At 64.9% G+C, this 57,671-nt stretch carries 47 protein-coding genes (1 of these 47 running past the window's edge); 27 read left to right on the forward strand and 20 right to left on the reverse strand.

Annotated features, from left to right (window positions below; translation table 11 throughout):
* Positions 1–219 precede the first annotated feature (219 nt).
* Genes hmgA through AC0L23_RS30775 form a run of 4 tightly spaced genes read right to left on the reverse strand, consistent with a single transcriptional unit; the run spans position 220 to position 4,431 of the window.
* Entirely contained in the window at positions 220–1,566 is a 1,347-nt protein-coding gene (hmgA, locus tag AC0L23_RS30760) for a homogentisate 1,2-dioxygenase (protein ID WP_018456587.1), read from the reverse strand.
* A complete protein-coding gene (locus AC0L23_RS30765) occupies positions 1,563–2,525 on the reverse strand; it encodes an MBL fold metallo-hydrolase (protein ID WP_085358535.1) in 963 nt (320 codons plus the stop codon). Before AC0L23_RS30765 ends, hmgA begins: the two co-directional genes overlap by 4 nt.
* 27 nt (positions 2,526–2,552) lie before the next feature.
* Entirely contained in the window at positions 2,553–2,777 is a 225-nt protein-coding gene (locus tag AC0L23_RS30770; RefSeq protein WP_085358509.1) for a DUF2783 domain-containing protein, read from the reverse strand.
* Between the two features lie 13 nt (positions 2,778–2,790).
* Positions 2,791–4,431, reverse strand: a complete 1,641-nt coding sequence (locus AC0L23_RS30775) for an FAD-dependent oxidoreductase (protein ID WP_085358507.1) — start codon at positions 4,429–4,431, stop codon at positions 2,791–2,793.
* Between the two features lie 109 nt (positions 4,432–4,540).
* On the opposite strand from AC0L23_RS30775, the gene AC0L23_RS30780 reads away from it, so the two are divergent.
* Positions 4,541–5,083 carry a MarR family winged helix-turn-helix transcriptional regulator gene (locus tag AC0L23_RS30780; protein ID WP_018456591.1) on the forward strand — a complete coding sequence of 181 codons (543 nt, stop codon included), beginning with the start codon at positions 4,541–4,543 and terminating at the stop codon, positions 5,081–5,083.
* On the opposite strand, the gene AC0L23_RS30785 is transcribed toward AC0L23_RS30780, so the two are convergent.
* Positions 5,084–5,890, reverse strand: coding sequence for an N-acyl homoserine lactonase family protein (locus tag AC0L23_RS30785; RefSeq protein WP_085358505.1), 807 nt, complete (start codon positions 5,888–5,890; stop codon positions 5,084–5,086).
* 383 nt (positions 5,891–6,273) lie between these two features.
* Between AC0L23_RS30785 and AC0L23_RS30790 the strand changes: the two genes are divergently transcribed.
* The 4 genes from AC0L23_RS30790 to AC0L23_RS30805 all read left to right on the forward strand — a co-directional run bounded on the left by AC0L23_RS30790 (position 6,274) and on the right by AC0L23_RS30805 (position 12,838).
* Positions 6,274–7,785, forward strand: coding sequence for a caspase family protein (locus AC0L23_RS30790; protein ID WP_473357719.1), 1,512 nt, complete (start codon positions 6,274–6,276; stop codon positions 7,783–7,785).
* A 144-nt stretch (positions 7,786–7,929) separates the two neighbouring features.
* On the forward strand, positions 7,930–8,601 hold the full coding sequence (locus AC0L23_RS30795) for an OmpA family protein (RefSeq protein ID WP_026233202.1): 672 nt from the start codon (positions 7,930–7,932) through the stop codon (positions 8,599–8,601).
* A 158-nt stretch (positions 8,602–8,759) separates the two neighbouring features.
* Positions 8,760–9,689, forward strand: coding sequence for an RND family efflux transporter (locus AC0L23_RS30800; protein ID WP_018456595.1), 930 nt, complete (start codon positions 8,760–8,762; stop codon positions 9,687–9,689).
* Positions 9,689–12,838, forward strand: coding sequence for an efflux RND transporter permease subunit (locus AC0L23_RS30805; RefSeq protein WP_085348880.1), 3,150 nt, complete (start codon positions 9,689–9,691; stop codon positions 12,836–12,838). Before AC0L23_RS30800 ends, AC0L23_RS30805 begins: the two co-directional genes overlap by 1 nt.
* 205 nt (positions 12,839–13,043) lie before the next feature.
* Here the strand turns inward: AC0L23_RS30805 and AC0L23_RS30810 are convergent, their stop codons facing one another.
* Entirely contained in the window at positions 13,044–13,718 is a 675-nt protein-coding gene (locus AC0L23_RS30810) for a Crp/Fnr family transcriptional regulator (protein ID WP_018456597.1), read from the reverse strand.
* A 235-nt stretch (positions 13,719–13,953) separates the two neighbouring features.
* Here AC0L23_RS30810 and AC0L23_RS30815 point away from each other — a divergent pair, with 235 nt between their 5' ends.
* Positions 13,954–16,023: an AsmA family protein gene (locus AC0L23_RS30815; RefSeq protein WP_085358531.1), complete on the forward strand. Its 2,070-nt coding sequence runs from the start codon at positions 13,954–13,956 to the stop codon at positions 16,021–16,023.
* A gap of 284 nt (positions 16,024–16,307) precedes the next feature.
* A complete protein-coding gene (locus AC0L23_RS30820; RefSeq protein ID WP_085358499.1) occupies positions 16,308–18,755 on the forward strand; it encodes an adenylate/guanylate cyclase domain-containing protein in 2,448 nt (815 codons plus the stop codon).
* A 102-nt stretch (positions 18,756–18,857) separates the two neighbouring features.
* On the opposite strand, the gene AC0L23_RS30825 is transcribed toward AC0L23_RS30820, so the two are convergent.
* Positions 18,858–20,153 (reverse strand): Spy/CpxP family protein refolding chaperone, encoded by a 1,296-nt coding sequence (locus AC0L23_RS30825; RefSeq protein ID WP_085384020.1) that lies wholly within the window; start codon positions 20,151–20,153, stop codon positions 18,858–18,860.
* A gap of 138 nt (positions 20,154–20,291) precedes the next feature.
* A complete protein-coding gene (locus AC0L23_RS30830; protein WP_085358495.1) occupies positions 20,292–21,308 on the reverse strand; it encodes a LysM peptidoglycan-binding domain-containing protein in 1,017 nt (338 codons plus the stop codon).
* Between the two features lie 186 nt (positions 21,309–21,494).
* Here AC0L23_RS30830 and AC0L23_RS30835 point away from each other — a divergent pair, with 186 nt between their 5' ends.
* The 10 genes from AC0L23_RS30835 to AC0L23_RS30880 all read left to right on the forward strand — a co-directional run bounded on the left by AC0L23_RS30835 (position 21,495) and on the right by AC0L23_RS30880 (position 32,354).
* Positions 21,495–22,181, forward strand: a complete 687-nt coding sequence (locus AC0L23_RS30835) for a TolB-like translocation protein (protein WP_026233205.1) — start codon at positions 21,495–21,497, stop codon at positions 22,179–22,181.
* Positions 22,182–22,318: 137 nt separating this feature from the next.
* Positions 22,319–24,982, forward strand: coding sequence for a bifunctional diguanylate cyclase/phosphodiesterase (locus AC0L23_RS30840; RefSeq protein ID WP_473357720.1), 2,664 nt, complete (start codon positions 22,319–22,321; stop codon positions 24,980–24,982).
* A 212-nt stretch (positions 24,983–25,194) separates the two neighbouring features.
* Positions 25,195–26,154, forward strand: coding sequence for a helix-turn-helix domain-containing protein (locus AC0L23_RS30845; protein WP_162496292.1), 960 nt, complete (start codon positions 25,195–25,197; stop codon positions 26,152–26,154).
* A gap of 98 nt (positions 26,155–26,252) precedes the next feature.
* Entirely contained in the window at positions 26,253–26,540 is a 288-nt protein-coding gene (locus AC0L23_RS30850) for a hypothetical protein (protein ID WP_085358489.1), read from the forward strand.
* Positions 26,541–26,643: 103 nt separating this feature from the next.
* Complete coding sequence (locus AC0L23_RS30855; protein WP_018456606.1) at positions 26,644–27,849, forward strand: NAD(P)/FAD-dependent oxidoreductase; 1,206 nt, start codon at positions 26,644–26,646, stop codon at positions 27,847–27,849.
* 77 nt (positions 27,850–27,926) lie between these two features.
* A complete protein-coding gene (locus AC0L23_RS30860; RefSeq protein ID WP_018456607.1) occupies positions 27,927–28,724 on the forward strand; it encodes an acetoacetate decarboxylase in 798 nt (265 codons plus the stop codon).
* Between the two features lie 32 nt (positions 28,725–28,756).
* A complete protein-coding gene (locus AC0L23_RS30865; protein ID WP_085358487.1) occupies positions 28,757–29,929 on the forward strand; it encodes a patatin-like phospholipase family protein in 1,173 nt (390 codons plus the stop codon).
* A gap of 34 nt (positions 29,930–29,963) precedes the next feature.
* Positions 29,964–30,746, forward strand: a complete 783-nt coding sequence (locus tag AC0L23_RS30870; protein ID WP_085358485.1) for a 3-hydroxybutyrate dehydrogenase — start codon at positions 29,964–29,966, stop codon at positions 30,744–30,746.
* A 128-nt stretch (positions 30,747–30,874) separates the two neighbouring features.
* Positions 30,875–31,792, forward strand: coding sequence for an MBL fold metallo-hydrolase (locus AC0L23_RS30875; RefSeq protein WP_018456610.1), 918 nt, complete (start codon positions 30,875–30,877; stop codon positions 31,790–31,792).
* Between the two features lie 202 nt (positions 31,793–31,994).
* A complete protein-coding gene (locus tag AC0L23_RS30880) occupies positions 31,995–32,354 on the forward strand; it encodes a hypothetical protein (RefSeq protein WP_018456611.1) in 360 nt (119 codons plus the stop codon).
* Positions 32,355–32,421: 67 nt separating this feature from the next.
* Here AC0L23_RS30880 and AC0L23_RS30885 read toward each other — a convergent pair whose 3' ends face one another.
* Positions 32,422–32,544: a hypothetical protein gene (locus AC0L23_RS30885; RefSeq protein WP_018456612.1), complete on the reverse strand. Its 123-nt coding sequence runs from the start codon at positions 32,542–32,544 to the stop codon at positions 32,422–32,424.
* Positions 32,545–32,639: 95 nt separating this feature from the next.
* Positions 32,640–32,816, reverse strand: coding sequence for a hypothetical protein (locus tag AC0L23_RS30890; RefSeq protein ID WP_157642977.1), 177 nt, complete (start codon positions 32,814–32,816; stop codon positions 32,640–32,642).
* A 117-nt stretch (positions 32,817–32,933) separates the two neighbouring features.
* Between AC0L23_RS30890 and AC0L23_RS30895 the strand changes: the two genes are divergently transcribed.
* The 3 genes from AC0L23_RS30895 to AC0L23_RS30905 all read left to right on the forward strand — a co-directional run bounded on the left by AC0L23_RS30895 (position 32,934) and on the right by AC0L23_RS30905 (position 35,501).
* Positions 32,934–33,086 carry a hypothetical protein gene (locus AC0L23_RS30895; protein ID WP_018456614.1) on the forward strand — a complete coding sequence of 51 codons (153 nt, stop codon included), beginning with the start codon at positions 32,934–32,936 and terminating at the stop codon, positions 33,084–33,086.
* A gap of 120 nt (positions 33,087–33,206) precedes the next feature.
* Positions 33,207–34,331 carry a lactonase family protein gene (locus AC0L23_RS30900; protein ID WP_026233209.1) on the forward strand — a complete coding sequence of 375 codons (1,125 nt, stop codon included), beginning with the start codon at positions 33,207–33,209 and terminating at the stop codon, positions 34,329–34,331.
* Positions 34,332–34,613: 282 nt separating this feature from the next.
* Entirely contained in the window at positions 34,614–35,501 is an 888-nt protein-coding gene (locus AC0L23_RS30905) for an efflux RND transporter periplasmic adaptor subunit (RefSeq protein WP_026233210.1), read from the forward strand.
* Between the two features lie 165 nt (positions 35,502–35,666).
* On the opposite strand, the gene AC0L23_RS30910 is transcribed toward AC0L23_RS30905, so the two are convergent.
* On the reverse strand, positions 35,667–36,515 hold the full coding sequence (locus AC0L23_RS30910) for a caspase family protein (protein WP_018456617.1): 849 nt from the start codon (positions 36,513–36,515) through the stop codon (positions 35,667–35,669).
* Positions 36,516–36,939: 424 nt separating this feature from the next.
* On the opposite strand from AC0L23_RS30910, the gene AC0L23_RS30915 reads away from it, so the two are divergent.
* The 3 genes from AC0L23_RS30915 to AC0L23_RS30925 all read left to right on the forward strand — a co-directional run bounded on the left by AC0L23_RS30915 (position 36,940) and on the right by AC0L23_RS30925 (position 40,916).
* A complete protein-coding gene (locus tag AC0L23_RS30915; protein WP_473357721.1) occupies positions 36,940–38,667 on the forward strand; it encodes a hypothetical protein in 1,728 nt (575 codons plus the stop codon).
* Positions 38,668–38,880: 213 nt separating this feature from the next.
* A complete protein-coding gene (locus AC0L23_RS30920) occupies positions 38,881–39,621 on the forward strand; it encodes a thermonuclease family protein (protein WP_026233211.1) in 741 nt (246 codons plus the stop codon).
* A 107-nt stretch (positions 39,622–39,728) separates the two neighbouring features.
* Positions 39,729–40,916 (forward strand): pyridoxal-phosphate-dependent aminotransferase family protein, encoded by a 1,188-nt coding sequence (locus AC0L23_RS30925; protein ID WP_085348867.1) that lies wholly within the window; start codon positions 39,729–39,731, stop codon positions 40,914–40,916.
* Positions 40,917–41,020: 104 nt separating this feature from the next.
* On the opposite strand, the gene AC0L23_RS30930 is transcribed toward AC0L23_RS30925, so the two are convergent.
* Both AC0L23_RS30930 and AC0L23_RS30935 read right to left on the reverse strand, forming a co-directional pair.
* Positions 41,021–42,133, reverse strand: coding sequence for a hypothetical protein (locus AC0L23_RS30930; protein WP_085348866.1), 1,113 nt, complete (start codon positions 42,131–42,133; stop codon positions 41,021–41,023).
* A complete protein-coding gene (locus AC0L23_RS30935) occupies positions 42,133–43,569 on the reverse strand; it encodes an MBOAT family O-acyltransferase (RefSeq protein WP_085348865.1) in 1,437 nt (478 codons plus the stop codon). Before AC0L23_RS30935 ends, AC0L23_RS30930 begins: the two co-directional genes overlap by 1 nt.
* Before the next feature lie 148 nt (positions 43,570–43,717).
* On the opposite strand from AC0L23_RS30935, the gene AC0L23_RS30940 reads away from it, so the two are divergent.
* Positions 43,718–45,817: a S9 family peptidase gene (locus AC0L23_RS30940; RefSeq protein WP_085348864.1), complete on the forward strand. Its 2,100-nt coding sequence runs from the start codon at positions 43,718–43,720 to the stop codon at positions 45,815–45,817.
* Positions 45,818–45,927: 110 nt separating this feature from the next.
* On the opposite strand, the gene AC0L23_RS30945 is transcribed toward AC0L23_RS30940, so the two are convergent.
* From AC0L23_RS30945 to AC0L23_RS30970, 6 genes are all read right to left on the reverse strand, one after another.
* The gene (locus AC0L23_RS30945) at positions 45,928–47,019 is read right to left on the reverse strand and encodes an SMP-30/gluconolactonase/LRE family protein (RefSeq protein WP_085358481.1); all 1,092 of its coding nucleotides are present in this window, start codon (positions 47,017–47,019) and stop codon (positions 45,928–45,930) included.
* An 82-nt stretch (positions 47,020–47,101) separates the two neighbouring features.
* The gene (locus AC0L23_RS30950) at positions 47,102–47,821 is read right to left on the reverse strand and encodes a ribonuclease activity regulator RraA (RefSeq protein WP_085348862.1); all 720 of its coding nucleotides are present in this window, start codon (positions 47,819–47,821) and stop codon (positions 47,102–47,104) included.
* 10 nt (positions 47,822–47,831) lie between these two features.
* On the reverse strand, positions 47,832–49,571 hold the full coding sequence (gene araD / locus AC0L23_RS30955; RefSeq protein ID WP_085358479.1) for an L-arabinonate dehydratase: 1,740 nt from the start codon (positions 49,569–49,571) through the stop codon (positions 47,832–47,834).
* On the reverse strand, positions 49,568–50,425 hold the full coding sequence (locus AC0L23_RS30960) for an ABC transporter permease (protein ID WP_085358477.1): 858 nt from the start codon (positions 50,423–50,425) through the stop codon (positions 49,568–49,570). Before AC0L23_RS30960 ends, araD begins: the two co-directional genes overlap by 4 nt.
* 11 nt (positions 50,426–50,436) lie before the next feature.
* The gene (locus AC0L23_RS30965) at positions 50,437–51,198 is read right to left on the reverse strand and encodes an ABC transporter ATP-binding protein (protein ID WP_018456628.1); all 762 of its coding nucleotides are present in this window, start codon (positions 51,196–51,198) and stop codon (positions 50,437–50,439) included.
* A complete protein-coding gene (locus AC0L23_RS30970; protein WP_018456629.1) occupies positions 51,198–52,217 on the reverse strand; it encodes an ABC transporter substrate-binding protein in 1,020 nt (339 codons plus the stop codon). The genes AC0L23_RS30965 and AC0L23_RS30970 overlap by 1 nt, the downstream gene beginning before the upstream one ends.
* Before the next feature lie 94 nt (positions 52,218–52,311).
* Between AC0L23_RS30970 and AC0L23_RS30975 the strand changes: the two genes are divergently transcribed.
* The 3 genes from AC0L23_RS30975 to AC0L23_RS30985 all read left to right on the forward strand — a co-directional run bounded on the left by AC0L23_RS30975 (position 52,312) and on the right by AC0L23_RS30985 (position 57,232).
* The gene (locus tag AC0L23_RS30975) at positions 52,312–53,028 is read left to right on the forward strand and encodes a GntR family transcriptional regulator (RefSeq protein ID WP_018456630.1); all 717 of its coding nucleotides are present in this window, start codon (positions 52,312–52,314) and stop codon (positions 53,026–53,028) included.
* 201 nt (positions 53,029–53,229) lie between these two features.
* Positions 53,230–53,658: a response regulator gene (locus AC0L23_RS30980; RefSeq protein ID WP_085358475.1), complete on the forward strand. Its 429-nt coding sequence runs from the start codon at positions 53,230–53,232 to the stop codon at positions 53,656–53,658.
* On the forward strand, positions 53,636–57,232 hold the full coding sequence (locus AC0L23_RS30985; RefSeq protein WP_085358473.1) for a PAS domain S-box protein: 3,597 nt from the start codon (positions 53,636–53,638) through the stop codon (positions 57,230–57,232). Before AC0L23_RS30980 ends, AC0L23_RS30985 begins: the two co-directional genes overlap by 23 nt.
* A gap of 117 nt (positions 57,233–57,349) precedes the next feature.
* Here AC0L23_RS30985 and AC0L23_RS30990 read toward each other — a convergent pair whose 3' ends face one another.
* Positions 57,350–57,671 carry the 3' portion of a response regulator transcription factor gene (locus tag AC0L23_RS30990; RefSeq protein ID WP_007604420.1) on the reverse strand. The gene runs 314 nt beyond the window's last position, so only the last 322 of its 636 coding nucleotides appear in the window; its start codon lies off the right edge, out of view — the gene reads right to left on this strand; the stop codon is at positions 57,350–57,352.

Genomic DNA, 57,671 nt, shown 5'->3' on the forward strand with positions numbered 1-57,671 from the left:
CTCCGGTTTTTGTGGCAGGGCCCGCGGTTCGGGTTCCTCCCCCACCACGCCTAAAGCTCTTACCCCTCCCCGTTGGGGGGGGGGGGGGCCCCCCCCCCCCGGCCCCCGACGGGTGAGGGGTTCTATCCGCGCGTGAACCTCTCCTTCGGACTCGCGGACAGATACCCCTCATCCGGCGCTTCGCGCCACCTTCTCCCACAAGGGGAGAGGGTAAGAAGCTTACGGCTTGCTCGGATCGAACCGCTTCGCGAGGCCCTTCCAGCAATCCGCGTAGTCATGCTGCAACGTCGCGGAATTCGCGGCGTGCGCGGTGACGCGCTGCGCGTAGCGGGTCTCGAACATGAAGGCCATGGTGCCGGTCAGCTTGACCGGCTTCAGCTCGCCGTTGCTGGCGTGCTCGAAGGCATCGCGATCGGGGCCGTGCGGCAGCATGCAATTGTGCAAACTCATGCCGCCCGGCACAAAACCTTGCGGCTTGGCGTCGTACACGCCGTAGATCAGGCCCATGAACTCGCTCATGATGTTCATGTGATACCACGGCGGGCGGAAGGTGTTGTCGGCGACCATCCAGCGCTCGGGGAAGATCACGAAGTCGATATTCGCCGTGCCCGCGGTCTCCGACGGCGAGGTCAGCACGGTGAAGATCGAGGGATCGGGATGATCGAAGCCGATCGCGCCGACCGGCGAGAAGGTGCGCAGATCATATTTATACGGCGCATAATTGCCGTGCCAGGCGACGACGTCGATCGGCGAGTGGGGCAACTGCGTCCTGAACAACGATCCGCCCCATTTCACGTAAAGCTCGGTCGGTGTGTCCTTGTCCTCGTAGTGCGCGACCGGCGTCAGGAAGTCGCGGGCATTGGCGAGGCAGTTGGCGCCGATCGGTCCGCGCTCCGGCAGCGTGAAGGCGCCGCCGTAGTTTTCGCAGAGATAGCCACGCGCCGGTCCGCTCGGAATCTCCACCCGGAACTTGACGCCGCGCGGGATCACCACGATCTCGCCGGGCTCGGCGTCGATGCGGCCGAACTCCGTGACGATGCGAAGATTGCCCTGCTGCAGCACGAACATCAGCTCGCCGTCGGCATTGTAGAAGTGCTGGTCCACCATCGATTTGGTGATGAGATAGACGTGGGCGGCCATGCCGGCCTGGGTGTTGACGTCACCGGCGGTGGTCATGGTCTGCACGCCCTGAAGGAAGGTCATGTCCTCCTTCGGGATCGGCGCCGGATCCCAGCGCAATTGCGCGATCGGCAGGTCGTTTTCGTGGCACGGTGCCGAACGCCACAGGCCGCCGTCGACCTTCTCGAAACGACCCGAGTGTTTCACCGACGGGCGAATGCGATAGAGCCATGAGCGCTCGTTGCTGCCGCGCGGCGCCGTGAAGGGCGAGCCGGAGAGCTGCTCGGCATAGAGGCCGTAGGCACAGCGCTGCGGCGAGTTGCGTCCGATCGGCAGCGCGCCCGGCAGCGCTTCGGTCTCGAAACTGTTGCCGAAGCCGGACATGTAGCCCGGCGTGACCTGGGCCGTGCTGCGAATGATCTGATCGGGCGAGGTGTTGATGTTCATGATGATCCTCCTCCTTGCAGGGCGGCCCACATCTCCTGGTCGCGCTTGTCGGTCCAGATCACGGGGTCGTCGATCCCCGACGCCTCGTCATAGGCGCGAGATACGTTGAACGGCAGACAGTGCTCGTAGATGGCGAAGCTCGAAAATTTCGGATCCATGACCTCGCGCGTCGCGGCCATCGATTCCTTCAGCGTGCGGCCCTTGGCGACCGAGATTTCGGCGGCGCCGTAGAGCGAGGTGACGAAGTCGCGCGTCATCGCGATGGCTTCGCGCACCGTGGCGACACCCTTCAACGCATCGCCGCGGCCCGGCGCGATCGCCTTGGGATTGAAGTTGCGGATCTCGTTCAGCGTCAGCGGCCATTCGCGCAGGTGTGCGTCGCCACAATAGCAGGCCGAGTGGTATTCGATCAGGTCACCGGAGAACATCACCTCGGCATCCGGCACCCAGGCGACGATGTCGCCCGAGGTATGGCCGGCGCCAAGCTGCATCAGGCGTACCTCGCGCTTGCCGAGATAGATCGACATCTCGCCTTCGAAGGTCAGCGTCGGCCAGGTCAAGCCGGGTATGCTCGATGCGTCCTGAAACAGGCGCGGGAAGCGGCCGTACTCGGAATCCCAATCCTGCTGGCCACGCTCCTCGATCAGGCGATAGGTCTCCTGCGAGGCGACGATGCCCTGCGCCTTGTAGGCGGAGGCGCCGAGCACGCGCACGGCGTGATAATGCGACAGCACGACATATTTGATCGGCTTGTCGGTGACGGTACGGACACGCTCGATCACCTTGTTGGCCATCGCCGGCGTCGATTGCGCGTCGAACACCAGGCAGCCGTCGTCGCCGACGATGATCGCGGTGTTCGGATCGCCCTCCGCGGTGAAGGCGTAGAGATCGGTGCCAATCTCGGAGAAGGTGATCTTCTTCTCGGAGAGGTCGCCGGTGGATGCGAAGTTCTTCGCCATCAATTTCATCCTTCAAGTCTTTGGGGGCTATTGTTGTTGCTGTTGCTGCTGCTGGCCGTCGATCATGCGCCGCTTGGCGAGGAGAAGCGCCTCCCGCAGCACGATGATATCGCCGATATGGTTGGCGAGGATCAGCACCAACGCCGCGTCGAAGTCCGCGCTCTGCTCGTCGGTGAAGCCACGATGCGCCTCCACAATGGCGCGAAAGGCGTCGTCGGGTCGCGCGAAGTTGGAGCTGGTGGAGAGCGGCATGCGAGTCCTCAATTCAAGCAAATTCTTGATTCAAGCCCTGCGCCCGTGACAGCGCTGCCGCGACGCCAGCGCGCGTGGGGTGGCGGAAGCGCGCCGCAACATAACCGTCCGGCCTTAATAGGTAGGCTGAGCCTGGTTCCGCATCATAGCGCTTTGCAGTGAGCCCTGCCGGATCTGCGAGCCCGTCCTCACCGCCGATGCAGATGTCCTTCACACCAACAGGCGCATCGATCGCCGCGCCGTTGCCGAACGACAGCAAGGTGAAGTCTGTTCCACCCTTGCGGAATGCATCCGTCAAATAGGCTTGCTCGCCCGCGCGCGTCGTAACGGGAGCATCGAGCATCGAACAACCCGGGAGCGGGCCACCGCGCCACGCATCCGCATCCGGCGATGACAGCGGCGAGTCATAGCTGCACGGCACCGAGAGCCGCCCGCCATTGACCATGCGCTTGCCGAATTCCGTTTCCTTGGCCAGCGACAGCACCGCCTTGCGCAGCCGCGCTTCCTGATGCGAGTTCGGCGCCATGAAATCGGTCGAGCGGGTGGATTCGCGGATGTTCTCGTCGGCCGCCAGACTGCGCTCGACGTGATAGCTCTCGAGCAGGCTCGCGGGTGAGGCGCCGCGCAGCACGCGGTCGAGCTTCCAGGAGAGATTCTCGGCGTCCTCGAGTCCCGAATTGGCGCCGCGCGCGCCGAAGGGCGAGACCTGGTGCGCGGAATCGCCTGCAAAGATCACGCGGCCATGGACGAAGCGATCCATCCGCCGGCACTGGAATTTGTAAAGCGAGATCCACTCGAACTCGAACTTGTCGTGGCCGAGCATGCGCGCAATCCGCGGCCGCACGTTCTCGGGCTTCTTCTCGACGATGGGGTCGGCATAGCGATTGAGCTGAAGGTCGATGCGCCAGACATCGTCGGGCTGTCGGTGCAGCAGCGCCGAACGTCCCGCATGAAACGGCGGATCGAACCAGAACCAGCGCTCGGTCGGGAATTCCGCGGTCATCTTGACGTCGGCGATCAGGAACTGGTCCTCGAACACCTGTCCGGCGAAGTCCGCGCCCACCATCTGCCGCAGCGACGAGCGCGCGCCGTCGCAGGCGACGACATATTGCGCGTGCAGGCGATAGGCGCCCTCCGGCGTCTCGATCGTCAGCGCGACGGAATCGTTGCGGCTCTCCAGCGCCGTCACCTTGTTGCGCCAGCGCAAATTGATCTCGGGCAGCTCGCTGATGCGGTCGACCAGATAGGCTTCGGCGTAATATTGCTGGAGATTGATGAAGGCCGGCCGCTTGTGACCGTCCTCCGGCAGTAGATTGAACTGGTAGAGCTGCTGCTCGCCGTGGAAGATGCGGCCGACGCTCCAGACCACGCCCTTGTCGACCATGCGGTCGCCGACGCCGAGCCGGTCCCAATATTCCAGCGAGCGTTTCGAGAAGCAGATCGCGCGGGAGCCCTCTCCGATGCGGTCGGCGTCATCCAGAAGAACGACGCGCTGGCCGCGTTGGGCAAGGTCGATCGCAAGCGACAGCCCGACCGGGCCAGCGCCCACGATCACCACGGGATGCTCGGCCGCGCTCTGGCCGGGACGATCCTGATCGGGGTGGCGGCGATAGCCGAACTGGGTTTTGGCCTGATGCGTATTGGCCGTCGCCATGCGCTAACCTCGGCTCTGGTCAGGAGAGGCCTGATCTGCTAATAGTCTCACGTGCAACTATTTTGGACCGGAGCCGGCCGGCCGTCAACTGGAATTCGGAGCGCTCTCCTTGGCGAGGACATCCAGCGACATCGCGCTGAAGACACGCGAGGCCGATGAGGCTTCACCGCGGCCAAAAACACGGCTCGACCTGTTCAGGTTCGTGCCGTTCCGCCTCAACCGGCTCGCCGCGGAGGTGAGTTCCGCACTCGCCGTCGAATATCAGGAGCGTCACGGCCTCGACATCCCCGCATGGCGCGTGATCGCGACGCTCGGCTTCCGCAACGATGCCTGCAGCGCGCAGTACGTCGCGCAATGCACCCGCACGCACAAATCCACGATCAGCCGCGCGGTGACCATGTTGCTGCACCAGGGTTTGATCGAGCGCGTCGAGAACGAAGCCGACCGTCGCGAATTCCGCCTCCGACTGACCAGGAAAGGCCGCACGCTCTACGAGGAGCTGTTTCCGCAATTGCTGCGGCGGGAAGACGAGATCCTCGCCTGCCTCACCGCGCAGGAGCGCAAACAGCTATCGACGCTGCTCGGCAAGATCGAACAGAGCCTCGATTTGATCCAGACCAGCGAAGAGGCCGACGCCAAGCAGGCGTATTGATCACTTCGCAAATGATCGCGACGGCGGCAAATGCAGCGCCCAGACATCGACCTTGTCGCTGGCGCGCGGATAGATCTCCGTCACGATCGGATCATGGCCGGGAATGAACCGGTCAGGATGGCCGGCGAGGCGCTCGATGGTCTCCCAGCCAACCGTCATGTCGCCGACATTGTAGACGATCGGGAATGGGCTTCTGCGCTGGAGATTGGCGTAATAATGCGCGGCATCGGACGCCAGCACCACCGGTCCGCGCGCGGTCTCGACTCTGACCACCTGCAAGCCATCCGAATGGCCGCCGACGCGGTGCAAGGTGACGCCGGGCGCGACCTCGCCGTCGCCGGAATAGAAATTGACGCGCTCGCCATAGACATGGCGGACCATCTGGGTGACGTGCTCGACCGAGAACGGATGTCGCAGCAGTCCGTTGCACATGCAGCGCCCCGTCGCGTAGGCCATCTCGCGCTCCTGGAGATGGAAGCGGGCGTTCGGGAAGCGGTCGAGATTGCCGGCATGGTCGTAATGCAGATGCGTCACGATGATGTCGCGAATGCTCGCTGCCGCGACACCAAAGCGCTCCAGCGCGTCGACCGGATTGAGCGTCAGCTTGCGCGCCCGCGCGGACGCTTCCTCGGCATTGAAGCCGGTATCGACCAGGATGTCGCGGCCGTTGCCGCGGATCAGCCAGACGAAATAGTCGAGATCCTGCGCCGCGCTGTCATGCGGGTCGGGCGCGAGGAAGTTCATGTGGGGCGTGCGCGGCGACATCGTCGCATAGCGCAGTGCGTAGATTTCGTAGGCGTTTCCCATGGTTTTGATCTTGCTCTTTTTGTGGGTGCACCTTCAGCGGCGATCGACCGCACCAAGCCATCGTCCACCGCAAAGGTCAAACACCGCAGGTTGAAGGAGGCCCGTCCGCAATGTGAGACCAATCACATTGTTGTCGCCATGGCTGCCCTAATTTGCAGCCGCAATGACAACCAGCATGACAACCAGAATGCATCGCGTGCGATCATGACCGCCCGTTTATTCCCCCGCAACATGCCCATGCGTCGCGGTCAATTGTCGCGATAGCGCCGAATCCGCAAGCGGTTGACGCCCCCCTCCCCCGGTTTGATAATGCACATTGCGTAAGTTAAGGTCGCCGCGGCGCAAGCTGGAAACGGCGCCTTTTTGGCTGGATCGCGCTAATTATGAAAATTGGCCTGCTTTTCGTTCTATCCTTGCTCGTGTCGCTCATCCCGACCGCTCCGTCACTTGCGGCCGGCGATCGCTTTGCGCTGGTCATCGGCAATGCCAAATATCCGGACGCCGACGCTCCCCTGAAGGAACCGCTCAACGACGCGCGCGACGTCGCCGACGAGCTCAAGCGCGACGGCTTTTCCGTCGAGATCGGTGAGAACCTGACCGGCGACGGCATGCGCCGCGCCTTCGACAAGCTCTACGGCAAGATCAAGCCGGGGTCGGTGGCACTGGTGTTCTTCAGCGGCTTCGGCATCCAGTCCGCGCGGCAGAGCTATTTGCTGCCGATCGATGCGCAGATCTGGACCGAATCCGACGTGCGGCGCGACGGCATCAGCCTCGAAACCGTGCTCGGCGAGCTCAACACCCGCGGCGCCGGCGTCAAGATCGCGCTGGTCGATGCCTCCAGGCGCAACCCGTTCGAGCGCCGGTTCCGCAGCTTCTCGGCCGGCCTCACGCCCGTCATCGCGCCGAACGGCACGCTGGTGATGTATTCGGCGGCACTGGCCTCGGTGGTCTCGGACGCCGGCGGCGAGCACAGCCTGTTCGTCCAGGAACTCCTCAAGGAAATCCGCGTCCCCGACCTGATGGCCGAGGAGACGCTGAACCGCACCAAGATGGGCGTCACCCGCGCCTCCCGGGGCGAGCAGGTGCCGTGGATATCCTCGTCGCTGGCCGAGGATTTCTCCTTCATTCCAGGGGCCGGCGGGTCGCGCCCGACCACCACGCCGCCACCTGCGCCTCCCCCGCCGCCGGTCGTCGCCAACAACCCGCCGCCGACTCCACCCGCACCTTCACCGCCTCCGCCGCCGAAACCGGCCGAGACGGTGGCTGCGCCCGCTCCGTCACCGAAGCCGCAGGTCGAGGCTGCCTTGCCGCCGGCACCGCCGCCGCCTCCGCCTGTGATTCCGGCCGATCCCGCCACCGCTCCGACCATGGAGAGCGGGCCGAGTGCGGCCGCCCTGGCCGAGGACCCCACCATCAAGGGGCTGACCGCCAAGATCGCGGCCAATCCGGATGACGTGAACGCGCTTTACCGGCGCGGTCAGGTCTATGCCAGCAAGGGCGCCTACAGCCTGGCCATCAAGGATTTTGACGAGACGCTCCGGATCAACCCGAAGGACGTCGAGGCGCTGAACAATCGCTGCTGGACCCGCACCGTGGTCGGCGACCTCCAGGGCGCGCTGAAGGATTGCAACGAGGCCCTCCGGCTGCGACCGAACTTCGTCGACGCGCTGGACAGCCGGGGGCTCGTCAATCTGAAATCGGGGGCGGTCAAGAACGCCATCGCCGATTTCGAGGCCGCCCTGAGGATCAATCCGCGCTTGACCTCCTCGCTGTTCGGACGCGGGATCGCCAAGCAGCGCAACGGCTCGGCCCAAGAGGGCGCGCTCGACATCGCCAATGCCAAGGCGATGGACCCGAACATTGTTCAGGAATTCGCAAGCTACGGAGTGCGTTGATATTTTTTTGAATCGGGGCCGATGTGCCTCGAACCCGCGACGGCCCGGCGAAGACTAATCGAACGGATGCCGCAGGCCGTCCTTTCGGGGGCTTATTGCAGGATTTTCGAACCGCACCAGCTGGCTGCGCAGGAGGGACTGGCTATGAGATTGGCTGCAAAGGGACTTACCGCAATCCTGTCCATCATCACCGTCGGCGCCGCGCTGTCGCTGACGATCCCGCTGGCATTCGCAGCCGACGACGGCAACAGCAAGAACGTCACCGAGGACGAGATCGTCCGCGCGCTGGCGCCGCCGCCGAAGAAGCCGCTGACCCGCGGCCTCTCGATCGCTCCGCAGGCCGATCCCGCACCGAGTGCCACGGAGACCAAGCTGATCCAGTCCGTGCGCGGCCGCTCGACACGGTCGCTGTCGTCGACCGAGCGTGAAGAAATCGCGTCGGCGGCCAAGGACAAGCCGAACATCGATCTGGAAATCACGTTCGACTACAACTCGGCCAATATCAGCGCCAAATCGCTTGCCTCGGTCCAGGCGCTCGGCCGCGCGCTGACCAGCCCCGACCTGAAAGGCTCGACCTTCGTGGTCGCCGGCCATACTGACGCCGCCGGAAGCGAGAGCTATAATCAGGATCTGTCGGAGCGCCGCGCGGATTCGATCAAGCGCTATTTGGTCGACAAATACAGCATCTCCGCGACCGACCTCGTCACGGTCGGCTACGGCAAGAGCAAGCTGAAGGACCCGGCCCAGCCGATGGCGGAAGTCAATCGTCGCGTGCAGGTCGTCAACATGGAAAACAAGACTACCGCATCGAAGTGACCACGACGTAATCCTTTGAAGTGACAAGTCGTGATGTGGTGTAAAGTCTCGCTTCCAGTGCGCGTCCCGCAGCCTTGCGGGACGCTGCTTTATTTCAGGGAAACGCTCTCCATGGGCCGCGCGCGGATGGCCGTGAGCCAGGCCAGGACGATCCGGCAATGAACCTCTCCCAATATCTCAAGCCAGCCGGAACGGTGATCTTCGTCGTCGCGCTCGGCGTCGGCTATTATCTGTTCGAGCACCGGCACCGCGCCGAGCCCAAGGAAACGCCGAGCGAGGCGCTGGTCATCGTGACCAAGTCGACCAATGCCTGCTTCTCCGACCTGGTCCGGGTGACCGGCTTCTTCGTGCCGCGCCGCGAAGCCGTGGTCGTCGCCGACCAGGAGGGATCCAGGGTCACCGACCTCTTCGTCACCGAAGGCACCCTCGTCACCGACAATCAGGAGCTGGCGCGCCTGACCGCACCGCCCCAGATTCCGGGCCAGCCGCCGCGGCCCGGCCCGCAAGGTCCGGTCTCGCTGAAGGCCTCTGCGCCGGGCCTCGTCACCGAGGTCCGCACCATCGTCGGCGCGCCGGCCTCGCCGCAGGCCGGCCCGATGTTCCGTATCGCCGTCAACAACGAGATCGAGCTGGACGCGCAGGTGCCCGCGGTGCACATGGCCAAGCTCAGCTCCGGCGCGACCGTGCGCATCAGCCGCGACGACGCGCCCGATTTGATCGGGCGGGTCAGGCTAGTCGCGCCCGAAATCGATCGCGCCACCCAGCTCGGCCGCGTGCGCATCAGCGTCACCAACAATCCCTCGCTGAAAGTCGGCGTGTTCGCCCGCGCCTCGATCGACGCCAAGCGAAGCTGCGGCGTCGCGGTTCCCAAGACCGCGATCGACCATCTCACCGTGCAGGTCGTCAAGAGCAACATTGTCGAGACGCGCAAGGTACGGGTCGGGCTGTCTTCGGACAGCGCGACGGAAATCCTGGAAGGCCTCAATGTCGGCGAGATCGTCGTCGCCGACGCCGGCTCTTCGCTGCATGACGGCGACCAGATCAAGACCATGTTCGCTGATGAACTCGATCGCACGCGGGTACGCTGATGGCTCTCAATATCTCGGCATGGTCGATCCGCAATCCGCTGCCGTCGGTCGTATTTTCCATCATCCTCCTGATCCTCGGCTGGGTGTCCTTCACCAAGCTCGCGGTGACGCGGCTACCCTCGGCCGACATTCCCGTGATCTCGGTCGCGGTATCGCAGTTCGGCGCGGCACCCGCCGAGCTCGAATCCCAGGTCACCAAGACGGTTGAAGACGCCGTCTCCGGTGTCGAAGGGGTCAGGCACATCACCTCGCAGATCACCGACGGCCTGTCGGTGACGACAATCCAGTTCGCGCTGGAAACCAACACCGACCGCGCGCTCAACGACGTCAAGGACGCGGTGACGCGCGTGCGCTCGAACCTGCCGCAGAACGTCACCGAGCCGCTGATCCAGCGCGTCGATGTCATCGGCCTGCCGATCGTCACCTATGCCGCGATCTCGCCCGGCAAGACGCCGGAGCAGCTCTCCTATTTCGTCGACGACGTGGTCAAGCGCGCGCTGCAAGGCGTGCGCGGCGTCGCCCAGGTCGAGCGCATCGGCGGTGTCGAGCGCGAGATCCTGGTCTCGCTCGATCCCGACCGCCTGCAGTCGATGGGGCTGACGGCCGTCAACGTCAGCCAGAGCCTGCGCGGCACCAATGTCGACGTCGCCGGCGGCCGCGCCGAGATCGGCAAGAACGACCAGGCGATCCGCACCCTCGCCGGCGCCAAGACGCTGAGCGATCTCGCCGGCACCATGATTCCGCTGTTCGGCGGCGGCGAGGTCCGGCTCGACGATCTCGGCACCGTCACCGACACCATCGCAGACCGCCGTACCTTCGCCCGCTTCAACGGCGAGCCGATCGTCGCGCTCGGCATCAAGCGCTCCAAGGGTGCCAGCGACGTGAAGGTCGCCGAGGCCGTGCAGAAGCGCATCGACACGCTCAAGGCCACTTATCCCGACGTCGACCTGAAGGTGATCGACACCTCGGTCGAATATACCAATGGCAATTACCACGCGGCGATCTCGACCCTGTTCGAAGGCGCCATCCTCGCCGTCGTCATCGTGCTGTTGTTCCTGCGCGACCTGCGCGCCACCATCATCGCCGCGATCTCGCTGCCGTTGTCGATCTTCCCGGCATTCTGGGCGATGGACCTGCTCGGCTTCTCGCTCAACCTCGTCAGCTTCCTCGCCATCACGCTGTCGACGGGTATTCTGGTCGACGACGCCATCGTCGAGATCGAGAACATCGTCAGGCACATGAACATGGGCAAGTCGCCCTATCGTGCCGCCCTGGAAGCCGCCGACGAGATCGGCCTCGCGGTGATCGCGATCTCGCTGACGATCATCGCAATCTTCGCGCCCGCGAGCTTCATGTCGGGCATCGCCGGACAGTTCTTCAAGCAGTTCGGCATCACCGTCTCGGTACAGGTGTTCTTCTCGCTGCTCGCGGCGCGCTTCGTCACGCCGGTGCTCGCCGCCTACTTCCTCAAACATAGCAATCACCAAGAGCCGCCGCCCGGCCGCGTGCTGCGGTCCTATCACAGGCTCGTGGCCTGGTCGGTGAAGCACTATTTCATTACGGTGCTGGTCGGCTTCGGCGTCTTCGCCGCCTCGATCTGGAGCATTACGCTGCTGCCGCAGGGTTTCCTGCCGGCGCAGGACAGCTCGCGCTCGTTGGTTGCGCTCGAGCTGCCGCCGGGCACGCAGCTCGCCTACACCGAAAAAGTCACCGAAGACATCGTGGCGCGCCTGCGCAAGCGGCCCGAGGTGAAGAGCATCTTCGTCGACGGCGGCCGCGTTCCACCGGGGACCCAGGAAGTCCGGCGCGCCGCCTTGATCATCAATTACACGCCCAAGGACAGCCGCGACATCACCCAGCGCGAGCTCGAATTCTCGATCAGCCAGGAGCTGGAGAACATTCCAGACATCCGCTTCTGGTTCCTCGACGAGAACGGCCTGCGCGCCATCTCGCTGGTCGTGACCGGCGCAGACGCCAACATCGTCAACAACGTCGCCAGCGAACTCGCGACGCAGATGAAGCGGATTCCCACCATCTCCAACGTGATCTCGGAAACCACGCTGGAGCGGCCCGAGCTGCGCGTCGAACCGCGCGCCGATCTCGCCGCACGGCTCGGCGTCTCAACCGAAAGCCTATCGCAGACCATCCGCGTCGCCACCATCGGCGACGTCGGCCCCGCGCTTGCCAAGTTCGACGTTGGCGACCGTCTGGTGCCGATCCGAGTGCAGCTCGAGGATGCCGCGCGCGGCAATCTGAAGACGCTCGAACAGTTGCGCGTGCCGCTCGGCGAGCACGGCGAGAAGGGCGGCGTGCCGCTGTCCGTCATCGCCGACGTCAAGCTCGACCAGGGTCCGACCAGCATCAACCGTTACGATCGCGAGCGACAGGCGACCGTCGCGGCCGATCTCGTCGGCTCCGCCGCGCTCGGCGACGCCACCAAGAAGATCTACGATCTGCCGGTCATGAAGAGCCGACCGAAGGGCGTGAAGGTCTCCCCCTCCGGCGACGCCGAAAGCCTGAACGAACTGTCCGAAGGCTTTGCCACCGCGATCACGGCGGGCCTGATGATGGTCTACGCCGTGCTGGTGCTGCTGTTCGGCACTTTCCTGCAGCCGATCACCATCCTGTTCTCGCTTCCGCTCTCGATCGGCGGCGCGATCGCGGCCCTGCTGATCACCGGCAAGCAGCTCACGACTCCAGTGTGGATCGGCATCCTGATGCTGATGGGCATCGTCACCAAGAACGCGATCATGCTGGTGGAATTCGCCATCGAATCCATTCACGCCGGCACACCGCGCGAAGAAGCCATGATCGACGCAGGCATGAAACGCGCTCGCCCGATCGTGATGACCACGATCGCGATGGCCGCGGGCATGATGCCCAGCGCGCTCGCGGTCGGCGCGGGCGGCGAGTTCCGCTCGCCGATGGCGCTCGCGGTGATCGGTGGCCTAATCTTCTCGACCATCCTGTCGCTGGTGTTCGTGCCCGCGATGTTCATGGTGATGGACGATCTCGGCGCCCTGATCTGGCGCTTCGCCAAGCGGCTGGTCGTGCACAGCGAAGATGCGGAGGGCGCAAGTCATCACGGAGCTGCGCCGGCCGAAGCGATGCCGCGGCCGAAGAATATCGTGCACCCTGCGGCGGAGTAGATGTGGCACCAGCGTCAAGCACACGAGGCAGTTCAGCGAGCGCCATCCGAGAACCCGACATAGCGGAGGATCGTCTTCGCTACCAGGCATTCAGACGTACCGGTCGTGCTGTGCCGATCAAGGTCGTTAAAGCGTGGGTCGCGAGTTGGGACTCTTCTGACGAACTCCTTCGCCCCGATTGTAGCGACCCAGCCTAACGGCCCCCCTACTCGTTGCGCGCGATCGCCGTCAGCTTGGTCATGTTCCGCAGCAGGATGCGGCCGCGCTGGAGATCGAGGATCGCTTCCTTGCGCCAGGCCTGAAGCTGGCGGTTGACGCTCTCGCGGGCGGCGCCGACGAAGACGCCGAGTTGCTCCTGCGAGATGTGCACCTCCGAGCCGAAATCGGCGGCGAGCGCGCAGAGGCGCCGCGCGAGGCGAACCGGCAGCGGCTGGAGCATGGACTCTTCCATGCGCTCGCTCTGCCAGCGGATGCGCTGGCAGAGCAGCGCGATGATCTTGATCCCGACTTTCGGCTCGCGTTCGAGGAAGGCGAGAAAGTCTTCGCGCCGCAGCACGAACAGCTCGCTGGCTTCGCCCGCGGTGGCGTCCGCAGTGCGGCTCTGGCCATCCAGCACCGCAACCTCGCCGAACAGGTCGCCGGGCCCCATGAAGTTCAGCGTCAGGCGGCTGCCGTCGGAGGCGCCGGTCTCGATACGGACCTGGCCTCGGCGCACGCCGAACAGCGCATCGCCTGGGTCGCCCTTCTGGAACAGCACCTCGCCATTCCCCAGATGCTGGGTGTGGCAGAGATTCGCCAGCCGCTGGAGTTCGTCTGCGCCGAGATCGGCGAACATCGCATTCATCTTGAGGATGACCGCAAATTCGGCCTGCTTGCTCATTTCAATATCCTTGTGAATTTCGTTGGCAAATCGCTTGGAACCATCAACATCAAGATCGCGTAAAACCGCGCCCGGGAAGTGTGCCATAAGTCACATAACTTTGCAGCACCCCCAGACTATTTTTACGTGCTTGGAGCCGCTTCCCGTCCCGGGATAAACTCAGGAGCCAAGGACGGGTGCAAATGACGGTCATGTGCCGGATTCGACGCCGATCGTCCGCCGCTGGAAAGTCGATATGAGAGCCGTGAAATTCGCCGGCGCGGCGGTGGCCGCAATCGTCATCGTGATCGCACTCCTGCTGGTGGTCGGGATCCCCTTGGGCTTCCTGAGTTCGACGATTGCCTCGCGTGTCGAGAGCGCGACCGGCTATCGCCTGTCGGTCGACGGCACCACCAGAATCAGTTTGTGGCCGACGCTGAACGTGACGCTGAACGACCTCACGCTTGCCGACCCCAAGGACCGCAGCGGCATCACGCGCCTGTCCATCGACAGCGTGCAGGCCGACATGTCGCTCTCAAGCGTCTGGTCGGGCCGCCCGAAGATCAGCGAGCTCGTCGTCACCCATCCCGTGCTCTACCAGCCGCTGCTGCGTGAGCGCCTGCCGAATGCCGGCGGCACGTCGAAGCCGGTCGCGCTCGATCTCGACGGCGCCGCCATCGATCGCATCAAGGTCACCGATGGCGAGATCGCATTCGCGCGCGTGCGCGATCGCGTCGAGAGCCGAATCAGCGCCGTCAATGCCGATGCGATCGTCGGCCGCGACCGCAAGATCAACATCACCGGCACCGCACGGGTCGGCGAGCATCCGACCAAATTCGACATCAAGGCGACCACGCCAGCGCCGCCGGCCGACCGACCGACCATTCCGGTGGATTTCGCCATCGACATGCCGGACGTGCTGAAGTCCCGGCTCGCGGGCCATGCCGAGGTGCGGCTGAGCGGCGATGTCGTGATGATCAACGGCCTGAATGGCACGCTCGGCGATGGCGCGTTCAATGGCTGGGCCTCGGTCGATATCGCGAGCAAGCCTCTGGTCAAGCTCGATCTCGACTTCCAGCGGCTCGCGATCCCGCTGGCGAAATCGCCAGAAGGCGCGTCCGGGCAGCCCTGGAGCGATGCGCCGATCGACGTCTCCGGGCTCAACTATGTCGATGCGCAGATCAGGATCTCCGCGCATGAGGCGGTGATCGGCGAGGCACGCCTCGCGCCGCTGGCGGTCGATGCAAAACTCGCCGGCGGCGTGCTGAAGGCCGGCACCGCCAATCTCGGCGCCTATGGCGGCCAGGTTACGGGCGAATTGATCCTGGATGCGACCAGCGGCGCGCCGAGCTTTGCCATGCATTCCGACCTCGCCGGCGTGCGCGCGCTGCCGCTGCTGCAGGGCCTCGCCGAATTCGACCGGATCGACGGCAAGCTGCAGGCCAAGCTCGCGCTGCGCAGCGCCGGCACCAGCCAGCGCGCGCTGATGGCGAACATGCAGGGCACGGCCTTCGTCAATTTCCAGGACGGCGCCATTCGCGGCATCAACGTCGCGCAGATGATCCGCTCGCTGACCTCGGGCACGTTGGCCGGTTGGCAAGCAAATCAGGACAACGGTCGGGAGCAGAGCACGGATTTGTCGCAGCTCTCGGCGTCGTTCCGGATCGACAAGGGCCAGGCGGTGACCACCGATCTCAACTTGACCGGACCGCTCGTCCGCGTGACCGGTGCCGGCACGATCGCACTCGACACCAAGATGATGGGCTTTCGCGTCGAGCCGAAACTGGTGATGACGACCGAAGGCCAGGGCCGCGCCGCCGAGCCGGTCGGCTTCGGCATTCCCGTGATGATCCAGGGCACCTGGTCGCAGCCGCGGATCTATCCCGACATGGCCGGCATGCTGGACAATCCGGACGCCGCCTATGCCAAGCTGCGCGAGATGGGCAAGGGGCTGTTCGGCGCTGATGGGGCCGGGCTCGGCAATATTTTGGGCAGCCTTGGTCTCGGGGGAGCCACCGCGCCGGGTGGCGGTAATGCCGCCGGCACTGCCAATCCGCAAAGCCAGCAGCCCGCCGGACAGAACAATTTGCTCGGCGGCCCCCTGGGGGAGGCGCTCGGCAATCTGATCCAGCAGGGACTTTCCGGTGGCGCGGGAAACGGCACCGGGACCGGGACTGCCACCGGCCGCAGCCGCAGCCTGCCTGCAGCGCCATCCGCACTGATGCCGCAAGCCTCGCCGGCGTCCCCCGCCCTGGAGGACCCGCCGGCGGCGCAGCAGGACAGCCAGCCGATGAACGACGTGCTGCGGCAGCTCTTTAATCGGTGATTGCAGGACCAAAGCGCTGGACTCCAGCCCTCCCTTGCCAAGGCGATCCCCTTACATCGGCGTCCCCGGCCGCGGCTTCCTCCAAACGGATGAGACTGCGACAATTCACCATGCTTCCGCCTGCCAGCATCCAAGGGAGTAACCGAGGCCGGTAACCACGCCGGGTGCTCGGCCGTCCGTTGACCAGTCCCTTCACAGTCCCCTGGGACCAAATTGTGCTAGAAGGCTCGCAGGGTCCGTGCGGCCCGTAGCGCCGGCGCCGATGGCGGCGCGAGAGGATCGGGATGGCAGGAGCGAACGACAAGACACGGTTTCTGCGCGAGGGTCTGTTCGCCAAATACGTCGTCTCTCTCGTCGGCCTCGTCGTGTTCGTGCTCGCCGTCAACGGCGCGATGGAGAGCTGGATCTCCTACCGCGCCACCAAGACACAGCTGACCGACGGTCTCGAGGACAAGGCGCAGGCTGCCGCGCGGCGGATCGAGCAGTCGATCTCGGAGCTCGAGCGCCAGATCAGCTGGGTAACCCGGGCGAGCCAGGACACACTCGAGAAGCGCCGCGCCGACTACGCCCAACTGCTGCACCAGGTCTCGGTCGTCACTCAGCTGTTCCAGCTCAACGGCGACGGCCGCGAGGTGCTGCGCGTCTCGCGCCAGTCGACCACGACCGGCAGCAATGCCGACCTCTCCCGCGACATGCGCTTCACCGACACCGTCGCCCGCGGCGTCAGCTACGCGCCGGCCTGGTTCTCCGACCGGACGCCGTTCATGTCGATCTCGGTGGCGCATTCCGGTTTCAACGCCGGCGTCACCGTGGCCGAGCTCGACCTCAGCTTTCTCTCCGAGTACCTCACCGACGCCCAGGTCGGCAAAGCCGCCTTCGCCTATGTGGTTGATCCGCGCGGCCGCGTGCTGGCGACGTCCTCGAAAGGCCCCGAGATCGGTAAGGATTTGTCGAAGCTGCCGCAGGTTGCGGCCGCGGTCGCACCGGGCCACGAGCCCGACAATTCGGGCACCGACTTCAACGGCCATGCGGTGATGAGCGCCGCGAGCACCGTGCCGAAGCTCGGCTGGAGCGTGATGTTCGAGCAGCCGGCCACGCAGGCCTTGATGCCGATCCGCGACCAGCTGGTGCGCATTGCGCTTTTGATCGGCATGGGCCTGCTGGTCGCAATCCTTGCCGGCACGCTTCTGGCGCGCCGCATGATCATCCCGATCACGGCGCTACGCGACGGCGCGCACAAGCTCGGCGAGGGCGATTTCAGCCATCGCATCGAGGTGCACACCGCGGACGAGCTGGAAGATCTCGCCGGCCAGTTCAACCGCATGGCCGACCAGATCCAGGAGACCTATTCGGACTTGGAGACCAAGGTCGAGGAGCGCACCCGCGATCTCGCGCAGTCGATCAACGAGCTCAAGGTGCTGGAAGAGGTCGGCCGCGCGGTCGCAGCCTCGCTCGATCTCAACGCCGTGCTGCCGACGATCGCCGCGCGCGCGATCGAGATCACCCATGCCGACGCGGTGCTGATCTACGGCTATGACGCGCAGGCGCGCCGCTTCAATCTGGTCGAGGCCAACGGCATCGACAAATCCGCCGACGGCGCCCATGTCACGATCGACGAAGGCCAGGATATCCTGAGCGATGCGGCCGGGAGCGGCGAACCGATCGCGCTACCCGATCTCGACCAGGCCTCCGAGCAGCCGCTGCGCGACGTCGCGATCGAAGCCGGCTTCCATTCGGTGCTGGTGGTGCCGCTGGTCGACCAGCAGGGCACGCTCGGCTCGCTGGTGGTGCTGCGCCGCGCCAGCGGCGAGTTCGCCGCCAGCATCATCGGCCTGATGCGCACGTTCGCCAACCAGGCCGTGCTGGCGATGCGCAATGCGCGGCTGTTCACCGAGGTCGACCACAAGGGCCGCGAACTCGCGGCTGCGCACGAAACCGTGCAGCAGCAGGCCGCAAAGCTCCAGGAGCAGACCGAGCAGCTGCGCAACTGGAATCGCTCCCTGGAAGAGCGGGTCGAGAAGCAGTTGGGGGAGATCGGCCGCATCAAGCGGCTCGAACGTTTCCTCGCGCCGCAAGTCGCGCAACTGATCGCCTCGTCCGACGGCCACGATGCGCTGCTCGACAGCCATCGCCGCGAGGTCACCGTCGTGTTCTGCGATTTGCGCGGCTTCACCTCGTTCACCGAGGCGACCGAGCCGGAAGAGGCGATGAACGTGCTGCGCGAATACCACGCCGCGCTGGGCGAGCTGATCCACCGCTATGAAGGCACGCTCGACCGCTTTGCCGGCGACGGCGTGATGATCCTGTTCAATGCGCCGATTCAGTTCGCCGACCATACCAAGCGCGCCGTGAAGATGGCGGTCGAGATGCGCGACACGATCGGCAAGCTGACCGAGAAATGGAAGAACCGCGGCCACTCGCTCGGCTTCGGCGTCGGCGTCGCCATGGGCTACGCCACGCTCGGCCAGATCGGCTTCGAGCAGCGGCTGGAATATGCCGCGATCGGCAGCGTCACCAATCTCTCCTCCCGCCTCTGCGACGAAGCCAAGGCCGGCCAGGTCGTCGTCAGCCGCCGCGTCTACGGCATGGTCGAGCCCTGGGTCGAAGCCCGCGCGCTCGACGATCTCGTGCTCAAGGGCTTCAACCACCCCGTGCTCGCGATGGAGATTCTGTCGTGGCGCGAGGAGGTGGAGAGCGTGGTGGATGCCGCCGCGGCAAGGCGAAGAGGGTAGCCACGACAAAAAACTGCGAAAACAACCCCATGCACAGTAGCAGGGGCCTGCAAGATCAATGACTTACGCGGGCACGGAATTGGCTAGAAGCGGTGCGGTTGATCACACCCCGCGCTTCGGCCCGATCGCCTCGAAGCCGGCCTTCTGCTCGTCGCTTAAGTCAGCTTCGAAATCGTCGAGCGCGTCACTGACGCCGTTCACCGCTTGCAGCATCGTCTGCAGCCGCGCCTTCACGGCGGTGAGGCGTGCCTGTGGTGTCGGTGCGGCCGGTGACGGACAGGCGCTGAGCGTTTCCATGGTGCGCAGTGTGGTGTCCTGGAGCACGTCGAGGCGGGCGCGGGCGGTGTCGTCGAGCTTGAGCGTGGAGGCGATCTCGGCCGCGGGCCATTGCTGCTGCACGAGCTGCTCGTATTGGCGCTGCAGCTTCTCATCGTAGCGGGGATCGCTGTCCGCCTGGCAGGCCGATGCCGCCTGGGGATTCTTTTGCTGGATCGCTGCAAGCGCGGCGCGGCGCTCCTTGGCCAGGCCGTCGAGCTTGGCCTTCTGATTGTCGTCGAGGATATCGACGAACTTTGCCAACGCAGGTGCGACGGCGTCCGTTCCCTTGATCATGGCCTCGATGCGCTCGCGCATCAGGCCGAGGCGCTCGATGGCCGTCGCGGGGACCTGCGTCGGACAGGCGGCGCGGATGGTGTCGCGCGCGGATGCCCACGCGGTGGCGAGCTCGTCGAGCGCTGTGCGCTGCAATTCATTCGGCTGCACGGCAGCGGCGATGCGATCGACCGGCAGGCCGCCGGTGTCGCTGGCATCGCAGACAGTCTCTGCGGTCGGGAGCCGCCGTCCGCGCCGGCCATGCGGCGCGGTGTAGGCCGCAAGCTCGGTGGCCGCATAGGGCGCGAAGATCGCGGCATAGATGTCGCCATAGCCGTAGAGCGAGAGGCTGGTCGTATCGCCGAGCATGATCGCGGTGGTGAGATCGTCATACGCGAATGGCCAGAACACCGGGCCGACCCAGCCGTAGCTGCCGTCGGGATGTCGCCACCAGCCCTGCGGACGACGGCCGCCACGCCAGCCCGACAGCGCAGCTTGCGCGGTCATCGCCGCACGGAGCACGTATGGATTGGCAGGCTGGCCGCGCTCTGTGCCGCGAGGATCTTGCGACCGCAGCGCCGCGGAGCGGTATCGGCTGCCCCGCACCGCCATGCGGGCATGGCGCAAGCGAGACATGCCGATCATGTGGCCGACGGCGAAGCGCGCAACCCCGAGCGGGCCGCCGCGGAAGCCGAACTGCGCCTCGGCGCGATTTGGCAACAGCACCGCCAGAATCACGAGGGTTGCGCCTGTTAGCGCGAGCCCCAGCCTGGCTCGCAATTTTGGCCCCAAGCGTGATCTCGACATGACCACTGACCTGTCCACCTTGGCCCTCCTCCGGTGCCAAGCGCACATCGCGTCGCATCACCATGACGCGCGAGGGAACCAAATGTTCCGGAAGCGCACAGGGCAAAGCGCCGCAACGCGCGGCAGCGCGATGCGGTGTCACTCCGCCTTTTGCGGCAGCACGAAGGTTTGGCCGGGATAGATCAGATTGGGATTGTGGATCTTGGCGCGGTTGGCGTTGTAGATCACGGCAAAGCGGGCGCCGTTGCCGTAAGCGAGCCGGCTGAGCGCCCACAGGCTGTCGCCGCGGGAGATCACCCGGCTGCCGCCTGTTTCCGCCGCTGCTCCGCTGACGGCGTCCGCCGGCGAGGCCGATGCAACGGTCGTGGCCGCGGGCGCCCGCGCCATGACCCCCGATCCGCCCTTCGGTTTCGGTGCGCCCATCAATCTCGGCCGGGCCGCGGGCCTGTCCGACACCGATGCCACGACATCCGACTTGTCGTCGGGCTTCTCGGCCTTCGCCTCTTGTTTCGCCTCTTGCCGCGCGACCGGTGCAGGGCGAGCGGGCGGCGGTGCGGCTTCGGCGATCACGACCGGCATGCTGCGGCCGGATTGCGTGACGGTGCCGTCAGGCGATTTCGCCCGCAAGGTCAGCTCGTAGGAACCGGCGGGAAGCTGCGGCGGCGTCATCACGAATTGGCCCGACGCATCCGCCACGACTGTGTCGATCGGCTTGCCGTCGCGCAGCAGCTCGACCTTGGCACCCGGCGTCGCCCGACCCGCGATCACCGCCGCCTCGCCGTGATCGTCGACGCGTGCAACGTCGAAGCGGGGGCCGGTATCCGCAATCGCCGGCGGCGGCTTGACCGGTGCAAGATCGGCAAGCGCGGCCGTGACCTGCTTTTGCGTCTCGGCCAGCGCACCCGCCTTCGTTTCAGCGGGGGACGCGGCCGGCACCGGCGGCGCGCTTGCGGCTAGCTTGGGCTCTTCCGGCTTGAGTTCCGGCTTGGGTTCGACCTTCTGTTCGACCTTGGCCTCCGGCTTGGCGGCGACCACGGAATCGGTCTTGGCCCCGATCGGCAGCAGGCGACGCAGCTCGGTGGGGCCGATCACCAGCACGGTGCCGCCCACCGCGAGCAGACAGAATGCAATGAAGGCCTTGGTCGCGGTCACCATCGGAAACGAACCTTGATCAGGAAGAACCTAGCAAATCAATCGAGCCGGCAAGGTGCGCCGTTTTGGCCACGGCAGCAAGACGGTCGATGGGATGATGCGCCGGCACGCCGGGATGAACCGGCGCACCCCCGCCGGCGTCAAATGATCGAGGCCGCATCGCGGCATTTTTCTTGAGGAATTTTTTCCGTGACCGCATTTTGCCGTCCCGCACAATGGCTGGTGGTTGCCCTCATCCTGGCCGCAACTCCGGCGCTCGCCGCTTCCGGCCCGCCGTCTGGCTTCGCTCTCACTGACGATGCCGATCTAGCCTTCACCTCGCCCGACAAAGCCACCAAGATCGAGCAGTACATGAAGGACAGCGGAGATTTCGACGTCAAATGGCAGGCCTGGGCGAGGCGTGGCGACCAGATGACGGAGCTGAAGCCCGAGCAGGGCTACGGCGCCGGCTTCCGCTTCACCCCCGACTCGCAATGGCTCGTGCGGATGCAGAAGACCGGCTCCGGCGAGCAGGACCTCTATCTCTACCATGTCGACAAAGGCGCCTTCGTCAGCGTGACGAAGACCTCGTTCAGCGATCTGGCCTGGGCCTATTTCCACAGCCGGCCGGACACGGGGAAGATGAAGCTCGACTACCACATCTCGGCCAATCTCGTGAAAGGCACCGAAGAGGCCTATCGCGGGCTTGGCGTGCACTGGCCGGACAACCGTTACCTTGTGATCTCGGGCGAAATGGACAAGCACCCGAAGAACGTCGCCGTGAAGGGATTGGCCGACTGGCGCTGCCGCTATGATCTCAAGACCGGGACCTTCGACGTGCCGGCGATGTTCGCCAAGACCAATGCGGAAGCGTTGCGATGGGAAATCCGACGCTGAGGGAACCATGGCCCCGCATCTTCAGACAAGCGATGGAACCAACCCTCTGATTCCATTCCGATTCATGTTTTCCTAACCCTCACTGGTAACGTGGTCTTGTCGGTTTTGCCGCATCTTGCATCCCACGGGAGGGCTGCATGGGCACATCGATCCGATGGAGCGCGCGCATGCGCGCGTTGCTGCGCCGTTGGCGCGGCGCGCCGCTGACATGGCTGATCGCAGGGGGCTTCGTGCTGATGGCCGCAATGGCGATCGGCACCGCGCTCACCGTCGACCGCTTCCGGCAGAATGCGATCGAAAGCGGCCGCGACAGCGTGGAGAGCGCGGTCCGGTTGCTCGCGCGCCATTTCGACCGCGAGTTCGAGGACTTCGCGGTGCTGCAGAAGAGCATCATCGCCGAGCTCGAAAGCCATGGTATCGACTCCGCCGACGTCTTCCGCAGCGAGATGGGCACGCTCGCTGTGCACGAGGCGCTGCGCGCCAAAGCCAGCGGCTGGTCGGACGTCGCCGGCGCCAACGTGTTCGACGCCAAGGGCGTGCTGATCAACTCGTCGCGGCGCTGGCCGGTCGCCGATGTTTCAGTTGCCGACCGCGGCTATTTCAATCGCCTCAAGAACGATCCGGCGTCGCAGGAAGAGATCGAGGTCGTGCCGGGACGGTTGGGCAGCGGACCGGCGATCGTGTTCGCGCGCCGCGTCTCCGATCCCCACGGCGAATTCCTTGGGCTGGTCTCGCGCGCGATCACGCCCGACCAGCTCGAATCCTTCTTCGCCTCGAGCGGGCTCGGCGAGGATTCCTCGATCGCGATGCACCACCAGAACGGCCAGCTGCTGGCGCGCATTCCGCATGTGGAGGCGATGATCGGGCAGAATTTCCGCAACGGCACGCGCGAGCAGATGGCGGTGTTCGAGCGCACCTTCGTCACGACCCAGCTCGCAAGCCCGATCGACGGCAAGGATCGCATCGTCGCCGCACGCCTCCTGACCGGCGAGCCGCTGGTGGTGGTTGCGACCAAGTCGCTGGATGCGACGCTGGCAACATGGCACACGCAGACCAAATTCTTCGTGACCGTCGCCGTGCTGTCGATCGGCCTGCTCGTGCTGACGCTTTATTCCATCTTCCGCCAGATGACGCGCCGGCTCGCCGTGGAGAAGCAGCAGCTCGACACCGCGATGAACACGATGACGCAGGGCTTGCTGATGTTCGACCAGGACCAGCGGCTGATCGTCTGCAACCGCCGCTACATCGAGATGTACGGGCTGTCGGCCGAATTGGTGAAGCCCGGCGCGTATTTCCGCGACGTGATTCAGCATCGCCATGACACCGGCTCGTTCGACGGCGACGTCGATTCCTATTGCGACGGCATTCTGGGCAGCGTCGGCCAGACCCACAGCGCGATAGTCGAGACCTCCGATGGCCGCCTGATCGAGATCAAGAACCAGCCCGGCGCCGGTGGCGGCTGGCTCGCGACCCATGACGACGTCACCGAGCGCATCCGCGCCGACGAGCGCATCGCGCATATGGCGCATTACGACGCCCTCACCGACCTGCCCAACCGCGTGCTGATGCGCGGCCATCTGGAGCGGCGCGTCGCCGAGCTTGCCCAGGGCAAGCCGTTCGCGATCCTCTATATCGACGTCGACGAGTTCAAGGGCGTCAACGATTCGCTGGGCCACGAGGTCGGCGACGAGCTGCTGCGCCAGGTCGCGAACCGCCTGCGCGCCTGCGTCAGCGGCAGCGACATGGTCGCACGGCTGGGCGGCGACGAATTCGCCATCGTCAAGGCCGGCAGCCGCGACGAGGCCGAACTGACCGCCCTCGCCGAGCAGATCCTGAAGGCGCTGCGCGCCCCCGTGGACTGCAACGGCCAGGAAATCCCGACCGATGCCAGCATCGGCATCGCGATCGCCCCCGACCACGGCGACAATCTCGACGATCTGCTCAAGCGCGCCGATCTCGCGATGTATGCGGCGAAATCCGAGGGCCGCCGCACGTTCCGTATCTTCGCGCCCGAACACGACGCCAAGGCGCGGCTGCGCCGCCAGCTCGAGTTCGATCTGCGGCAGGCGCTGGCCCGCGGCGAGTTCGAGGTGCACTACCAGCCGCTGGTCGATCTCGCGGCCAATGTCGTCACCGGCTGCGAAGCGCTGCTGCGCTGGCACCATCCGGAACGCGGCATGGTCTCGCCCGCCGACTTCATCCCGGTTGCGGAAGAGACCGGATTGATCGGCGAGATCGGCGAATGGGTGCTGAGGCAGGCCTGCCTCGAGGCGGCCTCCTGGCCCGGCGACATCCACATCGCGGTCAACGTCTCACCGGTGCAGTTCCGCTCGCGGACGCTGGCGCTGAAGGTCGCAGCCGCACTCGCCGAGTCGGGTCTCGCGCCCGGACGGCTCGAGCTCGAGATCACCGAGACGGTCCTGATCCGCGACGACCAGGAGGCGCTGACGATCCTGCAGCAGCTGCGCGAGCTCGGCGTGCGCATCGCGCTCGACGATTTCGGCACTGGTTATTCGTCGCTGAGCTATTTGCATCGTTTCCCGTTCGACAAGATCAAGATCGACCGCAGCTTCATCAGCGACATCGGTCAGTCGGAAGATTCCTCGCCGATCGTGCAGGCGGTGGTGCACATGGCCGCCGCCCGTCACATGGCGACGACCGCGGAAGGCGTCGAGACCGAAGCGCAGCGCGCGGTGCTGCTCCAGCTCGGATGCAGCCAGATGCAGGGCTGGCTGTTCAGCCCGGCCGTGCCGGCCGCGAAACTGAAGCAGCTGTTGTCGGCGCAGGCGGCCGCGGCCTAGCGGCGCACTGCCGCACGCTTTGTCATCAACATCTCTGTCCACTCCCGCCCGCCGTGCGTTCGCGAAAGCGCCGGCCGGCTTGGAGCAGGATCGGACAAAACATGGCGGGTTCAGGAAATACGCCCGGCAGCCACGGCGCCTAGAACACGCGCCGTTCCGTACAAATACGGACGACTGATCGAAAGCCCGAGCTGATCAGCAGGAGCCACATCATGACCGGGAACACTGCACTCATGCGCAATCCCTCGCACAAGGGCTTGCCGCCCGCACCCGACGTACAGCCTGACGATCGCTCGACGTCCGAGCGGCGCGCCGCCGACGCGGAGATGGCGCGCGTGCTCAGAACCGAGCCGTTTCGCATGGCCTTGGACTCCTCCGGCGCGGGGATCGCGCATTGGAAACATGATGCGCTGCACGACGTCGTCGAGCCCATGCGCCACCACGTGATCATGGCGCATAAAGGCGTGATGCAGCGCATGGAGCGGCGCTCGGGAAAATCGATCGCGATCGGCACGTTTCGTCCGGGGGTCGTGAACATCGTTCCGGAAGGGTCGAGCTCCCGATGGGACATTCCGAAGCCCGTCGACGTCGTGCAGCTTTACCTTCCCGACGCAACGCTGCAGCGCGTCGCTGGCGAGGCCGGGACCGCCGGGACCGCCGAATTGATTGAGCGAACGGCGCATCCCGACACCATCACGTCCCGACTGCTCCTGAGCGCCGCGGATTCGCTGGGGGGCCATGGCGTCCTTGATGCGCTGTTCCGGCATCAGCTCACGGATCTTCTGGCCACGCGCCTTTTGGCTGCGCATGCAGGCTCGCCAACCACGTTCCAGCCGACCATGGGCGGGCTGGCGCCGAAGGTCCTGCTCCGTGCGATCGAACGATTGCGCTGCGATAGCGAAGCGGATGTCTCGCTCGATGCGCTGGCGTCCGATGCCGGACTGTCGCGCTTCCATTTCTGCCGGTCCTTCAAGGAGAGCACCGGGCTATCGCCGCATGCCTGGCTGCGTCAGCACCGGCTCGAGCAGGCCATGAACATCTTGCGGGAGAGCGACGAATCGATCGTCTCGGTCGCCGCGGCGCTTGGTTACTCCTCGCAAACGGCCTTCGCCGCAGCATTCAAGAAGCTGACGGGCGAGACGCCGAGCGATTGGCGCAGGCGTATGCGTTAGCAGCAATCTCTCGACAGCGACGGCAATCGCGCTGGGGCAACGGCAAATCGGGTCAGCTACATCATCTCCATGTCCAGACCAATCGAGGGAGACCAAAGATGACCTGGAAAAACTTCGTCAGCCGACGGCTGATTGCCTCACGCCGCCGAAGCCTCGCGACCGCAACCCTGTACGGACTCTCGCTGGCCGTTCGCTTCACGTCGGCGACGGGCGAGGAAGTGGAAATTCCGGCTTACACCATGCACCCGGCACAACCGCCCGTTTCCATCATAATCCGAAATGGCGCCGGCCTTCCCTATCAGGACTGGAGTCGAAGTGAGCTTCAGCCCGTCGTCTTAGGTTACGGCCGGCCGCCGAATCTGCAGGCACGCTGCATCGCGCCCTGAGGCCAGCGATCCAACCCACCCCACGCGCCGACGCCGGACGCTGTTCTCAACGCAGCAGCGCGGTCGCGCGCGGTCTTTCGAACAGCAACCAAGGAGAAAACCCATGCGACTCGTCATCATCGGGGCCGGCTTCGCCGGCATGTACGCCGCGCTTTCCGCAGCCCGGCTGCGCGACATCCGGGGCGCCTCGCCGCAAGATCTGCAGATCGCGCTCGTTTCACCGGAGCCGACGCTGGTGGTCCGTCCGCGGCTCTACGAGTCGAAGCCGGAAACCGTGACGGCCCCGCTGGTCGACGTCCTCGAGGCGATCGACGTCGACTACATCCAGGGCAGCGCCGAGACGATCAACACCGAGGCCAGAACGGTGCAGATCACGCCCGCGAAGGGCCCGCGAAAGACGCTGTCCTACGACCGCCTCGTCGTGACCACCGGCAGCCGGCTATTCCGTCCGAACATTCCGGGCCTCGCCGAGCACGGCTTCAGCGTCGATTCGCTCGACGATGCCGTAGCGCTCGACAAGCATCTGCATGGCCTCGCGGAGCGGCCCGCCGCGAACGGACGCGACACGGTCGTCGTCGCTGGCGGCGGCTTCACCGGGATCGAGGCGGCCACCGAAATGCCGACGCGGCTGCGCGAAATCCTGGGCCCCGATGCCAAGACTCGCGTCGTCATCGTCGATCGCAACACTGCGATCGCACCCGACATGGGTGCAGGCGCCCGCCCCGTCATCGAGGAAGCCTTGCGCAAGGTTGGCGTAGAGACACGGCTCGGCGCCGGCGTCGCCGCGCTTGACGACACCGGCGTCACCTTGTCCAGCGGTGAGCACATTGAAACCGAGACGGTGATTTGGGCGGCGGGCATTCGTGCAGCGCCGCTGACCGCGCAGATTCCCGCCGAGCGCGACAATTTCGGACGGTTGCTGGTCGATCGCTGCTTGCAGGTGCCAAGCGTGCAGGGTGTCTTCGCGGCCGGCGACGCGGCACGCGCCGCCTGCGACGACGAGGGCAATTACGCACTGATGTCGTGCCAGCACGCCACGCGGATGGGCGCCTTTGCCGGCAACAATGCCGCGGCCGAATTGCTCGGCGTTCCGACCAGGCCCTACCACCAGAAGGCCTACGTCACCTGCCTCGACCTCGGCGAAGCCGGCGCGCTGTTCACACGCGGCTGGGAGCGCAAGGTCGAGCTGGTCGGCGATGTCGCCAAGAAGACCAAGCGTGAGATCAACACCGTCTGGATCTATCCGCCGAAGGCGGAGCGCGCCCTGGCGCTCGCGTCGGCCGATCCGGAACGCGTGACCGAAGTCTAGACGCCTCACGTGATGATGGCCGCGCTCCCGCGGGGCGCGCGGCCCGCCACAGCACCGACCATTCAGGAACCCACAGCATGAACCAGCAGATCCGCAACGTCGCCTTCGCGATGCCGCTGACGAATCCGGCTTTCCCGCCCGGCCCGTATCGCTTCATCAACCGCGAATATTTCATCATCCAGTACCGGACCGACCCGGAGGCGTTGCGCCGGATCGTGCCGGAGCCGCTGGAGCTGACCGAGCCTGTGGTGAATTACGAATTCATTCGCATGCCTGATTCCACCGGCTTCGGAGACTACACGGAAAGCGGCCAGATCATCCCGGTGTCGTTCCGCGGCCAGACCGGCAGCTTCGTCCACCAGATGTTCCTCAACGATCATCCGCCGATCGCCGGCGGCCGCGAGCTGTGGGGCTTTCCCAAGAAGCTGGCCCAGCCGAAGCTGGCCGTCGAGACCGATACCCTGGTCGGCACGCTCGACTACGGCTCGGTGCGCATCGCCACCGGCACCATGGGCTACAAGCATCGCGCCCTCGATCTTTCCACCGAAGCACGAAAGCTCATCGCTCCCAATTTTCTGTTGAAGATCATTCCGCATGTCGACGGCACCGCGCGCATTTGCGAACTGGTGCGCTTCCATCTCGAGGACGTGACGGTGAAGGGCGCATGGACGGGGCCCGCCGCGCTCGATCTCTTCTCCCACGCGCTCGCACCGGTCGCCGAGCTGCCGGTTCTTCAGGTGCTCTCGGCCAAGCATATCGTTGCCGATCTGACGCTCGGATTAGGCACCGTGGTGCACGACTATCTGGAGCGGTCCGCGGCGGCGCGATCGCGTGGAGCCGGATCTGAAATCCTGACCGAAACACACGCGGGCTGACCGAACAGGTCGCATTGCAAGGAGTAGTCACCATGTTCAACGTGACACGCGAACAAATCGATTCCGCACGACCGATCAATCCGCTGCCCTACGATGTCGTTGCGCTGGTGCTGCAGGGCGGCGGCGCGCTCGGGGCCTACCAGGCCGGCGTCTACGAAGGCTTGCACGAGGCCGGGATCCGGCCGAACTGGCTGGCCGGCATCTCGATCGGCGCGCTCAACGCCGCGATCATCGCGGGCTCCCCGGAAGACGAGCGCGTGGCACGGCTGCGCGAGTTCTGGGAGACGATCTGCGCAACCCCGGTGGAATGGCCTGCCGGCGAGGGACTGGCCGGTGCGCTACCGTTCGCGTTCGACTTCAACTCCCTGCACAACACGCTTGCCGCAATGCGCGCGCTGTTCCAAGGCCAGCCCGGCTTCTTCAGGCCGCGCTTCCCCTCGCCCCTGTGGTCGCCCTTCTCGGGCGACGCGTCGACCAGCTTCTATGACACGGCGCCGTTGCAACGGACGCTGGAACAGCTCGTCGATTTCGACCGGCTGAACTCGGGCGAAGTGCGTGTCAGCGTCGGCGCGGTCAACGTCCGCACCGGCAATCTCACCTATTTCGACACAGCCGAGCGGCGGCTCGGTCCGAAACACTTCATGGCTTCGGGCGCGCTGCCGCCCGGATTTCCCGCCGTCGAAATCGACTCCGAGCACTACTGGGATGGTGGCGTGGTCTCCAACACGCCTCTCTCTCGCGTCCTGTCGGGCGATGGGAAAGACACGCTGACGTTCCAGATCGATCTCTGGTCGGCGCGGGGCCGCGTGCCGCACGACATGATGGAGGTGTCGAGCCGGCAGAAGGACATTCAGTATTCCAGTCGTACCCGCGCCGTCACCGACCAGGCGCTACGGATGCAGGAGATGCGGCAGGCGCTGCAGCGGACGATCGACAGATTGCCGGACGCCGCAAGAAACGATCCCGAAATGCGCGCCATCGCCGAGCTCGCCCGTCACCGCTCCCACAACATCATCCACCTGATCTACCAGTCCAAGCTCCACGAAGGTCACTCCAAGGATTACGAGTTCGGACCGAAAGCGATGCGCGCGCACTGGCAAAGTGGACGGGACGACATCCGCCGCACGTTGGCCGACGGACGGCGCCTCGAGCCGCCGCCTTCCGAACTCGGCATCGTCACCCACGACATTCACCGCCGCGATTGACGTCGCCGGCAACCATCATCGAAAGGAGTTTTTCATGTTGAAAGGCAAAGTAGCGATCGTCACCGGATCGACCAGCGGCATTGGCCTCGGGATCGCAAGAGAACTGGCCAGGCTCGGCGCCGATATCGTCCTGAACGGTTTTGGAGATCCGGGGGAGATCGAGAAGATCCGCAGCGGCATCGAACGCGAGGACGGCGTCCGCGTCGCGTATGACGGCGCCGACATGTCTGATGGTGAGGCCGTGCGCGGAATGATCGCGGCAACCATCGAGAACTTCGGACGGCTCGACATCCTCGTCAACAATGCCGGCATCCAGTTCACCGCACCGGTCGAGGCGTTTCCGCCCGCCAAGTGGAAGGCCATTCTCGACATCAATCTGTCGGCCGCGTTTCACGGCATCGCTTCGGCCGTGCCTCAGATGAAAAAGCAGCGATGGGGTCGCATCGTCAACATCGCTTCCACGCATGGTCTCGTCGCATCCACCCACAAGGCAGCCTATGTCGCGGCCAAGCATGGCCTCCTCGGCCTCACCAAGGTGGTAGGCCTCGAAACCGCCGGCAGCGGCGTCACTTGCAACGCGGTCTGTCCCGGCTGGGTGCGCACGCCGCTCGTGGAGAAACAGATTAGCGACATCGCGGCGGAGAAAGGCATCAGCCAGAAGCAAGCGGCCGAAGAGCTTCTCTCCGAAAAACAGCCATCGCTGGACTTCGCCTCCCCTAAGCAGATCGGTGGCACCGTCGCCTTCTTGTGCTCGGCCGCGGCCGACCAGATCACGGGGACGACGATCTCCGTCGATGGCGGCTGGACCGCGCAATGAGCGCGTGACGAGCCTCTAACTCACCAAGCGATGACGGCCGCGCTCTCGCTGGCGGCGCGGCCTGCTCAACCAGGACCGGCCAGAGTCAACACCAACCAAGTGCCTCAACCTTGAAACAGGAGACCAACATGAATCTGCACAACACCTCATATCCCGTGTCATCGGGACCTGAAGAGCTCGTTCCGTCGCGCTACGCACTGAAGATCGGCGAGATCGACGTGCTGGTGGTCAGCGACGGCGTGCTGCCGCTGCCGACCAAGATGCTCGCGCACAACGCCGACCCGGCGGTGCGGGCGACCTGGCTGCACGACATGTTCCTGCCGCAGGACGCTTTCGACTGGGCGCTGAACGCCGTCATGGTTCGCAGCGGCGGCAAGACCATCCTCATCGACGCCGGACTGGGTTCGGATCCGAACCTGAACTTGCCGCGCGCCGGGCAGTTGATCAGGCGACTGGCGGCCGCCGGCATCGATCTTTCGGCGGTGACCGATCTGGTGCTGACTCATCTGCACATGGACCACATTGGCGGCCTGCTGGTCGAGGGGGTGAAGCAGCAGCTGCGCAAGGACCTGCGGATCCACGTCGCGGCCGCCGAGGTCAAGTTCTGGGAAAAGCCGGATTTCTCCCGCACTGCCATGCCGGAAGGCTTTCCGGACGCGCTTCGATCGACCGCCAAGCATTTCCTGAAGGAGTACGGCAGTCAGCTGAGGCTGTTCGATGACGAGCACGAGATTGCACCTGGCGTCATCGCCCGTCGCACCGGCGGTCACACCCCCGGACATAGCGTGGTTCGCATGGCGTCCGGCGATGATGCGCTGACATTCGCCGGCGACGCCGTGTTTGCCGTCGGGTTCGAGCAACCCGACTGGTTTAACGGGTTCGAACACGACCCCGAGGAGGCCGCGCGCGTTCGCATCCGTCTGTTGCGACAGCTTGCCGAGACCGGGGAAATGCTGGTGGCCACGCACCTGCCGTTCCCGTCCGTGGGCCGGGTGGCAGCCGACGGCGACGCCTTCCGTTGGGTGCCGGTGTTCTGGGACTACTGACCGCTTGCCGGGTTGGAGCTGAAGCAGGGCGCGGACTCGACAAGTCCGCGCCCTTGAAAATAGGATCAAACATCGACCCTCGCGGTTATCGCCCCGCTGAGACGGCTGGAACCGGTCGGCGGCGCCAGCCAGCATTGCGTCGCGTGCAGCGCAGGCGGCTCCTCGTCTGCGTTCGTGCGCGCGCGAGATCGAGCGAGGCGACATGGCGATCGCGGCATTCAGGATGATCACTCTCGTGGCGGTTGCCGCCATGATCGGCCCATCCGTGCAGGCCCGCGACGACGGTCGCTACGCGAACTCGCCCCTCAAGGGCTGGTTCGAGAGCCTGCGCAGCAAGGGCGGCGGTCCCTGCTGTGCCGATGCCGATGGCACGGCGCTGGACGATGTCGACTGGGACACCAGCAACGGACATTATCGCGTGAGACTCCTGGGCGACTGGATCGAGGTGCCCGACGACGCCGTGATCACCGAGCCAAACCGCGTCGGCCGCACCATGGTCTGGCCGTATTACGTCAACGGCCGCGCCATGATCCGCTGCTTCATGCCCGGCAGCATGATTTGAGGTCTCAACCTTCGTCCCGTCTCGGCGCAGCATGCGATGATGCGCCGTCAAACCGGCCGGCGCGGGCTCACTTGACCTGCTTGGCCGCGTGGATCTCGACGAACTCGGAGTCGGGATGGGCGACGATGGTGGCGAACATGATGCCGCTGATGATGAGCGACCAGGCGGTGTCCCAATAAATCCAAAACACGTGCCAGCCTCCGTTTCGATCTGCTCCGCCGCGGGATCAGGGTAACGGCAAGACGAGGCTGCCGTTCCCGGTGCGAGTGCAGCGCGGGCGAGATGCTATTTTGGTTTGGTCGGCGCGGAGTTGGGATCGGTTTGGCCGGTGTGGCGCTTTGCCACGACGTCCTCATCGCGCTCGCCCTGACGCGGGCGCGGCGGCGACTTGGGCTGGCCGGCCTGACCGCCATGCTTGCCGCCCATGTCGGGCTTACCTTCGAGATCGTTTTCACGGGGCATGCCGGTTCAATGCGCTCGCGCGGCATTGGTTCGGTTCGCCTGTGAACGAGTTCATAGGATCGCCGCGATTTGCAGTGCACGATCGCCAGGCCCGCTCCCCGGGAGCATTCTCTTCATATGACTGACGGATTCGGCCTGATGCGGAAACGACTCGTCGCCTGGACGATCCTGACCTGCGCGCTGCTCGCGGTCACCGTGTGGACCGTGCTCGGGCCGCCCCACACCCGGCCCGGGCTCCATCTGCCCTCGCGCACAGCGGCCATACGGTAGACCTCCACCGATACCATTTCGGCATCGATCGATCCCCATTGGAGTTTGGCGCGGCGGGGCGGCTGCCGCTATCCTCGCCGGCAAAACGACAAATGCCGCACCGGCATCCAGGAGGACCCCATGTTGAGATCGACCCGACGCATCAGATCCGGCGTACCCCGCGCCGCGATCGCCACCACGCTTGCTTTCCTCACTCTCATTTCTGGAGTCCGCGCCGGCATGGCCGAGACGTTCGCCTATGTCGGCAATGCCGACAGTAACGACATCAGCGTGTTCAAGATGGCCGAGAGCGGCGAGATGACGCCCGTGCAGACGGCCGGCTTCACCGGCGTCGAAAAGCCCGGCTCCTCGACGCCGCTCGCGATCACGCCCGACCATCGCGTGCTGATCGCCGGTGTCCGCTCGCAGCCGTTTCTCGCGGTGAGCTTTGCGATCGATCCGAAGACCGGCCAGCTCAGCCATATCGGCAACGGCCCGCTCGCCGACAGCATGGCCTACATCGCCATCGACCGCGGCGGCAAATTCCTGTTCAGCGCCTCCTATGGCGGCAACAAGGTCGCGCTGAATCCGCTGCTCGCCAACGGCGTCGCAGGCGAACCGAAGCAGGTGATCCCGACCGGGCTGAACGCGCACGCCTTCCTGCCCTCGCCCGACAACCGCTTCGCGTTCGCGACCAATCTCGGCTCCGACCAGATCCTGGCCTTCACGTTCGATGCCACGACCGGCACGCTCACGCCGAGCGATCCGCCGGCCCACAAGGTGCCGGAGAAATCGGGACCCCGGCATTTCGTGTTCCACCCCAACGGCAAGTTCGTCTATCTCCTGCACGAGCTAAACGGCGACGTCGCGGCGTTCGCCTATGAGGCCAAGGGCGGCGCATGGGACGAGATCCAGCGCACCAGCGCGCTGCCCGAAGGATTTACCGGAAAGCCCTGGGCAGCCGACATCCAAATCACCCCCGACGGCCGTTTCCTCTACGCCTCCGAGCGCACCACCAGCACGCTCACCGCCTACAAGGTCGATGCAACCACCGGCAAGCTGACCACCATCGGCAGCGTGCCGACCGAGAAGCAGCCACGCGGCTTCCATATCGATCCCGGCGGGCGCTACCTTGCCGCCGTGGGCGAGCTCTCCGACAGCATGACGGTCTATGCCATCGACCAGAGCAGCGGGGTGCTGACCAAGCTGAAATCCTACGCCACCGGCAAGAAGCCGAACTGGGTGGAGTTTTTGAGCCTGCCGTGAGCGGGCGCTGGTACCTCCTCGTCGTCATGGCCGGGCTTGTCCCGGCCATCCACGCCTAGCTACGCGGCACAAAGAACGTGGATGCCCGGACAAGCCCGGGCATGACGCGTTTGTTGGGCGGCCGACGAACCTCTTTGCTTGTGCGGCGACTAATTCAACGGGCGGCATCGCGCCGCCCGTGCTGCTGCGGCATTCTGATCCGGCCGGCCCTGACGTGCCCTTGGCTCGCAGCGATCGCTTCTGCTAACGATGAGGCCGTCAAGGCCCCAACCGGAATGACCCATGCGATCATTGCCTGCGCGTTCTGTTTCCAGACATCTCGTTGCGCTCGCCGGACTGCTGTTGCTGTCGGCCCAGCCCGCTGCCGCCGCCGATGACGACGCGCCCAAGGGGCCGGCGGTCACGGTGCTGAAGGTCGCAAAATCCTGTTTCTCCGACATCGTCGAGGGCACCGGCACCATCATCGCGCGCGAGGCAAGCTCGGTGCGGCCGGAGCGGCCCGGCCTGAAGGTGACAGAGGTGCTGGCGGAAGCCGGCGACACCACCACCGCAGGCCAGGTGCTGGCGCGGCTGGCACTGCCCGAGGGCGGCACGCTTCAGGTCACCGCCCCCGTGGCAGGCGTGATCGCGACGTCGACCGCGCAGATCGGCAACCTCGCCTCCGCCAAGGGCGAGGCGCTGTTCACGATCGTGGCGCGCAGCGAGTACGATCTCGTCGCCCTCGTCGCGACCAGCGATATGCGCAAGCTCGCGGTCAACCAGGTGGCGACCGTGCGCATCGCCGGCGCCGGCGATATCGACGGCAAGGTGCGCCGCATCGGCCCGACGGTCGAGCCGAACATCCAGCAGGGCATGGTCTATATCGGCATCTCCTCGCAGAAGCGGCTGTTGCTGAATGCGAGCGGGCGCGCACTGATCAAGTCGGGCCAGAGCTGCAACGTCGCGGTGCCGCTGACCTCGGTGCAGTATTCCTCCGCGGGCACCGTCGTGCAGGTGATCCGCCGCAACCGCGTCGAGACCAAGCGCGTCGAGGTCGGACTGATGTCGGGCGGCAATATCGAGATTCGCGACGGCCTCAACGAGGGCGATATCGTCGTCGCCCGCGCCGGCGCGCTGCTGCGCGAAGGAGATCCGGTGCGCACGGTGATGGCCACGGAAGCGGCGAAGTAGGATTGCTCGTGTCCCGGACGCGCTGCAGCGTGTGACGCTGCCGCGCAGAGCCGGACCCATCTCTCGTCCAAGCGATAAGCTTAAAAACTAGGCCCCGGCTCTGCGTCGCATCATTGCATGATGCGCCGCGTCCGGGGCACGAGACTTCGCAGAACCTAAGAAAAACTAGCCGCCGGCTTCGCCGAAATGGACGTCCTCGAGCAGCGAGGAGGAGACGGTCGGGACCTGGTCGCCTTCGCTGGCGCGGGAGATGGCAAGGCGGGTCTTGTTGAAGACGCTCTCGGCGCTGCCCTGCGTATTGAGGTTGTTGAGGAACTCGCTGACCAGCACGCTGTGCTCGCCCTTGCCGTCGTCGACGACCTTGCCCGGCGAAGCCGAGGAGAGGATCAGCGCATTGTCCGTCGCGCTGATCGGCGCGAGGCCGTGGCTGTAGGAGCGGAAGCGGCGCTCATAGGGATTGCGGCGGGAGGCGTCGACCACGACGAGCTTGGCCTTGGCGCCCTGCTCCTTCATCATGTCGAGCACGCCCTCGATGGAGACGCCGTGACGGCGGACGTCGCTTTCCTTCCAGATCACGGCATCGACCGGCAGCATGTAGCTCTCGCGGCCGGCCTGCACTCCGTAGCCGCCGAAGAACAGCATGACGACGGTGTCGGGCTTGATCCGGGACTTCAGGCGATTGACGGCGCGGACCATGTCGTCCTTGGTCGCGTCTTCCACCATGTCGACGTCAAAACCGTTCTTGCGCAGCGACGAGGACAGCGCGCGGGCGTCATTGATCGACTGCGTCAGCGGCGCGCTGGCGTCGGGGTAATGTCCATTGCCGATGACGAGGGCGAGACGCGAGGCTTGGCCGATCGAGCCGGTGACCTGGTCGGTCGAGACGGCCTTGGCGGCATCGAGCGCCCGCATATTGAGGGCAGCATGGGCGCCGATCACGAGCGAGACCGTGCCGATGAGGGCTGCGGCCACCGCGATCGTGCGTCGGGAAATGTCGAGCTGCGTTACATTCATCTCGCGTCATTCCTGTCAGTGCCAAAGACCAGCCAAACACGCGCACACTGTTTGAGTAGCGCGATAGCGTCTTTGGGTTTGAGGGATTGGCCGGGGGTGTGCCCCCGAATTGCGCGCAATTTGCGGCGCCGCACCAAACAAAGCCTTAACCGGATATCGCCTCCCCCGCAATAGATCGCCGAAAATTTGAGCTAAGTCTCTGGAAACATGAGCTAATTTTTACTGCCCAATGTGTGATTTTTTTGCGTCCCCGTAGCCTTCCGGAGCCTGATTATGCAGGCTTCGTGCCGGCTTTTTCTGTGACCCTCATCACATTTGTATTTCCTGCGAATCCGGGTAGCTTTTCAACGACTTGCAGGGGGTGGCGCGCGGCTGGGAGCGCGCCGGCCGGCCCCCCGGCCAATTCCCGCGACCAGGTTATTTCATGAGCTTTCAATATTTTGCCGGCGCCGCCTGCCGGGCGCTGACGGCGCGGAAGGACGGCCCCTCGCTTTACGACGTCTGCGATCCCGTACTGTCTGTTGCGGCCAGCGGCGATCCGCATCTGCCTAAGTTCTACAAGACCGCGCTCGGCAATCCCGCATTGCGGGTGCTGCTCCGCCGGGCCGGGCTGCCCGAGCTGCGCGACGAAGGCAAACTGGCCCGGCTGCGCCAGGCCCTAGTGCGCGCCCGCGACGAGGCCGAGCCCAATTGGGCGGCGGTCGGCCAGCCCGTCGCCGATCTCGTCGACAGCATCGCGCTGGATCATCCCAAGCCGCCGCCGGCCATGTTCACCGGCGCCATGCCGCAACAATCGCAGATCGACGGCGTGATCCGCGACTGCGCGCAGCATCTGCTGGGCTCGTACCGCAAAAATGGCTTTCTGCCGACCTACGCCGCGTTCAACCTGATCGGCGATCCCGATTTCCGCGGCCGAGAGCTGACCATGGCGCTCACGGGTCTCAACGCGCGCGGCTACAAGAACTCCTCGCTGCTGTTCAACCTCGCCCGTGTCTTCATCGCGCGATCTCCGGCGCGCGCAGTCGTCAATCCGCCCTGGCGAGGGGTTGCCGAACCGATGTGGGAGCCGGTGCAGATCCGCCACCGCTCGGCCTATTACGACGCGTTCTTCATCGAGGCGCTGTTGAGCTACGTTGAGACCGGTCTCGCCTCGCTCTCCGACAAGATGGCGGCGGAGCGCGCGGTTGCCGATATGGTCGATTTCTGCGTCAACATCAGCCGCGAAGAGGTCGAGGGCATCGACGGGGCGCGGTTCAACGTCATCACCGCGCTCGCGCCGGCACCGCATCCGCGCTTCTCACGCTACTTCGCCCAGATCAAGCAGGACCTCGGCTTCGGCGTCTACGTGCCGGATTGCGACACCACGGCGTGCTCGATCTCCGCGGCGACGCAGGCCGGCTGCACCGATCCGATCCTCGACCAGCCGCTGCTGGATTTCTATGCCGGCTATCAGGTGCGCGCCGGCGTCAACGAGCCGCGCGTGACCGTGCCGATCAACGACAATATCGATTACGAGGGCGGGGTTGCGACCTGGATCGACAATCTCAAGGGCGAGCGGCCCTATGGCAATGATCTCGATCCGACGCTCAATCTCGACATTCTCGAGGTCAGCTTTCGCAACCTCGCGCGCTGGAAAGTATTGGAGACGCCGGCGCGGCTCGCCACCGTGCATCGCATCCTCGGCTTCCAGAAGCGGCTGGCGGCGAGCGGCGCCTTCGCCAATCCGCGCTCGCATATCTACTATTTGCCTGAGCTTTACAGCGCCTATTTCGGTCGCTGCTATGCTGCCTTCCTGGCGCTGCCGCTGGCGGCGCAGGCGATCATCGATCCCAACGGCGATTTCGATTTCATCCGCCACCGCGTGCTCTCCTACGTCAAGGGCGAGTTGATGGCCGCCGAAATGAACGTGTTCGACGCAGCGCTCGCCCTGATCGCGCTCGGCCATCTCGGCGCCGACCCGCGCGCCTTTGCGCCGGCGCTGAACGTGATCGTCGCGAGCGTCGGCGAAGGCGGCCGCCGCGGCCCGTTCCGCGCCTATGAGTGGAACAAGATGAAGACGCCGACGCGGATCCTGGTGGGCGGTCCGGAGGTCACGTCGGCGTTCGTGCTGATGGCGCTGGCGGTGGCCAAGCGGGCGATGGCGCGGGGATGAGGTCGCGCAGGGTGGGTTAGCGAAGCGTAACCCACCACTTCTGCCGCCGTGGAGACGAAAGAGGTGGGTTACGCCTTCGGCTAACCCACCCTACTAAACTTCGCCCGATGACAGGAAGTTGAAAGCCCAATTGCCAGGCATATGCTGGCCGAGCGGACAAAAGCCGACCACAATTGCGAGGTCTATCGCAGTTTTCATCACACGCGGGCCGGCATGTTGCGAAAACCCCTGATTGCGCTGTCATTGCTTGGCTTCTCCTTGTCCGGCTTGCCATCGCCGGCGCGGGCCGCCGACATCACCGGCACAGCGAAGGTCCGCGCCGGCGACGCGGTGGTGATCGGCAACACTCGGATCAGGCTCGGCGGCATCGACGCCCCCGCGGTCGACCAGCTCTGCCTCAACAACAAGGGCGAGCGCTGGACCTGCGGCATAGCGGCCCGCGACGAGCTCGCCAAATACGCCGACGGCAAGACCTGGGTCTGCCATGCGCGGTCGATCGACCGGCGCGGCCGCACCGTGGCGCGCTGCGACGTCGGCGGCGAGGATATCCAGAAATGGCTGGTGCGCGCAGGCTGGGCGCTGGCCTACACCCGCGTCTCGCGCGACTACGAAGCCGATGATGCCGCCGCGCGGGAGGCAAAAGCCGGCATGTGGCAAGGCGCCTTCATCGCGCCCTGGGACTGGCGCGAGCGCAACAAGAAGACCACCATCCTCGGCGCCACCAAGCCGCCCGATGGCGCACATGCGATCCTGCTCGCTTCGGCTTCGGGCCCGGTCGCGCCCTCGCCGGACTGCACCATCAAGGGCAACGTCAACAGCGCCGGCGAGTGCATCTATCACCGGCCGACCAGCCGCTGGTATGCGCAGATCAAGATGAAGATCAGCAAGGGCACGCGCTGGTTCTGCTCGGTGGAGGAAGCCGAGGATGCGGGCTGCCGCGAGACTAAGAGATAACCCACGTCAGACCTGCGTTTTCCGGCCTTTTCTTGCACCGCGGCGCCGCGTAAAAGTGTGAATCAGCGACCCACCATCCTATTCTCAGGCAACAAGGACCAACAGCAATGACCGTTCGCGCGGGCCGGGAATTTCTGGCCATCCCCGGGCCCACAAATATGCCCGACGAGGTGCTGCGGGCGATGCATCGTCCGGCGATCGACATCTACTCCAAACAGATGACCGATCTGACCGAGAGCCTGCTCAGTGACATCTCGAAACTGTTTGCCACCAAGGGCAAGTCCTACATCTACATCGCCAACGGTCACGGCGCCTGGGAAGCAGCATTGAGCAACGTGCTGTCGCGCGGCGACAAGGTGCTGGTGCTCGAAAGCGGACGGTTCGCGATCGGCTGGGGCCATGCCGCGGCGCTGATGGGTGCCGAGGTCGAGGTGCTCAAGGGCGACTGGCGACGCGCGGTGCGGCCGCACGAGGTCGAGGAGCGCCTGCGCCGCGACAAGGAGCACACCATCAAGGCCGTCGTCGTCGTCCAGGTCGACACCGCCTCAGGCGTGCAGAACGACATCGAGGCGATCGGCAAGGCGATCAAGGCCAGCGGCCATCCGGCGCTGTACATGGTCGACACTGTGGCCTCGCTCGGCTGCATGCCGTTCGAGATGGACAAATGGGGCATCGACGTCGCGATGTCGGGCTCGCAAAAGGGCCTGATGACGCCGCCTGGCCTCGGCTTCGTCGCGGCCAACGCGCGCGCGCGCGAGGTGCAGAAGACCGCCAACATGAGCACGCCCTATTGGAGCTGGAGCGAGCGCGAGGGCAGCGAGCACTATCGCAAATATGCCGGCACCGCGCCGGTGCATCTGCTGTTCGCGCTGCGCCAGGCCATTGACCTGCTGCACGAGGAAGGACTGGAGAACGCCTTCCGACGTCACAGCCTGCTCGGCGAGGCCGCACGCCGCGCGGTCGGCGCGTGGTCGGAAGGCCAGGTGCTCGGCTTCAACGTCGCCGAAGCCAGCGAACGCTCCAACACCGTGACCACGGTGACCATGAGCAACGGCCACGATCCGGCAATCCTGCAACGCTATTGCAAGGAGAAGTGCGGCGTCGTGCTCGGCACCGGCATCGGCGATCTCTCGGGACAAGCCTTCCGCATCGCCCATATGGGCCACGTCAACGCCCCGATGCTGCTCGGCACGTTGGGGGTGATCGAGGTCGGGCTGAACGCGCTGAAGATCCCGCACGGCAAAGGCGGGCTCGAAGCGGCGGTCGCGTATCTCGGCGAAGAGGTGGCGGTGTAGACGCCTTTTTCCTTCTCTTGTGGGAGCAATCTTGTAGCCCGGGTGAGCGAAGCGACACCCGGGATTCTTGCGCGAGTCCCCGCATGTCGCTTCGCTCATGCGGGCTACGGCAGCGGCGGGAACCGATACGCCGCGACCTGGGCCTTCAGCTCCTCCAATGACGCAAGCGGCGCTTTCGGATCGACCCGATATTCCCCACGCGCCAACCACGACAGCACCTTCGCATCGACGACCGGCGAATGGTGGATGACGTCCCCGTAATTGTCGAAATCGTGCGTCACGTTCTTGATCGCCCTGAAATCGTACAGGCGCACATTGGGAAGCTGCGTCAGGCGCTGCGCCATGACGGCGGTGAGGTCGGTGACGATCTTCAGCGTCGCAGGCGAAGCATCCCGCATCGCGACGAATTGCAGGATCGAATAGGGCGGGAAGTAGATGTCGAAGGTCACGTCCGGATGGCGCGCGATCAGGCCGACGGCGTCACGCTCGAAATGCCGGACCATCGCGTCGTAACGATAGCCTTCGCCGAGAAAACGGCTGCGCACGGGATCGGTGATATAGGCGAAAGCCGCGAGCGTCCTTTTCGCATTATAGGCGCGCGCGACGTCGATATCGCGCGGCAACGCATAAATGTCGTCGACGTCTTCAAGCGCAAACTTGACGGGCAGAAAAGGCGCCGCCCGGGTCAGCGGCTCCCGCAGCGGCGGAACCGACCGCAGCAATGCGAACAGGGATTCCTTCGCCATCGCCGCACTGAACAGATAGGACGCGATCCCCTTTGCCGTCCCGCGATAGAGATCGGCAGCGAGATAAGGATCGGTCTCGATGTCGGCAGCATCGACAAAGATAAAATCGTCCATCGCCCAGATCACGCGCTTCGCGCCGCGGTCGATGGCCTGCTCGAGCACAAAGCCCTGCTGACGCGAATTGGAGCCGGTCATCGCCAACTTGAGCGAGTGCACGCCGAGGGCATGGTCGATGTCGCTCTGGCGGAAATGGATCGCGAGCGAGGTACCCATGAAGGCGGTATCGAACGACTGGCTGCGGATCAGTCCGGCATTCTGCACGCGCGTGTCATCGGAATAGAACGGCGCGACGAGACGCGAGGGCCGAAACAGTTGCAGGGGATCGATGACATAGGTGAGCGCAGCCGCGCCCAGCACGCACGCGATGCTCGCAAGGAGAAGACGCCCTGGATATGTGAACGCGCCGCGCATCAGAACCGGAAATAGATGAATTCGCTGTGGCTCTGGATACCCAAAATCCCGAACGCAAGCACCAGCGACGCACCATAGAGGACCAGCGGTCGCATCCGTCCGGACATCAGGCCGTCGCCGACCCTGCGATTGGCGTGGTCGTACCCCATGAGTCCTTGCGTGTTCGGCGCCAGCCACACCAGCGCGGCATAGATCGTGACCATCACCGACGCCGCAATCTCCTCGCGGCCGAACACGATGTTGAAGGGATCGGCCATCGCATTCACAATCCGCATTGCCCAATCGACCCGTTCGGCACGGAAGAAGACCCAGGCGACAACGACGGCGAGGAATGTCAGCACGGCTCCGGCGACACGCGTCGGGTGCGCGAGCCACTTCGGAACATTCGGCACCAGCGCGTTGAAAGCGTGATTGATACAGAGATAGGCGCCATGCAGGGCGCCCCAAATGACAAAAGTCCAGGCCGCGCCATGCCAGAGCCCGCCGAGCAGCATCGTGAGCAGCAAGTTGATGTAGCGCAGCACGCGCCCGCGCCTGTTGCCCCCTAGCGGGATGTAGAGATAGTCGCGCAGGAAGTGCGACAGCGTCATGTGCCAGCGGCGCCAGAACTCGACGATGCTGGTGGCCTTGTAGGGCGAGTTGAAATTGACCGGCAGGAAGATGCCGAACATCAGCGATATCCCGATCGCCATGTCGGAATAGCCGGAAAAGTCGAAATAGAGCTGGAACGTGTAGGCGAGTGCACCGAGCCAGGCCTGATCAAAACTCGGCGCGCGCGCATCGAAGGCGAGCGCGACCAGCGGCTGGATGCCGTCGGCAAGGCAGGTCTTCTTGAACAGGCCGATTGCGAAGATGATGAGGCCGCACAGGATCAGATGCGCATGCGGATGCTTGGTTTCCTCCCGCTCGAATTGCGGGATCATGTCCTTGTGGTGAAGGATTGGCCCCGCGATCAGATGCGGAAAGTAGGTCACGAACAGCGCATAGTGTGGCAGCGCGTAGGCCGCGACCTGCCCGCGCCAGGCGTCAACCAGGAACGCGATCTGGGTGAACGTGTAGAAGGAGATGCCGACCGGCAGCAGGATGTGGACCGCAAAGTGCGTGCCGGCCAGCGCGTTGACGTTCTCGGTGACGAAACCGGCATATTTGAAGATGCCAAGTACGAGAAGATCGCCGGCGACGCCGAGGGCCAGTGCCACCTTTCGTTGCGACGAAGTAAGCTTGGCCACGATGAGGAGGTGGCCTATGCCGTAGTTGAAGGCGATCGATAGCAGCAACAGGGCCACGAACTGCCAGTTGCCAATGGCATAGAAGGTGAGCGAGGCCGCCGCCAGCCAGATCACCGGGGCCAGATTGCTGCGCCGCCCGAGCCAGAAATAGCCAGCCAGCGCGGCCGGCAGGAACAGCAGGATGAACGGGTAGGAATTGAACAACATCAGGCTGGACCGGCGGCAGGACTAAAGACCCGGCCCCTAAAGCATACAAGCGGCCCGTCAACAACCCGGCGACGACGCCCGCAGCGACGCTGGCAATTCACGGAAGCGGGACGATATAAGGTGAAGCACGCATCTGAATGAGGATCGAGTGACACAAGCCAAAACACCTTCCCTGCCCCCCCTCGCGCCGCGCCGGCCGCATTCCTTCACGCGACACGGGATCACCGTGACGGATGAATATGCCTGGTTGAAGGACGAGAAATGGCAGGAGGTGCTGCGCGACCCCGCGGTGCTCGATCCCGACATCCGCAAATATCTCGACGCAGAAAATGGCTACACCGAGAGCCTGCTCGGCCATACCGCGGCGCTCCAGAAAACGCTGGTGCGCGAGATGCGGGGGCGGATCAAGGAGGACGATTCCAGCGTGCCGTCGCCGGATGGTCCTTTCGCCTATTTCCGCAAATTCCGCGAGGGCGGTCAGCACGAGCTGTTCGGCCGTATGCCGCGCGACGGCGGCGAGGGCCACATCGTGCTCGACGGCGATGCGCTCGCCAAGGACCATGAATACTTCAAGTTCGGCGGCAGCCGGCACTCGAACGACCACAGGCTGCAGGCCTGGAGCGCCGACACCAAGGGCTCGGAGTATTTCTCCATCCGCGTGCGCGACTGGGCGACCGGCAAGGACCTCGACGACGTCGTCGAGGAGACCGACGGCGGCGTGGTCTGGAGCAAGGATGCGACGTCGTTCTTCTACGTGAAGCTCGACGACAACCACCGCCCGATGCAGGTGTGGCGGCATAAGCTCGGCACTGGGCAAGCCGACGACACGCTGGTCTACGAGGAGCAGGATTCCGGCTGGTTCACCCATCTGCAAGAGAGCACCAGTGGCCGCTTCTGCGTGATCGCGGGCGGCGACCACGAGACGTCCGAGCAGCGGCTGATCGACCTCGCCCACCCCGACGCACCGCCGCGCCTGGTCGCGGCACGCAAGGAAGGCGTGCAATATTCGCTGGCCGACCGTGGCGACGAACTCTTCATCCTGACCAACGCCGACGATGCCATCGACTTCAAGATCGTCACCGCGCCGCTCGCCTCACCCGAGCGCAAGAACTGGCGCGATCTGATCCCGTATCGCCCGGGCATCTACATCATCGACCTCGATCTCTATGCCGGCCACATGGTGCGGCTGGAGCGCGCCAACGCGCTGCCGTCCATCGTGATCCGCGACCTCGCCTCGAACGAGGAGCACGCGATCGCGTTCGACGAAGCGGCCTATTCGCTGGATACGATGGGCTCCTACGAATTCGAGACGACCAATTTGCGCTTCGCCTATTCGTCGATGACGACGCCGTCGGAAGTCTACGATTACGACATGGTCAAGCGCACGCGCACCCTTCGCAAGCGGCAGGAGATCCCGTCCGGCCACAATGCGAGCGACTACGTCACCACCCGCATCATGGCGAAAGCGCATGACGGCGCCGAGGTGCCGGTCTCGATCCTCCATCGCCGCGGACTCACGCTCGACGGCGCGGCGCCGCTGCTGCTCTACGGCTACGGCTCCTACGGCATGGCGATGCCGGCTTCGTTCAGCGCCAACCGCCTGTCGCTGGTCGACCGTGGCTTCGTCTATGCCATCGCCCATATCCGCGGCGGCGCCGACAAGGGCTGGGGCTGGTACCTCGACGGCAAGCGCGAGAAGAAGACCAATTCGTTCGACGATTTTGCCGCCAGCGCACGCGCGCTGATCGATGCGAAGTACACCAGTGCAAAGCGCATTGTCGGCCACGGCGGTTCGGCCGGCGGCATGCTGATGGGCGCGGTGGCGAACCGCGCCGGCGAATTGTTCGCCGGCGTCGTCGCCGAAGTGCCGTTCGTCGACGTGCTCAACACGATGCTCGACGACACGCTGCCGCTGACGCCGCCGGAATGGCCGGAATGGGGCAACCCGATCGAGAGCGAGAAGGATTTCCGCACCATCCTGTCCTATTCGCCCTACGACAATGTCGCGGCGAAAGACTATCCGGCGATCCTGGCGATGGGCGGGTTGACCGATCCGCGTGTCACCTATTGGGAGCCCGCCAAATGGATCGCGCGCCTGCGCGCGACCATGAGCGGCGGCGGCCCGGTCCTGCTCCGCACCAACATGGGCGCCGGCCACGGCGGCGCATCGGGACGCTTCAACCGGCTCGATGAAGTCGCGATCGTCTATGCGTTCGCGCTGTGGGCGGCGGGGATGGCGGAGGCGTGACTTCGTAGCCCGGATGGAGCGCAGCGAAATCCGGGATTAGTGCAGACGACATCACAGCCCCGGATTGCGCTGCGCTCCATCCGGGCTACGGCCTCGAGAGAGGCGAAGCCTCACACGGCCCCATGCGCCTCCACATACAGCGCATACACCGAGTGGCTGCTTGCCATATACAGGCGATTGTTCTTCGGCCCGCCGAAGCAGAGATTGGCGCAGCGTTCGGGCAGCTTGATGAAGGCGAGCGGCTTGCCCTCTGCGTTGAACACCATCACGCCGTCGAGATCCTCCGACTTGGCCTTGAGCTGATAAACCTTGCGGCCGGCGATGTCGGTCGGCTCGGATTGCAGCGCACCGTTGGAGCCCCAGCCGCACCAGAGATTGCCGTCGCGGTCGACGCGAAAACCGTCGAGCGAGGCCTGGTCAGCCGCGTCGATCAGCTTGGTCTTGCCGCTGAGCGAACCGTCGTCACCGACATTATAGCTCCAGATGCTGCGGTTGGGCGTACCTTTCCACTCGACCACGTAGAGCTTCTTCTCGTCAGGCGAAAAGGCGAGGCCGTTCGGATTGACGAGGTCGGTCAGCATAGCGCTGAGCTTGCCGTCCTTAGCGATGCGGTAGACGTTGGTGGTGGCTTGCTCGGCCTTTTCCTTCTTGCCCTCCCACTCGCCGTTGATGCCGAACAGCGGGTCGGTGAACCAGATGCTGTCGTCGGACTTCACCACGATGTCGTTCGGCGCGTTCAGCCGCTTGCCCTCGAACTTCTCGGCCAGCACGGTGATCTTGCCGTCCTTCTCGGTGCGGGTGATGCGGCGGGTCACCGAGTGCTCGCAGCTGACGAGGCGGCCCTGGCGGTCGCGCGCATTGCCGTTGGCGTAGTTGGCATTGGCGCGGAACACGCTGGTCTGCCCGGTCTTCTCGTCGAACTTCATGATCCGGTTGTTGGGAATGTCCGAGAACAGCAGATAGCCGCCTTCGGGAAAATAGGCGGGGCCTTCGGCCCAACGCATGCCGGTCGCGACCTGCTCGAGCGTCGAGGAATAAAGCCGGTACTTTCCAAAACTGGGATCGAGGATTTGAACGGCGGGATCGGGGTAGCGCTGGTTCGGCGCGAACGGAAACGACTGGGCACCGGCGGCGCGGGCGAGGAGCGCGGAAGTGGCCGCAGCGCCAGCGCCGGCCAAGAGGTTGCGTCGCGTGAAATTCATGGAGTCCTCCCTGGGTGATTTAAGGCCGGCGCTTGCTGCGGCCGGCCTGTTTCTTGATATGCTTGGTGTCGGCGCGCGGCCTTTACCTTCCGTTCGCCTTCCGCCATGCGGCGAAGTCGGTCAGCGTCTGCGGGTCCGTCGCGGGATAGAGACCGAAAATGCCGCGGCCCTTGTTGACTTCTTCGGTGACGAAGTCCTCGAACGCGGTCATCTCGAAGGTCTCGTTGGCGATCTCCTCAGCGAGATGCGCAGGGATCACGATCACGCCGTCGCTGTCGCCGAGAATGACGTCGCCGGGAAACACGGGCGCATCCCCGCAGCCGATCGGCACGTTGATCTCGATGGCGTGATGCAGCGTCAGATTGGTCGGCGCGCTTGGGCGGTGGTGGTAGGCGGGGATACCGAGCTTGGCGATCTCGGCCGAGTCGCGAAAACCGCCATCGGTGACGACCCCGGCGACACCGCGCTTCATCAAGCGCGTGACCAGGATCGCACCGGCGGACGCGGCGCGCGCGTCCTTGCGGCTGTCCATCACCAGCACGCTGCCCGCCGGGCAATCCTCGACTGCCTTGCGCTGCGGATGGGAGCGGTCCTTGAAGACCTCGATGGTGTTGAGATCCTCGCGCGCCGGCATATAGCGCAGCGTGAAGGCTTCACCGACCATGGTCGGCTGGTCGGCACTGAGCGGGTGCACATCCTGGATCATCTGGATGCGCAGGCCCCGCTTGAACAACGCGGTTGCGACGGTGGCGGTGGAGACGGATTTGAGCTTGTTGCGGGTGGCCTCGGCAAGTTTGGTCATGTCACGCTCTCTAGTAAATCGAGGGCTCGCCGATCGGCGCGCCGAAATCGGTCTCGAGGAAGTCGAAGTCGCAGCCGTCATTGGCCTGCTTGATGTGCTTGGTGAACATCCAGCCATAGCCGCGCTCGAAGCGGCGCTCGGGCTGCTTCCAGGCGGCGCGGCGCTTGTCGAGCTCGGCTTCCGACACGTCGAGATTGATGGTGCGGGCGCCGACGTCGAGCGTGATGCGGTCGCCGTTCCGCACCAGCGCGAGCGGTCCGCCGACATAGGATTCGGGAGCGACATGCAAAATGCAGGCGCCGTAGCTGGTGCCGCTCATGCGCGCATCGGAGATCCGCACCATGTCGCGGACGCCCTGCTTCACAAGCTTGGTCGGGATCGGCAGCATGCCCCATTCCGGCATGCCCGGCCCGCCCTGCGGCCCCGCATTGCGCAAAATGAGAATGTGGTCTTCGGTGACCTCGAGATCGGGATCGTCGACCGCCTTCTTCATCGAAGGATAGTCGTCGAACACCAGCGCCGGCCCGGTGTGCTTGAGGAAGCGCGGCGCGCAGGCCGACGGCTTGATGACGCAGCCGTCGGGCGCGAGATTGCCCTTGAGCACCGCGAGGGCGCCTTCCTTGTAGATGGGATTGTCGATCGAGCGGATCACATCGTCATTGTGGACCTCGGCATGCGCGATATTCTCGCCCAGCGTCAGGCCGGTGACGGTGATGCAGTCGAGATGCAGATGCGGCTTGATCTGCCCCATCAGCGCCGGCAGGCCGCCGGCATAGAAGAAGTCCTCCATCAGATAGGCATCGCCGCTCGGCCGCACATTGGCGATCACGGGCACCTTGCGGCTCGCAATCTCGAAATCGTCGAGGCCGATGTCGAGACCGGCGCGGCGGGCCTGCGCGATCAGATGGATGATCGCATTGGTCGAACAGCCCATGGCCATCGCCACCGCGATCGCGTTCTCAAACGCCTTGCGGGTCTGGATCGTCTTCGGCGTCAGATCTTCCCAGACCATCTCGACGATACGGCGCCCGCATTCCGAGGCCATGCGGATATGGTTGGCATCAGCGGCGGGAATCGAGGACGCGCCCGGCAGCGTCATGCCGATCGCCTCTGCAATCGCGGTCATGGTGGAAGCCGTGCCCATGGTCATGCAGGTGCCGTAGCTGCGCGCAATGCCGGCCTCGATGTCGAGCCAGTCCTTGTCGGAGATTTTTCCGGCGCGCCGCTCGTCCCAGTATTTCCAGCCGTCCGAGCCCGAGCCGAGCGTCTTGCCCTTCCAATTGCCGCGCAGCATCGGACCTGCCGGCAGATAGATCGCCGGGATGTTCATCGAGGTCGCACCCAGCAGCAGCGCCGGCGTGGTCTTGTCGCAGCCGCCCATCAGCACCACGCCGTCGACGGGATGGCTGCGCAACAGCTCCTCGGCGTCCATCGCCAGCAGATTGCGATAGAGCATGGTGGTCGGCTTGAGCAGCGATTCCGACAGCGACAGTGCCGGCAGCTCCAGCGGCAGGCCGCCGGCCATCAGGATGCCGCGCTTGACGTCGTCAACGCGCGACTTGAAGTGCATGTGGCAGGGCTGCGCGTCCGACCAGGTGTTGAGGATCGCGATGATCGGGCGGTCCTTCCACTCCTCCGGCGCGTAGCCCATCTGCATGGTGCGGGAGCGATGGCCGAACGAGCGGAGATCGTCGGGTGCGAACCAGCGCGCGCTGCGGAGCTGGTCGGGCGTTAGTTTCTTCTTGGTCATGATTGGGTGCCCCATTTCTGCACGGTGTTCCGCTCGATGGCGCGGAAGATCAGGTTTTCGACAAAAAGCCCGATGATGATCACCGTCAAGAGGCCGGCGAAGACCGCAGGTATGTCGAGCAGGTTGCGGTTTTCGAAGATGAACCAGCCGAGCCCGCCCTGCCCCGACGACACGCCGAACACCAGCTCGGCCGCGATCAGCGTGCGCCAGGCAAAGGCCCAGCCGATCTTGAGGCCGGTCAGGATCGAGCCGAACGCGGCGGGGATGAGGATTTTCGCCACGTACGGCAATCCCCGAAGGCCGTAATTGCGGCCGACCATGCGCAGCGTGTTGGACACGCTCTTGAAGCCCGAATGGGTGTTGAGCGCGACCGGCCACAGCACCGAATGGATCAGCACAAACACCAGACTGCCGTTGCCGAGACCGAACCAGATCAAAGCGAGCGGCAACAGCGCGATCGCCGGCAGCGGATTGAACATCGCCGTGACCGTCTCAAGGAAATCGGTGCCGATGCGGGTGGAGATCGCGAGCACGGTGAAGATCGCGGCGAGCGCGATGCCGGCTGAATAGCCCATGAACAGCACTTTTAGCGAAGCCCAGGCCCGCATGGGAATCGTGCCGTCCTTGACGCGATCGTAGAGCGTGAGGATCGTGTCGTGCAGCGTCGGAAACAGCAGGGGATTGTCGAGGGCGAGGCCGTAGGCCTCCCAGACCGCCGCGAGGAACAGGATGATGACGGTCTTGCGGACCAAGCCGTCGTTCCACAACAGCTCGGGCACGCTCAGCTTGCGCTCGACCTCGGCTGCGCTGCCGACGACCGGCGCGTCACGCAGCATTATTCTCGCTTCGCCCATGAGAGGCTCCCTCAATGCGCCGTTGCTTCGGAGGCGAACAGGAGATCGTGAATCTCCTTCTCCAGCCGGCCGGCACTGCCATCGTCATTGGAGACCTTGTCGACGTCGACCACCTCGGCCTTGACGCGGCCGGGATGCGGCGACAACAGCAGGATGCGGTTGCCGATGCGGATCGCTTCCGCGATCGAGTGGGTCACGAACAGCACGGTGAATTTGGTCTCGCTCCAGAGCTGGAGCAGCTCGTCCTGGCAGGTTCGCCGCGTCAGCGCGTCGAGCGCGGCGAACGGCTCGTCCATCAGTAGGATGTCGGGCTCCATTGCCATGCCGCGCGCGATCGCGACGCGCTGCTTCATGCCGCCGGAGAGCGTGTGCGGATAAGCGTCGACCACGCGGGTGAGGCCCACTTTCTCGATATAGGCCCGCGCCCGCGCATCGGCATCCTTGCGCGACAATTTTCGCGCGGTCAGCAGCGGAAACATCACGTTGGCCAGCACGCTTTTCCAAGGCAGCAGCTGGTCGAACTCTTGGAAGATCATCATGCGATCGGCGCCGGGACCGCGAATCTCGCGGTCGTTGATGGTCATGCGGCCTTCGCTCGGCGCCATGTAGCCGCCGACGGCCTTGAGCAGGGTCGACTTGCCGCAGCCGGACGGCCCGAGCAGCACGAAGCGGTCGGACCTGTCGACTGTGAAGCTGACCCGTTCGGTCGCCGTGACGACGGCGCTGGAGGTCTTGTAGCGCAGCGTCACGGAGCTGACGTCGAGCAGCGCCATCAGTTGCCCTTCAGATCGTGGGCGACGGGCAGATAATAATCAGTCCAGGCCTTGGGCTGAGTCTTCAGCGTGCCGGTCTTGAACAGATGGGCGGCGAATTTCATCGTGCCCTGCGGTTCGAGATTCCACTCCATCATGCCGGGCTCCTGGAGGAGATCGAGCAGCTCTTCCACCGAGGTCTTGTCGCCGGTGATCTCCTTGTAGATCTCGACCGCCTGTCTGGTGTCGCTGCGGATCAGATCCTGAGCTTCCTTGGTCGCATCGCGCACGGCCTGGATGATTTTCGGGTTGGCATCAGCGAACTTCGTGGTGGTGAAGAACTGCGCCTGGCTGAGCGGGCCGCCCATCACGTCAGGCGACGACAGCACGACATGCGCGCCCGGCACGTTCTTCAGCTCGAGGAAGGTGAACGGCGGAATCGAGAAATGGGTGTGCACCTCGTGCTTGGCGTTGGACAGCGCCGCATAGGCGTCGGGATGACCGAGCTGCACCGTGTTGACGTCCAGCTTCGACCATTGGTCGGGACCAAAGGCTTCGGCGGCGGCGATCTGGAGCACGATGGCCTGGGTCGAGACTTTTACGGTCGGCACGGCGATCTTGTCGTTGGGGCCGAAATCCTTGATCGACTTGATGTTGGCGTCGCGACTGATCAGCGTCATCGGCTGCGCCGAGGTCGCGACGATGCCCTTGACGCCGCCGCGGGTGCGGTCCCACAGCAGCAGCAGATTGCCGGTGCCGGTGTTGAGGATGTCGACCCCGCCCGCGAGCAGCGCATCGGTCTGCGCACCGCCGCCGGAGAAGGTGACCCATTTGGTGGTGACGCCGGCCACCCCGAGCTGAGCGGCGTGCTTCTCGATCAGCTTCTGCTTTTCCATGATGTGGCTCGGCATGTAGAAAATGCCGGGCTGGCGAGACAGCGAGATCTCGGACTTCTGCTGCGCCTTTGCTGGCGAAGCCGTCAGCGCCGCTGCGGCGATCAGGGCGACGGCCGTGAGGCCACACTGAAATTGCTTGATCATTGTTGTTCGTTTCCTCCGGCCGCCATTGACGAGCGATCTTGCTAATGCACTAATGCATTAGTGTATCAAAGGCAAGCTGGCCGGAGCGCTTCGCATGGAACCAGCCGAACCCGCGCCCCGCGTAGCCCCCCGCCCCGGCGCGCGGCTCGACCGGGCCCGGCAGGCCGCACCGCAAGTATTCGAGCGGCTGCGCAATGCCATTCTCGCGCTCGAATTGCCGCCGGGCTCGCCGCTGTCGCGCACGGATCTCGCCGCACAATTCGGCGTCAGCTCGACGCCGATCCGCGACGCCTTGATGCGGCTCGAGGAAGAAGGGCTGGTCGACGTGTTTCCGCAGCACGCCACCGTAGTCAGCCGCGTCGACGTCGGTCGGGCCGAGCAGGCCCATTTCCTGCGCCAGGCGCTGGAGCTCGAAATCGTCCGGCTGCTCGCGCAGCAGCACGGCGAAGCCCTGGTCATACGCCTCGACCACACGATCGCGCTCCAGCAGCAATTCGCCAAGGCCGGAGACTTCGAGAGCTTCATCGCTGGCGACAATGATTTTCACGCGCAGCTTTATGCCGCGGCCGGCAAGCAGGAACTCTGGACGCTGGTGCGCAGCCGTAGCGGACATATCGACCGGCTGCGCCGGATGCATCTGCCCTCACCCGGCAAGGCCCAGAACATCGTCCGCCACCACAAGCTGATCACGCGCGCGATCGAGGCCGGCGACGCCGATGCTGCGCAACAGCATCTGCGCAAGCACCTGTCGGGCACGTTGAGCGAGCTCGACACGATCCGAAGCCACTATCCGGAATATTTGACCGACTAGGCATATGGCGCGCGGTTGTCGCGAGCGCTTGTGCACGTCACCGTGCATAAATTGACGCAACCGAGTTCGCCTTTTGCGAGCAATCTTGGGATCGATGGCGAAGTGCTTGCAGGCCAGATGCAATCCGCGCAACAATTTCAGAGTTGATGGTTTGATTTGCGGTCGCTGGGACACCCCATCCGGCCCGGGAGGATACCAGACGTGGCCAACATCCTGATCGTGGATGACGATCCGGCCGTGCAGATGACGATTCGGCTGCTCCTGGAGAGGGCCGGTCATCAAATCACCGTCGCCGGAGACGGCCGCAAGGGACTTGCGCTGTTCGAGGCCGGCCAGTTCGACCTTCTCTTTCTCGACATCTTCATGCCCGGCATGGACGGCCTGGAGACGATGCGCCACATCCGGGCGCTGCAGCCGGCGATTCCGATCGTCGTCATTTCCGGCCGTTCGTTCACGCCGGACGCCCATGCGGAGCCGGACTTCCTCAAGATGGCGACCAAGCTCGGCGCGGTGGCGAGCTTGCAGAAGCCGTTCCGGGCCGACGCGCTGCTCGGCGCGGTCGCTGGCTGCCTGGACGCGGCGCGGACGGCATCGGTGAGGAATCCGGATGTCAGCACCGGCCGCCGATGACAAGAACCTTCATTCTGTTCCAACCGAGCGCGGGCACGGCCATTCAGGAAGCGGTGCAGATTTCCCCATGACACTCGCTACGCGGCTCGCCATCGCGATGATCCTGCTGGTGGCGGTCACCGTGGCCGCAGTCGGCTGGCTCGGCTATCGCAATATCACCCAGGCCGTCATTCCGCGGGTCCTGGAACGGATTGAAGCCCAGTCGAGCCTGCTGGCCACCCATCTTGACTCCTACGTTGCCGGCGCGCGCGGCGATCTGCTCGGTTATCGCTCCGCCGCGGCCATCAACGGCCTGATCCGTGCCCACATCGGTGGAGGCCTCGACGAAGTCGACGGCGTTTCCGAGCAAACCTGGCGCGAGCGCATCGCAGCCCGGCTCGCAGCCGAGATCGACGCGAAACCGAGCTACGGGCAATTTCGAATCATCGGCCTTGACGACGACCAGCGCGAGTTGGTCCGCGTCGATCGCGCCGGCCCGAACGGAACAGCACGGATCGTCCCCGACGGCGAACTGGAACGCAAGAGCGACCGAACCTACTTCCAGGAGACGATTCGATTGGCGCCGGGCGACATCTATGTTTCGCCCGTCGATCTCGCCACGCGGCAGGGAGGAACCACGGACCCTCACATTCCGACGTTGCGCGTCGCGACTCCGCTGTTCACGCCTGATAGCAAGCCGTTCGGCATCGTCATCGCCAATATCGACATGCGTCCTGCGCTCGACCGCGTCCGCTCGACCACGAGCGCAGGAGGAGAAATCTATGTCGTGAATTCGCGTGGCGACTATCTTGTCCACCCTGATCGTGCGCGGGAATTCGGTGCATTGCTTGGCAACGCCAACGATTGGCGCCGGGACTTTCCTTTCTTTGCAGCCCGGGCCGGCCTGCCGCAAGGATCCACGCAGCTTACGAGCGACCAAGCGGGCCGGCCGAGTGGAGCGGCGCTCGCACCGGCACTGCTGGCCGGCAAGGAGTGGTTGGCAGTCATCGAGACGGCCCCACCATCCGTGTTCAGTAGCGTTCCGGCGGCCATTCAAAAAGCCTCCTCACTGGTCGGCCTGCTTGCTGTCCTTGCCGCAGCTTTGCTTGCGGTACTGCTGGCGCGCTCATTGACGCGGCCGATCGGGCGTCTGACCGCGGCGGTGGAAGCGATCGGCAGCGGACGGCGCGCCGAGATTCCCGTCGATGCGAGCGGAGAGACAGGCGTGCTGGCGCGGGCATTCGCGCAAATGGTCGAAGAAACGAGAGCGAAGACGACCGCGCTTGAACGCGAGATCGAGGAGCATCGCCGCACCGAGGCCGCGCGAAGCCATCATGAAGCGCGCGAGCGCTTGTTCAGCGCCGCCGTCGAATCCTCCGACGAAGCGATCGTGATGCAATCGCTCGACGCCATCATCACCGGCTGGAATGCCGCCGCCGAGCGCCTCTACGGCTATTCGGCGAATGAGGCGATCGGGAAATCCACCTCGATCATCGTCCCACCCGACCGACGCGAGCAAGGCAAGGACTATTTGCGGCGGATCGCCGGAGGTGAACCGATGGAACGGTTCGAGACGGTGCGCCTGCGCAAGGATGGCACGCCGGTCGAAATCTCACTCAGCCTGTCGCCGATCAGGGGCCCATCGGGCGAGATCGTGGGCGCCTCCGGCACCGCGCGCAGCCTGACCGAGGCGCGACGGGCCGAGCGGGCGCTGCAGCAGCAGCTCGAGGAACGGCGACAGATCTTCGAGACCTCCCAGGATCTGATCATGGTGATGGACGCGCGCGGCCACATCGCGCAGATCAGTCCGAGCAGCGAGGCCATTCTCGGCTACCGGCCGGAGGAGATGATCGGCCGCAGCGGCGCCGATTTCATTCATTCCGGCCATCTCGACCAGTCGCGCGACGAGATGCGCGCGCTCAGGCGCGGCGAGCGGCTGAAGCTCGCGGACACCCGCTGCTTCCACAAGGACGGTCGTGAGGTCTGGCTGTCCTGGCTCGGCAGCTGGTCCGACCACGCCCAGCGCTACTTCTTTGTCGGGCGCGACATGACAGAAGCGAGGCTTGCACAGGAGTCCTTGCGGGAGAGCGAACAGCTTGCGCGCAACATCGTCGAGACCTCGCTCGATGCTTTCACCCAGACGGACCACACCGGGGCCATCCTGAGTTGGAACTCGCAGGCCGAGAAGCTCTTCGGATGGACCCGTGAGGAGGCGATCGGCAAGAATGCGATTGAGCTTTTCGTCGCCCCCAGTGAGCGCGAAAGCGTCAGGGCCAGACTGAAGCTCTTTCTCGAATCCGAGCAACAATCGCTGGCTAATCCACGGCGCGAACTTTTGGTGCGGCGACGCGACGGTAAGGAGTTCAGGGCCGAGCTCAGCGTCACGGCGCTCCAGCGACGCGAAGGCGTTCTCTTCAATTCGTTCTACCGCGACCTGACCGACAAGATCGCGGCCGACGAGCGCATCCGCCAGGCCGAGAAAATGGAGGCGGTCGGCCAGCTCACCGGCGGCGTGGCGCACGACTTCAACAACATTCTCACCGTCATCACCGGAACGATCGAGATCCTGGCCGACGCGGTGGCCAACGAGCCGGAGCTCGCGGCGATCACGAAGATGATCGACGAGGCCGCCGGGCGTGGCGCCGAGCTGACGCAGCACCTGCTGGCGTTTGCGCGCAAGCAGCCGCTCCAGCCGCGCGAGATCGACGTCAACGCGCTGATCATCGACACGGCGAAATTATTGCGGCCGACGCTGGGCGAGCAGATCCATATCGAATCGGTGTTCGAGGACGAGAACTGCGTCGCGATCGTCGATCCCAGCCAGCTCACCACCGCGATCCTCAACCTCGCGCTCAATGCCCGCGATGCCATGCCGGGCGGCGGCAAGCTGATCGTGGAGACGGGCGCGGCCTATCTCGACGAGGTCTATGCCAGCGTCAACGACGTCCCGCCGGGACACTACGTGCTGATCGCCGTGAGCGACACCGGCAGCGGAATTCCCGCCAACATGCTGGCCAGGGTGTTCGACCCCTTCTTCACCTCGAAGGGACCGGGCAAGGGCACCGGACTCGGGCTTTCGATGGTCTACGGCTTCATCAAGCAGTCGGCGGGCCATATCAAGATCTACAGCGAGGAAGGCCACGGCACCACGATCAAGATGTACCTGCCGCCCGGCAAGACGCCGACGGCGGTCGGCGAGGGCGTGACGCCGGCGACCATCGAGGGCGGACACGAGACGATCCTTGTGGTCGAGGACGACCGGCTGGTGCGCGACTACGTGCTGGCACAGCTGCATTCGCTCGGCTACGTCACCTTGCAGGCTGCGAACGCCGCGGAGGCGCTCGCAATCGTCGCCGCCGGAAAACCGTTCGACCTCCTGTTCACCGACGTCATCATGCCCGGCAAGATGAACGGAAGGCAGCTCGCCGACAAACTGCAGAGAACGCGTCCCGATCTCCGGGTGCTCTACACGTCCGGCTATACCGAGAACGCGATCATCCATCACGGCCGGCTGGATTCGGGCGTTCTGCTGCTGGCGAAGCCCTATCGCAAATCGGATCTGGCGCGGGCCATCCGCAAGGCGTTGAACAGTTGATGGCGCGTCGGGTGAGAGCCCGCAGCCGGGGTGAGCGAAGCGATACCCGGGAACACCACGAGCCACGTCCCGGAAGTCGCTTCGCTCATCCGGGCTACGAAATGTCGCCCACGGAATTTACGACGCGCGCTGCGCCGCGGTCATCACGATCCGGATCAGATCGGCGGCATTGCGCGCACCGAGCTTCTTCATGATGTTGGCGCGATGGTCCTCGATGGTGCGCGGGCTGATGCCGAGCGTGCGGCCGGCCTCCTTGTTGGAAGCGCCGGCGGCGAACTGCTCGAGCACCTCGCGCTCCCTGCGCGTCAACGGCTCGCGCCCGGGGAAATGCAGCGAGCCGAACTTCGGCGCTGCGTTCTCCGACTGCCTGCGGGCATAGGCGCCGATCGCCTCGTCGAGCCGGCCGACGATCTCGCTGCCGCGGAACGGCTTCTCGATG

Source organism: Bradyrhizobium sp. MI1.4, assembly GCF_055811315.1.

Coding starts and splice junctions, on each gene's coding strand:
- AC0L23_RS30830 (WP_085358495.1), bottom strand. CDS start 21,308: ATGGTGACCGCGACCAAGGCCTTCATTGCATTCTGTCTGCTCGCGGTG.
- AC0L23_RS30860 (WP_018456607.1), top strand. CDS start 27,927: ATGAACCAGCAGATCCGCAACGTCGCCTTCGCGATGCCGCTGACGAAT.
- AC0L23_RS30785 (WP_085358505.1), bottom strand. CDS start 5,890: ATGGGAAACGCCTACGAAATCTACGCACTGCGCTATGCGACGATGTCG.
- AC0L23_RS30765 (WP_085358535.1), bottom strand. CDS start 2,525: ATGGCGAAGAACTTCGCATCCACCGGCGACCTCTCCGAGAAGAAGATC.
- AC0L23_RS30825 (WP_085384020.1), bottom strand. CDS start 20,153: ATGTCGAGATCACGCTTGGGGCCAAAATTGCGAGCCAGGCTGGGGCTC.
- AC0L23_RS30820 (WP_085358499.1), top strand. CDS start 16,308: ATGGCAGGAGCGAACGACAAGACACGGTTTCTGCGCGAGGGTCTGTTC.
- AC0L23_RS30815 (WP_085358531.1), top strand. CDS start 13,954: ATGAGAGCCGTGAAATTCGCCGGCGCGGCGGTGGCCGCAATCGTCATC.
- AC0L23_RS30950 (WP_085348862.1), bottom strand. CDS start 47,821: ATGACCAAACTTGCCGAGGCCACCCGCAACAAGCTCAAATCCGTCTCC.
- AC0L23_RS30790 (WP_473357719.1), top strand. CDS start 6,274: ATGAAAATTGGCCTGCTTTTCGTTCTATCCTTGCTCGTGTCGCTCATC.
- AC0L23_RS30850 (WP_085358489.1), top strand. CDS start 26,253: ATGACCTGGAAAAACTTCGTCAGCCGACGGCTGATTGCCTCACGCCGC.
- AC0L23_RS30875 (WP_018456610.1), top strand. CDS start 30,875: ATGAATCTGCACAACACCTCATATCCCGTGTCATCGGGACCTGAAGAG.
- AC0L23_RS30770 (WP_085358509.1), bottom strand. CDS start 2,777: ATGCCGCTCTCCACCAGCTCCAACTTCGCGCGACCCGACGACGCCTTT.
- AC0L23_RS30800 (WP_018456595.1), top strand. CDS start 8,760: ATGAACCTCTCCCAATATCTCAAGCCAGCCGGAACGGTGATCTTCGTC.
- AC0L23_RS30985 (WP_085358473.1), top strand. CDS start 53,636: ATGTCAGCACCGGCCGCCGATGACAAGAACCTTCATTCTGTTCCAACC.
- AC0L23_RS30880 (WP_018456611.1), top strand. CDS start 31,995: ATGGCGATCGCGGCATTCAGGATGATCACTCTCGTGGCGGTTGCCGCC.
- AC0L23_RS30915 (WP_473357721.1), top strand. CDS start 36,940: ATGAGCTTTCAATATTTTGCCGGCGCCGCCTGCCGGGCGCTGACGGCG.
- AC0L23_RS30945 (WP_085358481.1), bottom strand. CDS start 47,019: ATGAATTTCACGCGACGCAACCTCTTGGCCGGCGCTGGCGCTGCGGCC.
- AC0L23_RS30890 (WP_157642977.1), bottom strand. CDS start 32,816: ATGCCCCGTGAAAACGATCTCGAAGGTAAGCCCGACATGGGCGGCAAG.
- AC0L23_RS30795 (WP_026233202.1), top strand. CDS start 7,930: ATGAGATTGGCTGCAAAGGGACTTACCGCAATCCTGTCCATCATCACC.
- araD (WP_085358479.1), bottom strand. CDS start 49,571: ATGACCAAGAAGAAACTAACGCCCGACCAGCTCCGCAGCGCGCGCTGG.
- AC0L23_RS30965 (WP_018456628.1), bottom strand. CDS start 51,198: ATGGCGCTGCTCGACGTCAGCTCCGTGACGCTGCGCTACAAGACCTCC.
- AC0L23_RS30845 (WP_162496292.1), top strand. CDS start 25,195: ATGACCGGGAACACTGCACTCATGCGCAATCCCTCGCACAAGGGCTTG.
- AC0L23_RS30775 (WP_085358507.1), bottom strand. CDS start 4,431: ATGGCGACGGCCAATACGCATCAGGCCAAAACCCAGTTCGGCTATCGC.
- AC0L23_RS30960 (WP_085358477.1), bottom strand. CDS start 50,425: ATGGGCGAAGCGAGAATAATGCTGCGTGACGCGCCGGTCGTCGGCAGC.
- AC0L23_RS30970 (WP_018456629.1), bottom strand. CDS start 52,217: ATGATCAAGCAATTTCAGTGTGGCCTCACGGCCGTCGCCCTGATCGCC.
- AC0L23_RS30810 (WP_018456597.1), bottom strand. CDS start 13,718: ATGAGCAAGCAGGCCGAATTTGCGGTCATCCTCAAGATGAATGCGATG.
- AC0L23_RS30840 (WP_473357720.1), top strand. CDS start 22,319: ATGGGCACATCGATCCGATGGAGCGCGCGCATGCGCGCGTTGCTGCGC.
- AC0L23_RS30910 (WP_018456617.1), bottom strand. CDS start 36,515: ATGAATGTAACGCAGCTCGACATTTCCCGACGCACGATCGCGGTGGCC.
- hmgA (WP_018456587.1), bottom strand. CDS start 1,566: ATGAACATCAACACCTCGCCCGATCAGATCATTCGCAGCACGGCCCAG.
- AC0L23_RS30930 (WP_085348866.1), bottom strand. CDS start 42,133: ATGCGCGGCGCGTTCACATATCCAGGGCGTCTTCTCCTTGCGAGCATC.
- AC0L23_RS30920 (WP_026233211.1), top strand. CDS start 38,881: ATGTTGCGAAAACCCCTGATTGCGCTGTCATTGCTTGGCTTCTCCTTG.
- AC0L23_RS30900 (WP_026233209.1), top strand. CDS start 33,207: ATGTTGAGATCGACCCGACGCATCAGATCCGGCGTACCCCGCGCCGCG.
- AC0L23_RS30895 (WP_018456614.1), top strand. CDS start 32,934: ATGACTGACGGATTCGGCCTGATGCGGAAACGACTCGTCGCCTGGACG.
- AC0L23_RS30865 (WP_085358487.1), top strand. CDS start 28,757: ATGTTCAACGTGACACGCGAACAAATCGATTCCGCACGACCGATCAAT.
- AC0L23_RS30925 (WP_085348867.1), top strand. CDS start 39,729: ATGACCGTTCGCGCGGGCCGGGAATTTCTGGCCATCCCCGGGCCCACA.
- AC0L23_RS30975 (WP_018456630.1), top strand. CDS start 52,312: ATGGAACCAGCCGAACCCGCGCCCCGCGTAGCCCCCCGCCCCGGCGCG.
- AC0L23_RS30935 (WP_085348865.1), bottom strand. CDS start 43,569: ATGTTGTTCAATTCCTACCCGTTCATCCTGCTGTTCCTGCCGGCCGCG.
- AC0L23_RS30905 (WP_026233210.1), top strand. CDS start 34,614: ATGCGATCATTGCCTGCGCGTTCTGTTTCCAGACATCTCGTTGCGCTC.
- AC0L23_RS30870 (WP_085358485.1), top strand. CDS start 29,964: ATGTTGAAAGGCAAAGTAGCGATCGTCACCGGATCGACCAGCGGCATT.
- AC0L23_RS30855 (WP_018456606.1), top strand. CDS start 26,644: ATGCGACTCGTCATCATCGGGGCCGGCTTCGCCGGCATGTACGCCGCG.
- AC0L23_RS30805 (WP_085348880.1), top strand. CDS start 9,689: ATGGCTCTCAATATCTCGGCATGGTCGATCCGCAATCCGCTGCCGTCG.